Source organism: Streptomyces sp. NPDC104106 (assembly GCF_055584345.1).
On the sequence record NZ_JBVJMF010000001.1, the window covers coordinates 167,854 to 222,840 of the forward strand.

Sequence of the window (54,987 nt, forward strand, 5' to 3'; positions counted from 1 at the left end):
CGCGCTGCGCAAGGACGGCACTCTGGCCCGGCTCGAGAAGCAGTGGCTGTCGGACGCCGTCGACGCCCCGGTGCTCAAGTGACCGTCACCAAGGGAGAGTCCGCGCCGGAAGGGGCCGGCGAGAAGGCGGACATGAGCGGCGCCGACGACGGCTACGTACCCTCCGGGCGACGGCGGGAGCGCGAACGCTACAAACGCGCGCGTGCCCGCCGCGCCACGGCCGTCGCGGCGCTCTCCACGCTCGTCACGGCTGCCGTGCTCTACCTGGTCGTCGTCGACGCGCCGGGCTGGCCGCGCACCAAGGAGACGTTCTTCAGCGCGCAGTACGCGCGCGAGGCGCTGCCGAAGGTCCTCGAAGGACTGTGGCTGAACATCCGGCTGCTGGTGATCTGCGGCGCCGCGGTACTGGTCCTCGGCATGCTGATCGCCATCGCACGCACCCTGCGCGGCCCTGTGTTCTTCCCGCTGCGCGTGCTGGCGGCGGCGTACACCGACTTCTTCCGCGGACTGCCGCTGATCATCAACCTGATGATCGTGGTCCTGGGCGTGCCGGCGCTGCGGCTCCAGGGCGTGACGGTCGACCCGGTGCTGCTCGGCGGTACGGCGCTGACGCTCACGTACGCGGCGTACGTGGCCGAGGTGTTCCGCGCCGGCATCGAGTCCGTGCATCCCTCACAGCGCGCCGCGGCCCGCTCGCTGGGCCTGACCAACCGGCAGGCGCTGCGTTACGTCGTGCTGCCGCAGGCGGTGCGCCGCCAGGTGCCGCCGCTGCTCAACGACCTGGTGTCGCTCCAGAAGGACACGGGGCTCGTGTCGATCGGCGGCGCGGTGGACGCCGTGCGGGCGTCCGACATCATCGTGGGCCGCAGTCTGAACTACACGCCGTACATCGTCGCCGGGCTGGTGTTCGTGGCGCTGACCATTCCGATGACCCGCTTCACGGACTGGGTGACGGCCCGGATGGACCGGCGGCGGGCCCAGGGAGGTTCCCTATGAGCGAGGCGCCCGTGCTGCGCATGGAGTCCGTCCGCAAGACCTTCGCCGGCTCCGTCGTCCTGCGCGACGTCGACCTGGAGGTGGCCCCGCACACGGTGACCGCGCTGATCGGCGCCTCCGGTTCGGGCAAGTCGACGCTGCTGCGCTGCGCCAACCTGCTGGAAGAGGTCGACGACGGCGCGATCTGGCTGGACGGCGAGGAGATCACCGACCCGCGCGCCGACCACGACGCGGTACGGCGCAGGATCGGCGTCGTCTTCCAGGCGTACAACCTCTTCCCGCACATGACCGTGCTCGAGAACGTGACGCTGGCGCCGCGGCGGGTGCACGGCGTCTCCCGCGAGGAGGCCGAGGAGCGCGCCACGGAGCTGCTGGAGCGTCTTGGGCTGGGCGCCAGGGCGACGGCCTACCCGGACCGCCTGAGCGGCGGTCAGCAGCAGCGTGTGGCGATCGTACGGGCGCTCGCCGTGCGGCCTCGGCTGTTGCTCCTGGACGAGATCACGGCGGCGCTCGACCCCGAACTCGTCGGGGAGGTGCTGGAGGTGGTCCGCGCCCTCAAGGACGACGGCATGACCATGGTCCTCGCCACGCACGAGATGGGCTTCGCGCGGGACGTGGCCGACCAGGTTTGCTTTCTGGACGGTGGCGTCGTGCTGGAGCGCGGCACCGCCGAGCAGGTCTTCGGCGATCCGCAGCAAGAGCGGACGCGGCGCTTTCTGCGGCGCATCGTGGAGGCCGGCCGCCTGTGACGCCGTGGACGGGACCTCGGTGGACGGCCGTCCACGCGCGTGGCGGTTACGCGTCGGTCCGCTGGGCTCCCAGCAGGGCCGCGACCCGCTCGACGGCGAAGGCGTAGCCCTGGACACCGCAGCCCGCGATCACGCCGTCGGCGCGCAGCGAGACGTAGGAGTGGTGCCGGAACGACTCGCGCTGATGGATGTTGGAGATGTGCACCTCCAGCACGGGAATGCCGTCGCAGGTGTTGAGTGCGTCCAGAATCGCGACGGACGTGTGGGAGTAGGCGCCGGGGTTGATGACGATCCCGCAGTGGTTCAGGCGTGCCTCGTGGATCCAGTCGACCAGTTCGCCTTCGTGGTTGGACTGCCGCAGGTCCACCGTGCCGCCGTGCGCCGCCGCCGTCTTGGCGCACAGCGCCTCCACGTCCGCCAGTGTGTCCTTGCCGTAGATCTCGGGCTGGCGCTGGCCGAGCAGGTTGAGGTTGGGCCCGTTGAGGATCATGATCGGGGCGTTGGCCAGGGTGCGGGGCACGGTTCCTCCGGTCCGTTCGGGGCGGTGCGTCGACGACCGCCGCTCGCACCGGTCTATCACGGTGGCCGCGGCGCACGACGCGCCCTGTGCGCCGTCGCCTCGGCGCACACCCCCGTGACGTGATCACCTCCGCGCGCTCCCCGTAACCGCAGATCACGATGGGTAGTTGACGCGTGTATGGATCCTGCACCCACCGCGAGCACACCCTCGATGCCACGGCTCGCCGCCGCCTCCCTCGCGGGGACCGCGATCGAGTTCTACGACTTCTTCGTCTACGGGACCGCGGCGGCCCTGGTCCTGGGGCCGCTGTTCTTTCCGCAGTTCTCGCCCCTCGCGGGGACGCTGGCGGCGTTCGGGACGTTCGGGGCCGGGTTCCTTGCCCGGCCGCTCGGCTCGGTGCTCTTCGGGCACCTCGGCGACCGGCGCGGACGGCGCCCGGTCCTGGTCCTGTCGCTCCTGCTGACGGGCGCCTCGACGGTCGCGGTGGGCTGCGTGCCCTCGTACGGGTCGATCGGGGTCGCCGCGCCCGTACTGCTGCTCGTCCTGCGGTTCCTCCAGGGGCTGGGGCTCGGCGGGGAGTGGGGCGGGGCGGTGCTGCTGACCGCTGAGCACGCACCGCCCGGCCGCCGTGCCCTGTGGTCGAGCTTTCCTCAGGTGGGGCCCGCGATCGGGTTCGTGCTCGCCAACGGGGTGGTGCTCGCACTGTCGGCGACGCTGTCCGACGCGGAGTTCGCGCGCTGGGGATGGCGGGTGCCGTTCTGGGCGGCCGGTGCGCTGGCTCTCGGCGGGCTGTGGCTGCGCTCGTCACTCGCGGAGAGCCCCCGCTTCCTGGAGATCGACGACCACGCGCGCGTGCCGTTCGTGGAGGTCGTGCGGCAGCACGGGCGGCTGGTGCTGCTGACGGCCGGGGCCCTCGCCGCCGGGTACGCGGTCTTCTACGCGGTGACGACCTGGTCCCTGGCGTACGCGACGCAGCGGCTCGGGGTGAGCCGGACGGTGATGCTGACCTGTGTGATGGCCGCGGTGGTGGTGAAGGCGTCCCTGACACCGTTCATGGCGGTGCTCGCCGACCGCTACGGGCGTCGGCCGATGTGCCTGACGGGCTGCGCGGCCTGCGGGCTGTGGATGCTGCCGATGGCCGCGCTGCTCGGTACCGGCCAGCCGCTGCTCATGTTCCTCGGCATCCTGGGCGCCCTGGTCTCCTTCATCACCATGTTCGCGGTGATCGCCGCCTACCTGCCCGAACTGTACGAGGCGCGGGTGCGCTGCACGGGCGCCGCGGTGGGCTACAACCTCGGCGGAGTCCTTGGCGGCGCCCTCACCCCGATCGTGGCCACGGCGCTCACGGAACACAGCGGGCGGGTGCCGTGGGGCGTGGGCGCCTATCTGACGGGTGTCGCGCTGCTCAGCCTCGGCTGCTTCGCTCTGCTGCCCGAGACCCGCCCGGTGCCGGTGCCGGCGGCGGAGCCGGTCACGGGTTGATCGCCAGCTCAAGATAGGCCGCGAAGAGCACCAGATGGACTCCGCCTTGCAGGGGCGTGGCCCGGCCGGGCACCACCGTCAGGGAGCTGACCACCACGGTCAGCGCGAGCAAGAGCATGTGGGTCGAGCCGAGACCGAGGACGAGCGGGCCGGAGAGCCAGACGGAGGCGAGTGCGACGGCCGGGACAGTCAGCCCGATGCTGGCCATGGCCGAGCCGAGCGCGAGGTTGAGGCTCGTCTGGACCCGGTCACGGCGGGCGGAGCGCAGTGCGGCGATCGTCTCCGGGAGCAGCACGAGCAGCGCGATGACCACGCCGACGACCGCCTGGTGCAGACCGGCCGACGCCACACCCGACTCGATGGTGGGCGACACGCTCTTGGCCAGGCCGACCACGCCGACCAGGGCCAGTGCGAGCAGACCGAGGCTGGTCCAGGTGGTGCGCACGGACGGCGGCCGGACGTGGTCGTCGGCGGTGATGACCTCGCCCTGCCGGGTGATCGGGAGGAAGTAGTCGCGGTGGCGCACGGTCTGCGTGGCCACGAACAGGCCGTACAGGATCAGTGAGGACAGTGCGGCGAAGGTCAGCTGCATCGAGGAGAACTCGGGCCCGGGCTTGCTGGTGGTGAAGGTCGGCAGCACCAGGCTGAGCGTGGCCAGCGTCGCCACGGTCGCCAGCGCGGCGCCGGTGCCCTCGGGGTTGAAGACGGCGGTGCCGTGCCGCAGGGAGGCGACGAGCAGGCAGAGCCCGACGATGCCGTTGCAGGTGATCATCACGGCGGCGAAGACGGTGTCCCGCGCCAGGGTGGAACTCTTGTCGCCGCCGTCTGCCATGAGGGTGACGATCAGGGCCACCTCGATGATCGTGACGGCGATGGCCAGGACGAGTGAGCCGAAGGGCTCGCCGACGCGGTGGGCGACGACCTCGGCGTGGTGCACGGCCGCGAGGACGGAGCCGGCGAGGACGAGGGTCACCAGTGCGACGACCGCACCGGGAAGGCCGCGGCCCCAGGTGAAGACCAGCAGGACGACGGCGAGCACCGGCACCAGCGTCGTCCATTGCCGGGAGAGCGACCGCAGCCCAGTGATCATGCGGCGATCGTCGCAGAGACGCACGCGGTTCGCATTCCGCTCCTTTCGGATCCTCTCGTTGCGCTCACGCCATCGGCGGGAGCGGGAACGGCTCACCGCGGTCCCCCTCCCGCCGAGGCCTCTGCCGCAGGCCGGGTCAGGCGCCGACGCTGTCCTTCGCGGCGCCTTCACCCTCGGCACCCGCGGTCTCGGCCGCCGCCCGCTTTCTGCCGGCCATCAGGCTGGTGATCGTCGTGACGACGAGGACGGCGCAGATCACGCCGAGGGAGAACGGGATGCTGATCTCGGGTACGTGAACACCGGACTCGTGCAGGGCGTGCAGCACCAGCTTGACGCCGATGAAGCCGAGGATGATCGACAGGCCGTACGAGAGGTGGACCAGCTTCTTCAGCAGGCCGCCGATGAGGAAGTACAGCTGACGCAGACCCATGAGGGCGAAGGCGTTGGCGGTGAAGACGATGTACGGGTCCTGGGTCAGACCGAAGATCGCGGGAATGGAGTCGAGGGCGAACAGCACATCCGTGGTGCCGATGGCGAGCATCACGACCAGCATCGGCGTCATGACCCGCTTGCCGTTCTCGTGGATCCAGAGCTTGGTGCCGTGGTAGCGGTCGGCCACGCCGAACCTGCGCTCGGCGGCCTTCAGGAGCTTGTTCTCCTCGAACTCCTCGTCCTCCTCGTCCGCGCGGGCCTCCTGGATGAGCTTCCAGGCGGTCCAGACGAGGAAGGCTCCGAAGAGATAGAACACCCAGGAGAAGCTGGCGAGGATCGCGGCTCCCGCCGCGATGAAGACGGCCCGCAGCACCAGGGCTATGAGTACGCCGACGAGCAGGACGCGCTGCTGGTACTGGGTGGGTACCGCGAACTTCGCCATGATCAGGACGAAGACGAAGAGGTTGTCGACGCTCAGCGATTTCTCGGTGATGTACCCGGCGAAGAACTCACCGGCCGGCTGACCGCCACCGAAGACGAGGAGGCCGAGGCCGAAGAGTCCGGCCAGGACGATCCAGACGACGGTCCAGATGCCGGCTTCCTTGACCGACACCTCGTGCGGCTTGCGCCCGATGAAGAAGTCGGCCGCGATCAGCACGGCCAGACCCACGACGGTCAGGACCCACAGGGTCACGGAAACGTCCACTGCACCTCCGGCATTGTGTAACGGCAAACACTTTCAGCGTTGTCGCTGCCGGAGGTCTCTTCCACCCGCACGGGGCCGACGCCCCGGGACCGGAACCGGTCCGTACTGACGGGTGCGCCGCAGTCAGGGAGTACTCCCCTCCGTGGGGGAAACATACCCCAATCACCAAGGAATAGTAAAGAAAGAAGTGAAATAAAAACCACGTTCGCTGCTCAGAGGCGCTTTACTCGAACTTGGCCCTGGCCTTGGCCGCCTCGGTGAGCACATGCTGCACGATCTGGCTGCCTGGCGGGACGAGCGAGGGCTCGTAGGTCCACGCGTGCCCGACCCAAGGATCGGCGAGATGGTCGTCGGCCACAGGCGTGAGTCGCATCAGTGAACGCCACAACGGATCGAGCAACGGGCCGTACGCGGCGGCGTCCTCCCGGTCCGCCACCAGCAGCAGGTGCACACCCACGGCGGGTCCCTCGTCGGTGAGATAGCGCAGCCGGGTCACCGCGCGGTCGTCGAAACCGTTCGGGAAGTCGTTGACGATCAGCAGATGCCGAGCGGTGTCGACATCGGGCGGCAGGGACTCGGGCGTACCGGCGCGCAGTGCCATCTGCACCAGGTCCACCCGCCGGGTGAGCCTCTTGAGCACCTCCGTGACCCCGGCCGCCTCCGTCGCGGGCGGCACGGTGAGCGCCCCGGTCCGGGTCAGCACTCCGAACGCCGCGGCCCCGGCGCCGGCCGGGTCGATGACGTGAAGGGCGAAGTCCCCCGGCGGATGCACGGCGAGCAACCGCGCCGCGAGGGCGACCGCCGCCTCCATCGCCAGGCGCCGCGCCTCGGTGGGGTCCGGGAAGCCGTCGGCCGTCGCCGGGCCGCTGTCGAGCCACAGGCCGCGCTCCAGCGGCAGCCGGACCAGCATGGGGATGCGCAGCGGCACGCTCTCCGGCAGATGGAGATCCCCGAGCCGCAGGGCCATGGGCTGCTCGGCAGGCGCCCGGTAACCGTGCCAGACAGGGTTGTCCCAGCGGGCGTAGGCCGGCGGGAGTGCGGGCTCGACCACCTCGTACTCGGCGGTGAGCTGGGCGAGGTCGCGGTCGAGGGCCGCGCGGGCCTGGTCGACCAGCTGTGTCCGGCGGACGTGGGCCGCCGCCCGCGCGGTGTCACCTGCCGTGCCGAGCCGGCTGCTCGGGTCGGCCAGCACCTGGTCCAGCTCCTTCTCCAGACGGGAGTCGGCGAAGTCGACCGCGCTTCGGTACGCGGCCGTGGTGCGGGCCAGGTCCTCGAACATGCCCCACACCTGGTTGTACAGGCGCTCCTCCATCGACCAGCCCACGGCGTCTCCCGCGACCGGCTGAGGGGGCCGGTCATCGGTGGCCGGAGGTGCCGGAGCTTCCTGGGCCGACGGAGGCTGCGGGGTGCCGGATGGGCGGAGGTGCGGATGTGTGTGGCCCACCGGGGCGCCGGGCCCTCGCGGAGCGGCGGAGTCGCTCGCAGCGGCGCCGGACACATGGGCGTCGTACGGGTTCCGCGGGCCGTACGAGGGTGCGGACTCCGGGGCAGGTGAGGCTGTCGGCGCGGCCGTGCCGCAAGCAGGTGCGGAGAAAGGCGCCGGTACTGGCGGCTGGGCGCAGGCCGCCGTTTCCTGGATGGCGGCCGCGAGGTCGGCGGCCGCCGGCAGGCCCTGGTCGGCCAGCAGTGCGGGAAGTCCGGCCGCGTAGCCCTGGCCCATGGCGCGGACCTTCCAGGCGCCCCGTCTGCGGTACAGCTCCAGGGCGACCACGGCTGTCTCGGTGTCCAGCCCGGTCAGGGTGTAGCAGGCGAGTTCGGTGCCGTCGGGGCCGTCCACCGCGACGTGCGGGGCGTCGACGGCACCGAATCGGGGCGGGCCCGGGGACCCCGTGGGCAGGGCGAGGAACACGGCGACGTGGTGTACGGCGTCGGGCACGGCGTCCAGATCGACGGCGAGCCGGTGTTCGGCGGCCGCCTGCCGGGGCACGTCGACGCCCGGCAGGACGGGGGAACCGGGACGGGCCACCGACTGGGGCCCGTGCACAGTGCCGTTCTCGTCGCCGAGCGTGGCTCCGGCCAGGACTGGTACCCCGGCCGAGATACGGACTCTCAGCCGGGTCTCGGACAGCGGGTGGTTCTGCCCCCGCACCAGCTCGGCCGCCATCGCCGTGCCCCCCCCGTGTGTCGTTGTGTCCTGCGTGCCGCCGGTCGATCGGTCGTTCCTACAGGTGCGGCAGGATCGCCGGCATGAGGTCCTGGAAGGTGCGGCCGTTGGCCGGCGTGCCCAGGGCGGTCATCGTCCAGCCCGAGCCCGCGCGGTGCACCTTCGCCATGATCTGCGCGGTGTAGTCGCCGCCGCCGTTCAGCGTGTAGCGGGCCAGTTCCTGGCCGTTGGTCTCGTCCACGAGGCGGCAGAACGCGTTCTGCACCTCCTGGAAGGTCTGGCCCGTGAAGGAGTTCACGGTGAACACGATCTGGTCGATGTGGACCGGGACGCGCTGGAGGTCCACCAGGATCGCCTCGTCGTCCCCGCCCTGGCCGGCACCGCCGACGAGATTGTCCCCGGTGTGGCGCACGGAGCCGTCGTCGCTCACCAGGTGGCGGAAGAAGACGACGTCGACCGGCTGCTTCTCGGCGAAGAGAACCGCCGAGGCGTCCAGGTCGATCTCCCGGGTGCGGGAGCCGAACAGGCCGCGCCGCTTCGCCGCCTGCCAGCCGAGCCCCATACGGACCGCGGTCAGGGTGGCCCCGTCCTTCTTCTCCAGGCTGATGGCCTGACCCTTGCTCAAGTTGACGGACACCGCTGAATTCCCCTCTCGATGGTCCCCTGTTGCCGCGCAGTGCGCGGTTGCCAAAACCCTACGCAGGCCCACCGACAGCGCCGAACCCCGGCCCGCGCTTTGTGTCGGTGTTGCAACACTTGGCGTGAAAGCCGAGGTCCGGCAGGGTGTCGGGATCTCGGGGACTCAGGCGAGCCCGGCTTCCCGCATCTGGCGCAGTTCCTTCTTCATCTCGGAGACCTCGTCGCGCAGACGGGCCGCGATCTCGAACTGGAGCTCCGCGGCGGCGGCGCGCATCCGCTCGGTCATCTCCTCGATCTGCTCGGCGAGTTCGGCCGCCGGACGGTCCGTCGGCACCGCCTGGCCCTTGGCGGACTTGGCCTTGCCGGCCTTCGCGCCCCTGGCCGCCTTGTCGCCCAGCGACGGCACGGGGGCCTTGGCGCCCTTGCCGTCCTTGGACTTGCGGTAGCCGGTGCCGAGGAGCTGTTCGGTGTCGACCTCCTCGCGGGCGATCTGCGCGACGATGTCGTTGATCTTCTTGCGCAGCGGCTGCGGGTCGATGCCGTTCGCCGTGTTGTACGCGATCTGCTTCTCCCGGCGGCGGTTGGTCTCGTCGATGGCCTTCTCCATCGCCGGGGTGATCTTGTCGGCGTACATGTGGACCTGGCCGGAGACGTTGCGCGCCGCGCGGCCGATCGTCTGGATCAGCGAGGTGCCGGAGCGCAGGAAGCCCTCCTTGTCCGCGTCCAGGATCGCCACCAGGGACACCTCGGGCAGGTCGAGCCCCTCGCGCAGCAGGTTGATGCCGACCAGGACGTCGAACTCACCGCTGCGCAGCTCACGCAGCAGCTCGACGCGGCGCAGGGTGTCCACGTCGCTGTGCAGGTAGCGCACCTGGATGCCCAGTTCCAGGAAGTAGTCCGTGAGGTCCTCGGCCATCTTCTTGGTGAGGGTGGTGACGAGGACGCGCTCGTCCTTGTCGGTGCGCTTGCGGATCTCGTGCACCAGGTCGTCGATCTGGCCCTCGGTGGGCTTGACGACGACCTCCGGGTCGACGAGGCCGGTGGGGCGGATGATCTGCTCGACGGCGCCGTCGGACCGCGACAGCTCGTACGGGCCGGGGGTGGCGGAGAGGTAGACGGTCTGGCCGATGCGTTCCTGGAACTCCTCCCACTTCAGGGGGCGGTTGTCCAGGGCGGACGGCAGGCGGAAGCCGTGGTCCACCAGGGTGCGCTTGCGGGAGGCGTCGCCCTCGTACATGGCGCCGATCTGCGGGACCGTGACGTGCGACTCGTCGATGACGAGCAGGAAGTCGTCCGGGAAGTAGTCCAGCAGGGTGTTGGGCGGGGAGCCGGGCAGGCGGCCGTCGAAGTGCATGGAGTAGTTCTCCACGCCGGAGCAGGTGCCGATCTGGCGGAGCATCTCGATGTCGTAGGTCGTGCGCATCCGCAGGCGTTGGGCCTCCAGGAGCTTGCCCTGCTTCTCCAGCTCGGCGAGGCGCTCGCCCAGCTCCTTCTCGATGTCGTTGATGGCCCGCTCCATGCGCTCCGGGCCCGCGACGTAGTGGGAGGCGGGGAAGACGTACAGCTGCTGGTCGTCGCTGATGATCTCGCCGGTCAGCGGGTGCAGTGTGGACAGCGCCTCGATCTCGTCGCCGAACATCTCGATGCGGACGGCCAGCTCCTCGTACACCGGGAAGATCTCGATGGTGTCGCCCCGGACGCGGAAGGTACCGCGGGAGAAGGCCATGTCGTTGCGCGTGTACTGGATGTCGACGAAGCGGCGCAGCAGCAGGTCACGGTCGATCTCGTCGCCGACCCGGAGGGGGACCATGCGGTCCACGTACTCCTGCGGCGTACCCAGGCCGTAGATGCAGGAGACCGAGGCGACCACGACGACGTCGCGCCGGGTGAGCAGCGAGTTCGTCGCCGAGTGGCGCAGGCGCTCGACCTCCTCGTTGATCGAGGAGTCCTTCTCGATGTAGGTGTCCGACTGCGGGACGTAGGCCTCGGGCTGGTAGTAGTCGTAGTACGAGACGAAGTACTCGACCGCGTTGTTCGGCAGGAGCTCGCGGAACTCGTTGGCCAACTGGGCGGCCAGCGTCTTGTTCGGCGCCATCACGAGCGTGGGGCGCTGGAGCTTCTCGATCATCCACGCCGTGGTGGCGGACTTGCCGGTGCCGGTCGCGCCCAGCAGGACGACGTCCTTCTCACCGGCCTCGATGCGCTTGGCCAGCTCGGCGATGGCCGCCGGCTGGTCACCGCTGGGCTGGTAGGGGCTGACGACCTCGAAAGGCGCCACCGTGCGTTCGATGTGGGAAACGGGCCGCATGCCATCCACCGTACGACCCCCCACTGACAACCGGCCCGGATCTGGGGTTCTACCTGGTCCGGGAACCCTGGTGCGCGGGCCGGCGCTCCTCGTGGAGCATGAGCCGGCGCTCCGGGTGGGACCCGACGGCCGCGGCCGGAACACCCGGTTTGTCCTCGACGGCCGGGCGGACAGGCCGGCCCATGACCATCAGCGGGTCGAAGATCACGACGACGGCCGCGAGCAGCAGGAAGGCGAGGGGGCCGATGAGCATGGGCGCGAGCACGGACGGCTCGGGTGCCCCGCCTGCGGTGTGGGTGTGGCCGTCGAGATGGACACTCAGGGCCGCCATCCCCATGTAGTGCATGCCGCTGACCGCGAGCCCCATGACGAGGCTCGCCCCCACGCTCCACAGGAAGCCCCGCACGCGTCCGGCGGCCCACAGGGCGGCGGTGGCGGCCACGACCGCTATGACGACGGAGGCCGCCACGGTGAGGGTGTTGTAGGTGAACCGGCCGTGCAGGCGGACGCCGGCCATGCCGAGGTAGTGCATCGAGGCGACGCCCAGGCCGGTGATCGTGCCGCCGGTGAAGAGCGCGGTGCCGGTCGCGCCCCGGTAGCCGACGATGAAGACGCCGACGCCGACCATGACGATGGCGAGGCCGAGGCTCGCATAGGTGATCGGTTTGTCGTAGTGGATGGGTGTCTCCTTGATGGCGAAGCCCATCATGGCGACGAAGTGCATGGTCCAGATGCCGGAGCCGATCGCGGCGGCGCCGAGGGCCAGCCAGGCGGGCCGCCGGGAGTGCGTGACCAGCAGCGCCCGGGTGGTGCAGCGCAGGCCGAGGGCGCCGCCCAGGCAGGCCATCAGATAGGCCACCAAAGGGGTGACGGCCCCGTAGCTGAATCCGTCGACCGTGCCTTGCATCCGCGGCTGCCCTTCCGCCCTCTTACGTCCCGGAATTACGTCACATGTTCCCCCGGCCCAGGACCGCGCGGGCGGTCAGGGTTGTCGCAGAGAGTATGACTCCCGCCAGAATGGTCGAACGATTTTCCGGCAAAGAAACACGGCGTTGCCGCACTTGTGCCGTACCGGTGAGTGGTCTTGGACATCTTTCCGCGATGTGTGGCCTTCGTGCGCCCGGGCGCCGCTGACCGGTTGCTGTCACTCTGGTAGCCGTCGGTATCGGTTCGGGGCGAGGAGTCCGGATGCACGCGCGCGTAGTGGCCGTCACGGCCGCCGCGGTCCTTGGGATCGCGGCGATATTGCTGAGCCCCGCCTCCGATGCCCGGGCCGGTGGCTCCGGAGAGCCGACCGTGATCGGTCACCGGGGTGCCGCCGCCTACGCTCCCGAGAACACGCTGCCCTCGATCGACAAGGCCGCCCGGATGGGCGTCACGTGGGTCGAGAACGACGTCCAGCGCACCAAGGACGGCGAGCTGGTCGTCATCCACGACGACAGCCTGAAGCGCACCACGAACGTCGAGCGGGTCTTCCCCGGGCGGGCGCCGTGGAAGGTGAAGGACTTCACCGCGGCCGAGATCGCCCGGCTGGACGCGGGCAGCTGGTACTCCCCCGCGTACGCGGGCACGCGCGTGCCGACGCTCGCCCAGTACATGCGCCGGATCGACCACAACCACGAGAAGCTGCTCCTGGAGATCAAGAATCCGGAGCTGTACCCGGGCATCGAGCAGCAGATCCTCAAGCTCCTCGGCAACGAGTGCTGGCTGGACGGCGGTCATCTGGGGCGGCTGATCGTGCAGAGCTTCAGTGCCGACAGCATCCGGACCGTCCACGAGCTGAAGCCCGCGGTCACCACGGCCCTGCTCGGCTCGCCCAAGGTGGGGCAACTGCCTCAGGACGCGCGTTTCGCCGATCTCATCAATCCCTCGTACGGGTCGCTTTCGCGGGGCTACGTCGCTGCCGTGCACGCTTTCAAGGGGCCGCACGGCAGGCGGCTCGGGGTGTTCGCCTGGACGGTGGACGACGCGGCCGGCGCCCGCAAGGCCGCGGGGTACGGCGTCGACGGGATCATCACCAACAAGGCCGACGTGGTGCGGGCGGCACTGCGTTCGGGCTGAGCCGGGCGGGCGTTGTCAGTGGCGGACCGTACCGTGGTCGCATGGACAGCGAACGGCAGGATGATCAGCGCGTCGTATGGGCCGTCGTCGGCAGCGACATCGGCCCGCTGATGCTGGCCGCGACCCGCGAGGGCCTGGTCAACGTCGTCTTCCACGCCACGGACGCGGTGCGCAAGCGGACGCTGGAGCGGCTGGCGTCCCGCTTCGGCGCCGCTCCCGTCGAGGACCCGGACGCGCCGCTGCTGGCCGAGGCGATACGCCAGCTGCGCGCCTACTTCGCGGGCGAGCGGCACGACTTCGACCTGCCGCTGGACTGGTCGCTGATCTCCGGGTTCAACCGCCAGGTACTGCGCGAGCTGGCCGCCCGGGTGCCCTACGGCACGGTCGTGGGGTACGGCGATCTCGCGGGGCGCGTCGGGCAGCCCGGCGGGGCGCAGGCGGTGGGCGCGGCGATGGGCGCCAATCCGCTGCCGGTGGTCGTGCCGTGTCACCGGGTGGTGGAGAGCGACGGCGGCATCGGGGGCTTCGGGGGCGGGCTGGAGACCAAGCGGAAGCTGCTCGCCCTGGAGGGGGTGCTGCCCGAGCCGCTGTTCTGACCGCGTCCGGGGCCCGCTCGGCGACCGCTCCGCCGCTGCCCCTCGTCATACCGGGCTACTCCTCGTAGTGCCGGGCCTCGAAGACGTTGCCGTCGGGGTCCCGGAAGTAGAACGAGCGCGGGGCGTGCCCCCGTGCGCCGAAGGAGTCGTGGCCGGTGGCGGACAGGGGCACGCCGTGCCGCTCCAGCCGTAGGCGCAGGGCGTCGAAGGCGTCGGCCGACAGGGCCAGGCAGACGTGGTTGACCGGGTGGCCGGCGCTGCTCGCCGAGCCGGGCAGCATCCTCATGCGGTCCGCGAAGGTGTGCGGGGCAAGGTCCAGAATCGTCTCCTCGTTGACGCGCACGGAGGGGAACGACACCTTCCCTTCGACGAACTCCGCGAGTCTGACCGGCTCCAGACCGACCGCCTCGCTGTAGAAGCGGGCCGCGGCCACCGGATCCGCCACCCACAGGACGACATGGTCGAGACGCGTGCTGTTCTTCGTCATGCGCCCCAGGCTGGTGGCGTCTTCCACAGGCCGCAAGCGTTTGGGCGCGGCCGGCACCCGCCAGAGATCCAGGTAGGGGAAGCCGACGGACAGGAGGCGATGCGCATGGTGCTCGTGGTGTCGGAAGAGGTCCGGGAAGCGATCGGCGCACGGCGGCCGGTGGTGGCCCTGGAGTCCACGATCATCGCGCACGGACTGCCCCGCCCGCGCAATCTCCAGGTGGCGCTGGAGCTGGAGGAGGCGGTACGGCGGGAGGGCGCCGTGCCGGCGACCGTCGCCGTCCTGGACGGACGTCCCCGGGTCGGGCTGGACAAGGAGCAGCTGGAGCGCGTCGCGAACGAGGACGGCATCCGCAAACTGGGCCATCGCGACCTGCCGCTCGCCGTGGCCGCGGGGGTGAGCGGGGCGACCACGGTGTCGGCGACGGCACAGCTGGCCGCGCTCGCGGGCATCCGGATGTTCGCCACGGGCGGGCTGGGCGGTGTGCACCGGGAGTGGGCGGTGACGCAGGACGAGTCGGCCGATCTGGGACTGCTGGCGCGCACGAGGATCACGGTGGTGTGCGCGGGCGTGAAGTCGATCCTTGACGTACCGGCGACGCTCCAGCGGCTGGAGACCCTGGGCGTGGCCGTCGCGGGGTACGGAACGGACCGCTTCCCCGGCTTCTACCTCGCCGACTCCGGACACGCCGTCGACTGGACGCTGGCCAGCCCGGACGAGGTCGCCGAGGTCATGCGTGCCCAGGACGCGCTCGGCGCCACGGAATCGGCGCTGATCGTCGCCAACCCCGTACCGGAGGCGGAACAGCTCGACCCCGAACTGCACGCGCGCGTGCTCGCCGACGCGCTGCGCGCCTGCGCGGAAGAGGGCGTCACCGGACAGGCGGTGACGCCTTTCCTGCTGGACTACCTGGTCCGGCACACGGACGGAGCCTCCCTGAGCGCCAATCTGGCGGCCGTGCGCGGCAACGTACGGCTGGCCGCCCGGATCTCCACGGCCTGGACCCGGGGGTGACCGCCGGCCGGAGCGGGGCGCTGCTGGTCGTCGGGGACGTGGTCACGGACGTGGTGGCCCGGCACCGGAGGCCGCTCGCGGCGGGCACCGACACGGCCGCCACGATCCGGACGCTGCCGGGCGGGGCGGGCGCGAACGTGGCTTGCTGGGCCGTCCACGCGGGCTGTGCGGACGTACGGCTGCTCGGGAGGGTGGGGGCGGAAACCGCCGCGTGGCACGAGCGGGAGCTGGTCACCGCAGGGGTACGGCCCCGGCTGGTGGTCGATCCGGAGGCTGCGAGTGGGACGGTGATCTGCCTCGTCGACACAGCAGCGGCGGCCGAGCGCACGTTCCTCACGGACAGCGGGGCGTCCCTGCGATTGGAACCCGCCGACTGGTGCGACACGTTGCTCGACGGGGTCGCCCGACTGCACCTGTCGGGCTATCTGCTGTTCACAGAGCGCAGCCGGGCCCTCGCGCGCACGGCACTGGCGGCAGCACGCGCGCGTGGTGTGCCGGTCAGCCTGGATCCGGCCTCCGTGGGCTTCCTCGAGCGGCTCGGGGTCGACGGATTCCTGGCGTTCGCGGAGGGGCTGGACGTGCTGCTGCCCAGCCGCGACGAGGCGTGCCTGCTGACCGGTCTGCCGGATCCGGCGGACGCGACGGCCAAGCTGAGCCGTCTCGTGCCGCTGGTGGTGACCAAGGCGGGCGCGGACGGCGCGCTCGTGGCCCGGACCGGCACTCCGCTCGCCCGGATCCCGGCGACTCCCGCGGTCCCGCGGGACACGACGGGCGCCGGTGACGCCTTCACCGGCGCGTTCCTCGCCGCGCTGCTCCTGGGCGCGGATCCGCTGGAGGCCGCGGCCCGGGGCTGCGGGGCGGGCGCCGAGGCGGTGGAGCGGGTGGGGGCTAGGCCGCCCCGTCCGGGCGGCGCCGAGTAGCCGACCGGCAGTCGGCGAGCCGTGCGCCGTGCACCTGGGCGGAAGGCCGGGCAGCGCATGATCGGGCGTGAGTGGCACGGTGCCGCACGCTGTGCGGGACCAGGCGGGTGCGGCACAGGGCCGAACGCCGTACCGGACGCGCGGTCTCGGCAGCGCCGCTCCTGACCGGCCGACAGTAACGGGGGCCCGCGAGGCTCACCGCCACGACGCCGGCCCGCGGGCCTCGGGAACGGCCCCGGCTCCGGCGGGCGGCCCGCACCCCCGCCTCGCCCACCCCGCAGCTCAGGCGACCTCAGCCGCCGCGCTTGCGCCGGCAGACCGCTCAGCCTTCGTCCCCTCGGCCTTTGTCCCCCACGCCGAGATCATCGGTGCGGTGGCCAGATCCATGGAGGCTGCCTCGACGTTGGCCAGGTGCTGGTCGATCTCCTTGTCGGTGGCGAGTCCGGCGGTGACGAGACGGTCGCGGATCTGGCGGACCGTCGCGGCCTCCAGCGCGGTGCAGGCGGGCGAGGTCACCGGAAAGTAGGCGTCGGCCTCCACCCCGGTCAGCCCGGCCTCTCGGAGCAGCCGCGGGAGCCTGCGGCCGTACGACAGATCGGCGCCCCGTTCGGCGAGGAGCTTGCGGAATCCCTGGCGCAGCCGGTTGGCGAGGCGCTGCTCCGGGCCGTGCTCGTCGGGGCAGACCAGGGGCTGGAGGGCGGGGTCGGCGTCCTCCACGAGCAGCCTTCCGCCGGGCCGCAGCGCCTGGATCATGGACCGCAACGCCCGCTCCCGGTCCGGGACATGGACGAGCACGAGCCGGGCGTGGACCAGGTCGAAACCCTCACCCGGAGGTTCCTCGCCGGCCACGTCGTGGACGCGTACCTCGACCGGCGGGCGGGCCGCGGCGGCGAGCAGCGAGGTGTCGATGTCGGTGGCGACGACCTTCCCGGTGGGACCGACCTTCTCGGCGAGCCAGTCCACCACGGAGGTGCCACCGGCGCCGACCTCCCAGCAGCGCCATCCGGGTCCGATGCCGAGGCCCTCGATGTGCCGGAAGGTCGTCGGGTCGAAGAGGGTGGCGAAGGCGTCGAAGCGCTGTCCCGCCTCGTTCTGCCGGTTGTCCAGGAGGTACCCGTCGGATCGCGTCATGGGGGGATCATCCCAGCGCCCGGCCTGCCCGGATCCGCCGACGCTCCGGGCGGGCGAGGCCGGGGCGGCGGGTCCTTGTCCACAGGCGGGAACCAAGCGGAATCCGCTGTTCCCACAGGCGTACCCACGTTTTGTTCCCGGCTGGCACACTGCTCGGGCAGGGCGCGAACAGCGTTGCGCGAGGAGATCCAGGCAAGGAGATCCAGATGTCCATGGCGGGGAATCTGCGGAAGGTCACGGGGCTGGGCAAGGCCGCCGGCCTGCGCAAGGTGGCGCAGTTGGCGCGGCGGCGCCCGCGCGTGGACCTGAGCCATCCCGCCAGGTCACCGCTGGGGTCCTCGGTGGTCAACTGCGTGACGTATCAGGATGGGGTGCGGGTGCCGACCTGCACCGACCTCGTGGACGCCGTGAAGATGGTGCGCAAGACCGGCGAGGGCTTCGTCTGGCTGGGGCTGCACGAGCCGACGGACCGCGAGTTCGCGGGGATCGCGGAGCTGTTCGACCTGCATCCGCTGGCGGTGGAGGACGCTGTCGAGGCTCACCAGCGACCCAAGCTGGAGCATTACGGCAACACGCTCTTCGCGGTCTTCAAGACGGTCTGCTACGTCGAGCACGAACGGCTTACGGCGACCAGCGAGGTGGTCGACACCGGCGAGATCATGGTGTTCGTCGGCGAGGACTTCGTCATCACGGTGCGCCACGGCCGGCACGGTTCGCTGGGCCCGCTGCGCGAGGAACTGGAGGCGCGTCCGCACCAGTTGTCGAAGGGGCCGGCCGCGGTGCTGCACGCGATCGCCGACCATGTCGTGGACGACTACCTGACCGTCACGAACGCGGTGCAGGCCGACATCGACCAGGTCGAGACGGAGGTGTTCTCGGAGAACGGCGCTCGGCTCGACCCGGGCCGCGTCTACCAGATGAAGCGCGAACTGCTGGAGCTGAAGCGGGCGGTGGTGCCGCTCGGCCGCCCGGTGGAGGACCTGGCCACCCGGCCCATACGGGTCGTCCCGCCGGAGATACGGGCGTACTTCCGCGATGTGCTCGACCATCTGATCCGGGCCAAGGACCAGATCGCCGCGTTCGACGAGTTGCTGAACTCCATTCTCCAGGCCCACCTCGCGCAGGTGACCGTCGCGCAGAACGAGGACATGCGGAAGATCACGGCCTGGGCCGCGGTGATCGCCGTGCCGACGATGGTGTGCGGTGTGTACGGCATGAACTTCGACAACATGCCGGAGTTGCACTGGCGATTCGGGTACCCGCTGGTCATGGCCGTCATGGCGGTGGCGTGCCTGGCGCTGTACCGGGGCTTTCGGCGCAACGGCTGGCTCTGAGGGGGCGGGGGTCAGCCGCTCCAGGCGGGATGACGCGGGTCGTCGGCGCGCACCAGGACGTCCGCCGTGCCCGCGGGATCGGTCTCGGCGGCGTAGCGCTCGAAGGCCGGGAGCGTCCAGTGGTCGGCCTCGGGGGTACGGCGGCGCAGCGCGGCCGGGGAGAGCAGGAGGTGCACGGTCAGGTCGAGCGGGAACCAGTGACGCAGCAGGAGGGGGCCGTGGAGCAACAGGATCCCGCCGGGCGGGAGTTGGACGTAGGGACTGCGGGTGGCGCGGTCGGTGGCCGGGTCCCACAGGTCGGGCAGGACGCGCCCGCTGCCTCCGGGGTCGAGCGGGCCGAGGACTTCACGCCACAGGGCGCCGGTGTCGAACCAACCGCCGTAGTAGGACTCCGCGTCCCGCCGCCCGTGTTCGAGGCGCAGCGAGGCGGGGCGCAGGAAGCCCTCGGTGCCGACCACGAGCGCGGGCCGGCCGCGCACGCGCAGCGCCTCGCCGACCCGCTCGGCGAGGTCTCCGGGCCGGGCTGCCGGGGCCCCGTCGAAGCCGACGCGGGGCCAGGCGCCGCCGTCGGCCGGCTGGAGAGAGGCCAGGCGGTCGGCCAGCAGCTCGGCGAGCCGGTCCCAGGTGATCGCTTCGAGTCGCACGGGGCCCATGATGCCTGGTTGCCGGGAGGGGTGCGGCGGCGCCTGCCGGGGTCAGGGGCGCGCAGCCGCGGCCGGGGCAGGTGCCCCCACGTGGCCGGCGGCGGTCTCACGGCTCCGGCGCGTTCGGGCAGGACGGTAGGGCGGCCGGCGGGCGGCACGCGCGTCGGTGACAGCGTCCCCGCGGCCGGCGCCCAGCTCGGTGTTCAGTTCTGTGGTCGGCTCGCGTCCGCGACTGCTGACCGGCGGGCGGCCAGGAGGGCGGGCAGATGGGCCTCACTCCACGTGCGGGCGGCGTCGAGGAGCGGGATCAGGGTGCGGCCGAGGGGGGTGAGGGCGTATTCGACGCGGGGCGGGTTCTCGTCGTAGGCGGTGCGGGTGATCAGGCCGTCGCGCTCCATGGCGCGCAGGGTCTCGCTGAGGACCTTGCGGGTGACGGCCTTGAGTGGGACCCGCAGTTCACCGAAGCGGCGCGGGCCGTCCTGGAGGCAGCGGATCACCATGCCCGCCCACTTGTCGCCGACGCGGATGGGCATCACGGAGGACGGACACAGGGGGTGGAACATGTCGGGATCGAGAGGCGCGAGCCCATCGGCATCCGTGGCGCCGGCCTCGGAGGGCGACGCGTCGGCCGTCCCGTGGGGCACGTCGGTCATGCGCCGAGGGTAGCGCCGATACCGTTGAAGTAACCGGGGGTGCGCGCCCTACCGTCCTGGTCCGACACGAAAACCGTGCGGGTCATGGAGGTGAGGGATGAGCGGGATCGTGGTCTTCGGTGCCGGGGGCCGGGCCGGGCGGGCGGTGACGGCCGAGGCGCGGGCGCGGGGCCTGACGGTGACGGCTGTGGTGCGGGATCCGGCGCGGTATCCGGATCTCGGGGCGCGGGGGGTGACGGTCGTGCAGGGCGACGTGCTCGACGCCGGGTCGGTCGCCGCGGCCGCCGCGGGGCATGCCGGTGCGGTGCACGCCGTCTCGCCGGTCAGCGGGCCGGCGCAGGGGATCGACACGGTCGACCCGGAGTTCTTCGTGCGGGCCGCCGACGCGCTGCTCGACGGGCTCGGCGCGGCCGGTGTGGCACGGCTCGTCGCGGTGGGCCTGGGGGCGAACCTGCTGGGCGCGGACGCACGGATGGTGCTGGACGACCCGGCGGCCTTTCCACCGGAGCTGCGGCCCTTCGCGCTGGCGCACACCGCCGGGCTGGACCGGCTGCGCGAGCGCGGGGACGGGCCCGTCGACTGGGTGATGCTGACGCCCGCCGGGTTCCTGGAGCGGGGCGGGCCCCGGACGGGGCGGTATCGCGTCGGCGGCGAGCGGCTGCCCGGCGGCGCGGGCGAGGGTGGCGCGGGCGAGGGTGGCGGCGGTGGGCCGTGGCTGTCGTACGCCGATCTCGCGGTGGCGGTGGTGGACGAGATCGAGGCTCCCGTACGGCACCGTACGCGGGTGTCGGTGTTCAACGTTCGCGAGGGAGAGGAGGAGCAAGGGTAGGGGACACGGAGTCAGCGGCCGGTGGTGGGGAAAGTAGCGCGTATGAGCCTTTCCGAGACGCCAACTCCCCACTCTTCGGGGCGGCTTGTGGTCGTCCAGAGTGCGAAGCGCAAGCGGTGTGCCGTCTGCCGGGGCGGGCCGTTGTCGCTGCTCGTGCTGGAGGACGGGGCGCCGCGCTGTCTGGACTGTGCCGACCTGGGGCACCTGGTGTTCCTGCCGCGCGGCGACACGGCGCTGACCCGCAGATCGCGGGAGGAGAGCGCACTGTCGGCGGTGGTGGTGCGGTTCAACCGGCGCAAGAGCCGGTACGAGCGGCAGGGCGTGCTCGTGGAGGAGGCGGCGCTGGCCCGGGCGGAGTCCCGCTGTCTGGCGGACGCGGAGGCGCGGCGCCGACGGCGGGCGCGGGACGCGCGGCGCAGGGCGGTGGAGGACGAGCGGTTCGTGGCGGCGTTCGCGGCCGAGATCCTCCGGCTGTTCCCGGGCTGCCCGGCCGAGCGGGCGCGGGCCGTCGCGGCGCACGCCTCCGTGCGGGGCAGCGGTCGGGTCGGGCGCAGTGCGGCCGGGCGGGCGCTGACGGAGGGAGCGGTGATCTCGGCGGTCGTGGCGGCCGTGCGGCATGTGGACACGCCGTACGACCAACTGCTGATGAGCGGGGTGGCGCGGTACGAGGCACGGCGCCGCATCGCCCCGGTCGTGGAGGCCGTGCTGCGGAGCTGGCAGGACGCGGGGGCGGACGTCGGGTGAGCGGGGATCGCCCCCGTGTCCCACCCGCCGTCATCTGGCCGGGCCGTCCGCGTCCCGCTCCCTCGTCCGACCGGCCCCTCGTGTCCTGGACCTTGCCTGACCGGTCCCTCCGCGTCCCGCCCCCACCTGGCCGGTACCGGCGCACTCACCGGCCCTCACCTGGCCGGTACCGCCCGCACCCGCGCCCGGCCCCGGAGCGCGGGAAGGCGCTGACCGCCGCTCTGCGCGGTCGGCGGGGCGGACGTATCGTGGCCGGAAGAGTGCCGGAGAAGTGGCGGCGATCATGGCCGATCCCAAGGGGTTCATGACCACCCCGCGCCAGGAGTGGCCGCGGCGGCCCGTCGAGGAGCGTGTGCGGGACTGGGACGAGGTGTATGTCCCCGGTGCGCTGCTGCCGATCATCAGCAAGCAGGCCGACCGGTGTATGGACTGCGGCGTCCCGTTCTGCCACGACGCCTGTCCGCTGGGGAACCTGATCCCCGAGTGGAACGACCTGGTGTCGCGGGAGGACTGGCGGGCTGCGAGTGACCGGCTGCACGCGACGAACAACTTCCCCGAGTTCACCGGGCGGTTGTGTCCGGCGCCCTGTGAGGCAGGGTGCGTTCTCGCGATCAATCAGCCGGCCGTGACCATCAAGAACGTCGAGTGCGCGATCGCAGACCGGGCCTGGGAGGAGGGTTTCGTCCCGGCTCGCCCGCCGGATCGGCTGTCGGGCAGGACGGTGGCCGTCATCGGCTCCGGACCCACCGGGCTCGCCGCGGCCCAGCAGCTGACGCGGGCCGGGCACACGGTCGCGGTGTACGAGAAGGACGACCGGATCGGCGGGCTCATGCGGTACGGCATCCCCGAGTTCAAGATGGAGAAGCGTCATCTGGAGCGGCGGATCGGGCAGATGCGGGCGGAGGGGACGAAGTTCCGGACGTCGACGGTGGTCGGGCGGGATGTCGGGGCGGCGGAACTGCGGGGCCGGTACGACGCCGTCGTCGTCGCCACCGGGGCCACGGCGTGGCGGGAACTTCCGGTAGCGGGCCGGGCGTTGGACGGGATACACCAGGCGATGGAGTACCTGCCGCTGGCCAACCGGGTGTGCGAGGGGGATCTGGAGGTCTCGCCGCTGTCGGCGGCGGGCAAGCACGTGGTGATCGTCGGCGGCGGTGACACGGGGGCGGACTGTCTGGGCACCGCGGTGCGCGAGGGGGCCGCGTCCGTGACCCAGTTGGACATCTACGCGCAGCCGGGGGCCGAGCGCGACGACGACTCCGAGCCATGGCCGACGTACCCGAAGATCTACCGGCTGTCGGCCGCGCACGAGGAGGCGCGGGACCTGCGGACGGCACCGGCGGCGGACGCGGACGCGCGGCTGTTCGCGGCGTCCACGCTCCGCTTCGCCGGGGACGCGGAGGGGAGGGTGCGGTCACTGCATCTGGTGGAGGTCGACGAGCGGCGGCAGCCGGTGGCCGGCACCGAGCGCGTCCTCCTGGCCGACCTCGTGCTGCTCGCCCTCGGCTTCTCGGGGCCGGATCAGGAGGACGGACTGATCGGGCAGTTGGGGCTGGCACTGGAGGCACGCGGCACGATCGCCCGGGACGACGGCTTCGCGACCAACGTCCCCGGGGTGTTCGCCGCCGGGGACGCGGCTCGCGGACAGTCGCTCATCGTCTGGGCGATCGCGGAGGGACGATCGGTCGCCGCGGCGGTCGACCGCTATCTGACGGGCGGCACACGGCTGCCGGCCCCGGTGTCACCCGGCGATCGGCCGATGCGGGTGTGACAGCGGGCGGGCCCTGGCGGCGGCCGGTGCGGCAACGGCGGGATGCGGCGCCATGGCCTATCGGCGGTGCCATGGCCGCCCGCCGGCGCGGCGGGCCTGGTGCGGCCGGCGCTGCGGAGTGACGGCGGGTCGTCCGTGGCGTGTGCGGTGGCCGCTCACCCGTACCGGCGGCGGTGGCGGGTCGTCCGTGCCGGAAGTGACCGGTCGGTCATCCGTTGCGCTCGTCCGTGCCCGCCACCTTGCCGGTCGTCAGCGCCACCCGGTTCCACGTGTTGATCGTGAGGATCAGGGCGAGGACGTGGGCCAGTTCGCGCTCGTCGAAGTGGGCGGCGGCCTCGGCGTAGACGGTGTCGGGGACGCCTCCGTCGGCGACCAGGGTCACGGCCTCTGTCAGGGCGAGGGCGGCCTGTTCCTTCGCGGTGAAGAAGTGCCGGGCCTCGCGCCAGACGGCGACCATGTGGAGCCGGTCCTCGCTCTCCCCGGCCTGGCGGGCGTCGTTCGTGTGCATGTGGAGGCAGTAGGCGCAGTGGTTGAGGTGCGAGGCGCGGATCTGGACCAGCTCGACCAGCGCGGGGTCGAGGCCCTCGCGGGCGGCGGCGTCGAAACCGATGAGGGCACGGAAGACCTTCGGCGCCGCCCGCCCGAGGTCCAGTCGGGTCCGGGCACCCTCGGTGGCGGCGACAGCGCTGGTCAGATCGGCGGCGGCGGTGATCGTGTTCGTCGTCATGCGGCCAACCTACGGGCCCGAAAGACCGACTGTAAGGTGCATTTCCATGACGGAATCATGGGTCAATTCCGCGGAGCGGATCGGCGCCGATCTGCATCTTGAGCTGTCGGGGCCGGGCGGGCGGCGGGCCGCGCTGATCCGGGCGCTGCGGGACGCCGTGCGCGGTGGACGGCTGGCTCCTGGCATGCGGCTGCCGCCGTACCGTTCGCTCGCCGCCGATCTGGGCGTGGCCCGCAACACGGTGGCCGACGCGTACGCCGAGCTGGTCGCGGAGGGCTGGCTGACCGCCCGGCAGGGTTCGGGAACCCGGGTGGCCGAGCGCGCGGAGCCGCTGCCCGCGGCCGTACGGACACCGGTGAGAACGCCCGCACGCGTGCGTGGGCCGCGGCACGATCTGCGGCAGGGCAGGCCGGACGCGTCCGCGTTTCCGCGGGCCGCGTGGGCGGCCGCGTACCGGCGGGCCGTGCAGACCGCGCCGAGCGAGGCGTTCGGGCCCGGGGACCCGGCCGGACGCCGGGAGCTGCGCGAGGCGCTGGCGGAATATCTGGCACGCGCGCGTGGCGTGCGCACCGAGCCGGACCGGATCGTCGTCTGCTCGGGCTTCGCGCACGCGCTGCGGCTGCTGTTCGGACAGGGTGGGGGCGGGGGCGGGGTGCTGCGCGGACCGCTGGGCGTGGAGGCGTACGGGCTGGACTTCCACCGGGAGTTGCTCGCGACGGCCGGGGTACGCACGGTGCCGCTGCCGCTGGACGCGGACGGCGCGCGCGTGGACGTGCTCGGGCGGGAGCGGGCCGTCCTGCTCACGCCCGCGCACCAGTTCCCCACCGGCGGCCCGCTGCGTGCGGAGCGCCGGGCGGCCGTGATCGACTGGGCACGCGCGCGTGGTGCGGTGGTGCTGGAGGACGACTACGACGGCGAGTTCCGCTACGACCGCAGGCCCGTCGGCGCGCTGCAGGGTCTCGACCCGGAGCGGGTGATCCACCTCGGGTCGGTCAGCAAGAGCCTGTCGCCCGCCCTGCGGCTGGGCTGGATGGTGCTGCCCGAGCGGTACGTCGGACCCGTGCTCACGGCCAAGGGCGAACGGGAGGGCTGGGCGAGCGTCCTCGACCAGCTCGCGCTCGCGGAGTTCATCGCCTGCGGGTCCTACGACCGTCATGTGCGGCGCATGCGGCAGCGGTACCGGCACCGGCGCGACCGGCTCGTCACCGCGCTCGCCGAGCACGCGCCGCACGTCGAGGTGACGGGCCTCGCCGCCGGTCTGCACGCCGTGCTGCGGCTGCCGCCGGGCACGGAACGCTCCACCGTCAAGGCCGCCGCGTGGCAGGGCATCGCCCTGGACGGCCTCGCCGCGTTCCGGCACCCGGAGGCGGGGACGGCGGCGCTTGCCGGATCGGGTGAGGAGTTGGGCGAGGGACAGGGCGGGGGACCGAGCGACGGGCCGGCCCAGGAGCTGGGCGACGGGCCGAGCAACCGGCTTCCCGCGGGTCTCAGCGACGGGTTGGTGGTCGGGTACGCGGCCCCCGCCGAGCACGCCTACGGCGCCGCGCTGGAGGCGCTGTGCCGGGTGCTGCCGCCGGGCTGACGGGCGGCGCCGCAGGGGGAGGCGCACGGCCGGCCGGTGCCGGACGGGTGGTCACCGGCCGCCCACCCTGCCGACCGGCAGGTCACCCCACGGGACGGTAGCCTCGCCGACCGGGGCGGCCGGCCTCCCCAGTGCTCTGGGTCTTGCGAGCCACCGCCCCGTACCCCGGGATCACCCCGTCGGCCTGACCGGGGACGGGTTCGCCCAGTTCCGGGTGCCACTTGTGGACGATCTCGACGCCCGGGTCGACGAGTTGGAGGCCCAAGAAGAAGCGGGTGAACCCGTCGCGGGAGCGCAGGGCGAGGGTGACGCCAGCGGCCCGGAGCTTCTCGGTGGCGGCCGCCGACTCCTTTGGCGTGAAGTCGCCCGTCGCGTGGGTCATCGTCAGATAGCTGCCGGAGGGCAGTGCGGACAGCAGGTGGTCGACCAGTTCGTGCGCGCCGTCCTCGTCGGGCACGAAGTGCAGCAGGGCGACCACGGAGCGCGCCACCGGGCGGGCGAAGTCCAGGATCCGCCGGGCGCCCGCGACGATCGCGTCCGGATCGCGGACGTCGGCCTGGAGATACTCGGTCGCCCCTCCGGCGTGCCGCGCAGCAGGGCCGCGGCGTGGGCCGGCACGATCGGGTCGCTGTCGCAGTAGACGACCCGGGCGTCGGGCGCGACCCGCTGGGCGACCTGGTGCGGATTCGGCTCGGTGGGTATGCCGGTGCCGATGTCGAGGAACTGCCGTACGTCCTGCCGGGCCAGCCAGCCGGTGGCGCGGTGCATGAACGCGCGGTTGACCCGGGCCATCACCGGCACCCGGGGGTCGAGGGCCAGCATCCGCCGGCCCATCGCCTCGTCGACCGGGTAGTTGTCCTCGCCGCCGAGATACCAGTCGTACATCCGCGCGGGATGCGGCTTGCTGGAGTCGATCTCCACGGTCGTCGGGTCCTGCCCGGTCATGCGGCACTTCCTGAGTGTCGGTGGTGAGTAGGGCGGATGTGCGGGCGGCGGCCTGGGTGACGGGTGATCAAGTCGGCACCTCTGCGGGGGGCCGGGCGCAGGGGGCCGGCTGGGAAGTCGAGGGCACGCTCGGTTCAGGACAGCAGGAAGTCGGCCTCCCCCGCCTTGGCGCCCTCTATGAACGCGGTCATCTCGTCCGTGGTGTAGATCAGCGCCGGCCCGTCCGGGTCGGTCGACTGGCGCACGGCGATCCGGCCGTCGGCCAGCTTCATCGCCTCCAGGCAGTTACCGCCGTTGCCGCCGCTCCAGGGCTTGTGCCACCCCTCGCTGCCCAGCTCCCGCGCGGGCATGCCGTTGTAGACGTGTCCGCGCGGCTTGATGCGATCCATTCACAGCTCCTTGCGGAGATCCTGGAGGATCTCCTTCGTGCGTTGTGCCGTAGCGGCCTGGGCCGCCATGCGGTCCATGACCTCGAGATGGGTCGCCACCTCTTTGCGCGCGTCCAGGTAGACGGCGCCGGTCAGGTACTCGCTGTAGACCATGTCCGGCAGTTCTGACATGGCAAATCGGAACAGCACGAAGGGCCCGTACGTCCCCGGGTGCGGCCCGTCCGCGAACGGGGCCACCTGGAGCGTCACGTGGGGCAGCTTCGTGGCCTCCAGCAACTTGTCGATCTGGCCGCGCATCACCTCGGGGCCGCCGACGTGGCGGCGCAGGGCGGTCTCGTCCATCACCGCCCAGAAACGGGGGGCGTCGGAACGGCTGAGCAGCTCCTGGCGTTGCATGCGCAGCGCGACGTGCCGTTCGATGTCCTCCGGACTGGTCTGGCCGATGGCACCGGACTTGAGCACAGCGCGCGCGTAGTCCTCGGTCTGGAGCAGGCCGGGGACGAAGTGCGGCTCGTAGGAGCGGATCAGGCCGGCCGCGCCCTCCAGGCTGACGTACATCGAGAACCAGCCCGGCAGGATGTCGTGGAACCGCTGCCACCAGCCGGGTCTGTTGGCCTCCTCGGCGAGCTGGACGAAGACCTCGGCCTCGTCGTCGGGCACGCCGTACGCCTTCAGCAACAGTTGCAGATACGGGATTTTGAGGGCGACCTCGGCCATCTCCATACGGCGGACGGTGGCGGGGGCGACGCGCAGCACGCGCGCGGCCTCCTCGCGCTTCAGCCCGGCGCGTTCCCGCAGGTCCAGCAGGCGCCGCCCGAGGACCACCTGGCCCACCGTCGGCGCGGACCGCGGCTCGCTCACGCTGTCACCTCCACCGAATCCACGGAAAAAGCCCCGCTCCACCGGACGCCTCGATCGCAGTGCTTCCTGACAGCACTGTTTCCCGACAGCCCTGCGGCGCCACTCGAAGGCTCATTCGAAGACCGGGGCGGATCTCCGATGACCCCAATTGGCGCCGCTCGACGTGCTGTTGCGAGCAGTGTGCCACGGCCCCCGACCGAGTCACACAGCACTCTGCAATTTTCAGAGTGACACTTGCCAAGTGTTCACGGCGGGGAGATAGTGGCAAGCGTGATTCCGTCCGCGCCCTTAGGAACAGATGCCGCCGCAGACCGTTCCGGTCTCGGTGCCGCGTCGGGAGCGGCCCCTGTGCGGGGCACCGCCGAGCGCCGGTTCCGCTTCGAGCTGGCCGCACATCCGGGTTCCGTCGCCCAGGCGAGACGCCTGGCGCATGCCCGGCTGACCGGCTGGTCCGTGTGCGCGGACACCTGCGACAGCGCGGCCCTGGTCATATCCGAGCTGGTCACCAACGCCATCGTGCACACCGCGAGCAGCCGTGTCGTGTGCGAGCTGCACGATCACGACGACGTCGTGCGCATAGCCGTAGGTGACGAGGGCTGCGCTCCCGGCGAGCCCCACCCGTCCCCGCAGCGCCCGGACGAGGAGCACGGGAGGGGATTGCTTCTGGTCGACGCACTGTGCCGGGCCTGGGGCACGCGGGAACACGGTCCCGGCCTGCTGGTCTGGGCCGATCTGCCGCGGCAGGGCGACGCGGCGCACGACACCGCCGAGCCGTGCAACGACCTCGGCTGGGGCGCCCGCCCCAAGCCGGGCCGGCCGGGCGAGTCCCGCGAGGACGACCCGGCCGAGACCGGCCACGAGAACGCCAGGCGGCACGAGGGATCACTCGGGCGCGAGGCCTCACGGGGCCGCGAGGGCGCGCAAGGACGTGACGGCTCGCAGGGGCGCGAGGGCTCCGCGTGGGGCGAAGAGTCGGAACGGACCGCCGGCAGGACGCACGGCGAACGCCGGGTCCCGGAGCAGCCCGGCCGCGACGGCCGCACGCCTTCGGGGCAGCAGCCCGGTCACTCGGTCCACGAGACCCCGGAGCAGCCGTCGGCCCCGGCGGTGCGCCCGGCCTCGGCCCCCGAACGCAAGCCCCGGCACGTGCCCGAGCTGCGGGTGCACCAGGTGTCCGAGCAGTTCCGGCACGGGATACACGGGACACACGGCCTGCCCGGGCCGTACCGGTACGGCGTGCCGCAGCCGCATCGGCAGCGGTTCCCGGACCGCCCCTGGCAGCCGCACCCGCAGGTGCACCGGGCTCCCGGACAGCACCGCACCGGGGAGCGGCCGTGACCGGCGGCCCCGACGCCACCGGCGCGGACCACCACGCCCTCCACGACCGCCACGGCTCTGCGGAGGCCACCGGAGCCGCCGGTGTCCCGGGCGCGGGCCACGGCTCCGAGCGCCCGATCGGTCTCGACACCCTCGTACGCCTGCAACGCCGGCGCCCCGTACCGGACGCGCCCCGTCGACTGCTGCTGCCCGAGGGCATGACGGCCCCGCTGGGCTGTGACGCCGTAGCCGTGCCGGACCGTCTCGGTCCGCTGGTCGTCCCCCGGCTGCCCCGGCTGGGCTGTGTGTACACCGACGGCGCGCGGTGGTGGTGGATCGTTCCGTCGGACTCCGACGACGCCCTGCCCTGGCCGTCCCCGGCCCACTACGCCCCCGGCGCCCTGGTCACCGGCCCCGCCCGGCTCGTCCACCGACCCGAGGGCACGGTCCCGTACACCCCGCCGATCCCGCTGTACCTGGCCCTGTGCCGGGTACTCGGCACGACTCCGGACTGGTCACGGGCGGTCTCGGCGTAGCGGCGGCGCGGGCGGCGCATCGGTGTCCGCGCAGGCAGTACCTCGGTGAGCGCACCGGGGGGCCGTCCGGACGGTCACTCCGCGCCGTCGCCGCCGCGCACGATCACCAGGAACATGTCCGTGGCGAGGTCCATGACGACCTCGGCGGGCAGGCCTTCCAGGCGCCGTGCGTGCGCGAACTCCTCCGCGGGCCAGGATCCCCGCGGGCCACCGGCGGGAAAGCGCTCGAGCACCGTTCGCCCGTTCACCATCTCGCACCTCCAGAAAGCGTCGCTCTTTCAGGAGTTAACGCCCCGGAGACGGCGAACGCCTCGCTCAGTGACGGCACTGAGACATTACCTACACCCGTTCGGTGCGGATCGGCAGAATCCGCTCACTTTGCGACATGACCTGCACACAGTACGTCAGCGATGTGCGCCGTCCGCGTCAGACGTCGTACTCGTCGTGCAGGCGGAGCCGGTCGCTGCCGGCGGGACTGCGGCCGAGCGCGGTGAGGTCGAGCAGACCGGCGATGGTGCAGCCGCCGTCCAGGCCGTCGTCGAAGACCGAGTAGGTGTGGAAGACCCGGTCGTGGTCGCGCAGGAAGCAGCTGATGCCCGCGCGCTCGGCCGGGCCCCGCTCCGACTCCACGGTGGCCTCGAAGTCACGGTTGAAGTCGCCGTGCGCCGGCACGTACGAGTACCAGGGCACCGCCCAGCCCATGCGGGCCTTGAACGGCAGGATGCGGGTGAAGGGGGCCCGGGAGACGGACGCGAACGAGGTGTTCCGGGCGCGCAGATGGGCGAGGTGGCCCAGCTGGTCCAGGAAGGCCGCGCAGCACGGGCAGCCGCTCTCCCACTCCGGGGCGAACATGAAGTGGTGGACGATGAGCTGGGCCCGCCCGTCGAAGAGGTCGAGGAGCGTGGCCTTGCCGTCGCCGCCGTCGAAGACGTACTCCGTGTCGACCTCGACCATGGGCAGCCGCCGCCGCTGCGCGACGAGTTCCTCGCGCGCCCGTCTGACCGCCTCCTCCTTGCGCAGCAACTCCTCGCGCGCCGCGCGCCACTGCTCTCGCGAGACGATCTCCGGAAGCGACATGGGCCCTCCTGTCCGACGGTCGGTTCCCAGGGCTGACCGTGGCGGAGAGCGGAACTCATCGCCGCGCGCGAAGATTTCTCAGCACCGGTTGCGGCACCCGGTCCTCCCTGCCGCCGCGCCCGTTCCCGGCTCCTGTGCGGGTACGGCCGTCAGTACGTCACCGGCAGGGCCACAAGGCCCCGGGCGCGCATGGACGGGCGCCAGGTCGGCTCGCCCTCCGCCAGGGCGAGTGCGGGCAGGCGCTCCAGCAGGGCCGCCAGGGCGATCTCCGTCTCCACGCGGGCCAGCGGTGCGCCGGGGCAGTAGTGGATGCCGTGTCCGAGGGCGAGGTGTCCGGTGGCGTCGCGGAACAGGTCGAGGCGGTCGGGATCGGGGAAGCGGGCGGGGTCGCGGTTGGCGGCGGCCAGGCAGACCCGGACCGTCTCGCCCGCCGGGACGCGTACCCCGGCGATGCTCACGTCCTCGACCGGGGAACCGGCGCATGGCGAACAGCATGGGGCCTTCGTGGCGGGCGAACTCCTCGACGGCCCGCGGCAGTAGCGCCGGGTCCGCGCGCAGGGCGGCGAGCTGGTCGGGATGCCGCAGCAGGGCGAGCACGGCGTTGCCGATGAGCTGGACCGTGTTCTCGTACCCGGCGAAGAGGATGAGGAAGGCCAGCGACATCAGCTCGTCCTCGCCGAGCCGGTCACCGTCGTCGCGTACGGCGATCAGCTCGGACAGCAGGTCGTCGGCGGGCGGCCGGTGCTTGGCCGCGAGCAGGTGGGTGAGGAAGCCGAGCATGGCCGCCATCGCGTCCTTCGAGGCGTCGGGGGCGGGCCGGGTCGGGGGCGGTGAGGCTGTCGGTCCACTGCCGGAAGTCCGGTCGGCGGTACGGCGGACGGGCTCGCGCAACCGCTGGACGCGGCGCGGGATGAAGGCGCGGCCGACCAGGCGCCGGATGCGGGTCCATGTTGAGGAGGTTGGCGTCGAGAGCGGGTGCCAGCGACAGGCCTTTGTACGCGCCTGCCGTACCGCTCCGCTTGTCGAGCGACAGCCGGGGGTCGGCGAGCGCGGCCCTGCCGTCCTCGCACCGGGTGACGAGCCAGGCCGCGGTGCCGTCGGGTCCGGTGATGCGCCGCACGGGCGCGGTGTCGCGCAGCAGCCGGTAGACGTCGTAGGGCACGCGGATTCAGGTGGCGTACTCCTGGACCCGCCGCGCGTGTCCCCGGTCCGCGAGCGGGCATCGGGACCGGCCGACTCCCGTACCGGCCGGGGCTGATGGGGACACCGTCCGGCTACGCGGCCGAGGGCAGCCGGACCTCGGTTCCCTGGAGTTCCAGCTCGGCGAGGGCGTCCCGCAGTTGCCTGACGTGGCGGGGGCTGAGACGGCCGGTGTCGTCGAGGTGCACGGCGCAGGCGGTGGTCGTGTCGACAAGTCGCTCCAGGGCGTCCGCGACGGCGTCGGTGCCCGCGGTGTGCCGGGCCAGCGCGGGCAGCTCGGCGGCGGCGAGCGCGATGGCGCTACGGGCCTCGGCGAGCCTGCGGTAGGCCTCGCGGCGCAGCGCCCAGCGTTCGGCGCGGTCGCCGGACTCGCCGAGGACGTGCACGAGATAGGCGTGCGCGGCGCTGCCGGCCGCGGCGAGCCGGGCCCGCACGCCGCCGCCCCGCTCCCCCGGCATCGGCAGGTGCCCGACGACCAGCACGAGCGCGCACGCGAGCAGCGTCTCGCCGATGCGGCTGACGGAGGCCTGCGGTTCGCCGCCGGCCATGACGAGGGCGAGGACGAGGACGGTGACGACGGCGGTGAGCGCGGCGAAGTGCCGGGTGGCCACCGGGACCAGCGCTCCGCAGAGCGCGACCAGCGCGATCAGCCCCGCCGGGTGCGGCAGCAGCGCGGCGAGCCCGGCGAACACCAGGGCGCCGAGCACGGTCCCGGCGGCCCGGCACAGCACGCGGGAGACCAGCGGTCCGAGGTCGGGCTTGACGAGGAAGACGGCGGTGGCGGGCAGCCAGTACCAGTGCTGGTGGTGGCCGTACCAGCGGCTGTGGTGCAGCGCCTGGGCGATGGCGGCGCTGGCCCCGAAGCAGAGGGCGACGCGCAGCCCGTACTCGCGCCCGCCGGTGCCGAACGCGGCCCGCAGGACATCCCTCGCGGTCCGCCGCCGGGCGAACAGCCGGTGGTCCTTGCCCTCGGCCCGGTCGAAGGCCTCGGCGGCGCGCAGCAGGGCGTCGTCCAGGGCCCGCAGAGCGGGCGCGGACCGGTGGGGCGCGGGCAGCGGCCCGGTGCCGGTGTTGCCGCGGACGGCGGCGGCGAGCCTGCGCGGCCCCTCCCCCGCCCGCGCGGAGACGGACTCCCCCGCCCAGTACAGGGCGGTGGCCGCCTCGGCGAGCGGCAGCGCGGCCACGTACTGGGCGTGCAGCCGGCGCTCGGCGGCGGAGCCGGCGTACCGGCGCAGCCGGGGGCCGGCGAGGGCGTCCTGCGCGTGGTCGAGCGCGGCGGTCAGCGCGGCCCTCCGCGCCGCCGCGTTCCGGCTCCCCACGGCGTCGAGCAGGTCGGCGACGGCGTCGTACACGTCGGCGACCGCCTGCCGCTCCCCGTCGAAGCGGAAGTCCCCGGCGAGCGAGCCCGGCGTGGGCAGCGCGAGCCGCAACAGGATCAGCCACCCGGCGCCGGCGAGGAAGGCCAGCGCCCGCTGCCAGCCGCTCGCGGCCGCGGGCATGCCGGCGCCGAGGGCGGCGCCGACGAGCAACTGCGTCCCGGCGGCGGAGGCGACCGGCCCGACGGCGCTGATCGCGCCGGCGACCAGTCCGAGCAGGGTGAGCGCCAGGGTGAGCGGGACGGCGGCCAGTTCCTGCCCGGCGTACGTCCCCGCCAGCAGCCCGAGCGCGCCGGTGAGCGCGGGTCCCCCGAGCCGCTTGACGGAGGCACGTCGGCTGCCGGGACGGTCGTTGATGCCGGCGAGCATCGCGGCGATGGCGGCGAGCACGCCGCTGGGCAGCCGGTCGGCCAGCACACCGGCGAGCAGCAGCGGTCCGGCGGCGAGCGCGCCCCGGGTCATCGCGCTCCAGGGCACGGGACCGCGCTGGGCGCGCAGGGCGTGGGCGAGCCAGAGGGGTGCGGCGGGCCGGGACACGGGGCTCCTGTTCGTACGAGGGCGGGGTGGGCCTTCGGACGACGGTGGCCGGCGGACCGTGCTTCCACCCTAGGGCGGCTCGCCCGGGCGAACGGGGCGGTCAGGTTTCGTGTGTGTGAAAGGTGCCGGGGGTGCCGGTTTCTTTATGAACGCAACGCCCGGACTGCCGTGATGGCGGTGCTCTGCCCGTCGTCACGAGCGGGCTCGCCCCAGGATTTCCGCGGCCTGTGTGACGGCGCGGACGAGGGCCTCGGGCTCGGCCCGCATCGCGTCCACCACGGCGTCGACACGGCGCAGCCCGGCCCGCTCCAGCAGTCGCTTCTCGTTGGTCACCCACTCGCCGCGCCCGGCCAGCACCCCGTGCGCGGCCTCGGCCGCGGCCGTGGCGACGGCTCCGGCGGTCTCGGTGAGACGGCCGTGCGGGGCGTGGCTGTTCCTGGCGTAGTCGAGGGTGGCGCGGGCGGTGCCGTGCCAGCGCTCGGCGGCGGCGACGCGCAGCTTGGCCGGGTACCGCTCCGGGCGGGGCAGATCGCCGTGCAGCACCTGGTTGAGAGCCAGTTCGGCCACCACCAGGTAGGTGGGGATGCCGGCCAGGTGGAAGAGCAGGGGTTCCACCCGGAAGCGGCCCTCCGCGGCCTCCGCCAGCTCGTGCTCGACCACGTCGAGGTCCCGGTAGTGGACGTCGACCCGGCGGCCCTCGACGGTCAGCCAGGCGCCGCCGTTGAAGACACCGCCGCCCCAGCCGCCGATCTCGGAGACCTCTCCGGACCAGCCGAGGGCGCGCAGGCCGTCGGGGTCGAACGGGCCCCGGTAGTAGACCGCCAGGTCCCAGTCGCTGTCCGGGCGGTGGGTGCCCTGCGCGCGTGAGCCGCCGAGGGCCACGGCCCGGACGGTGGGCAGGGCGGCGAGGCGCTCGGTGGTGCGGGCGAGGAAGTCGGCGTCGGAGGACCTGGTCATGCCCTCAGCGTGCCGCAGCCGTCCGGGAGTCCGCTTCCGAATTCCCGCGGGCGCCCACGCGGCACGGCGCGTTCGTCCGGGTACGGATGCCGCACCGGGGCGGCTCCCTCGCCTGGCGGGCCCATGCGACGGAAATCGGGATGCGCGGGCGGGTGGTGGCACCGGATGATCGGGGGCTGACCAGTCGGCCGGCCGCCCAGCCGGTCGGCGGCCGGCCGCCAGCCCGTGAGCCCACCGCAGGAGCCGCCCGTGATCCGCCGTGTGAACGCACCCGGACTCTTCCCGCCGCCCACCTACGCGCACGCCTCGGTGGTGGAGGCGGGCACCAGGATCGCCTTCCTCGCGGGGGCCGTGCCGCTCGACGGGAAGGGGGAACTCGTCGGCCCCGGTGACCCCGTGCGGCAGACCGAGCAGGTGATCGCCAACCTGCGCGGGCAACTGGCGGCCGTCGGAAGCGACCTGGCGCACGTGATCGCGACGGACGTGTACGTCGTCAGCGGCGAGCCGGCCGGCCTGTCGGCGGTGTGGGACGTCGTCGAGGCCTCGGGGCTGAGCACCGGCCCCCACTCGTCCACGCTGATCGGCGTCGCCTGTCTCGGGTACCCCGGTCAGCTGGTGGAGATCACGGCCACGGCCGTGGTGGCGGAGGGGGCGGGCCCCTCATGACCGGCGTCGTGCTCCGGCGGGCGACCGCCGAGGACGCGCGGGCCGCCGCCGACGTCTGGCTGCGCTCCTTCGCCGCCGCGCTGCCCACCGTCGTCCGGCCGCGCACCGACGACGACGTCAGGGACTACTTCCGGGACGTCGTCGTACCGTTGCGGGAGACCTGGGTGGCGCAGGCGCCCGGCGGTGCGATCGTCGGGGTGATGGTCCTGGACGACGAGCGGCTGTCCCAGCTGTACCTGGACCCCGGCTGGCGGGGGCGCGGCATCGGCGACCGGTTCGTCGCGCTGGCCAAGGAGCACCGCCCGGGCGGGCTGGCCCTGTGGACCTTCCAGGTCAACGAGCCCGCCCACCGTTTCTACGAGCGGCACGGCTTCACGGCCGTCGAGTTCACCGACGGCAGCGGCAACGAGGAGCGGGAGCCGGACGTGCGATACGTGTGGCGGCCCGGGGCCTGACACCGGCTCGCCCCCGCGGCCGACCCCACGCCGTTCCCTGGCACTCGCTCACCCCGCGGCCGACCCCACGCCGTTCCCTGGCACCCGCTCACCCCCGCGGCCGCCCCCACCTGCGCTCCTTGGGCAGCGGCCGCTCGTATCCGCCCGCCCGGCTGGTCGTCAGGCCCAGGGCCACCAGGGACTCGGCGAGCCGGACCGCCGCCGCCACGCCGTCGACGACCGGCAGCCCGAGCTTCTCGCCGACCGTCCGCTGCAGGCCCGTCATCCCGGCGCAGCCCAGGACCAGGACCTCGGCTCCGGCGTCCCGGGCCCGTTCGGCCGCCGACAGGAACGCGGCCTCCGTACGGCCGGGGTCGTCGGCGAGGTCCAGGACGCCGAGGCCGGTGCCGACGACGGCGGCGCAGTTGCGGGCCACACCCGCGGTCTCCAGGCTGTCCTCGATCTGGCCGCGGGAGCGGTCGAGGGTGGTGACGACGCCGTAGCGGCGGCCGAGGAGGCAGGCGAGGTGGGCGGCGGCCTCGGTGATGTCGACGACCGGGACGTCCACCAACTCCCGTGCGCCTTCCCGGCCGTGCTCGCCGAAGCCGGCGAGCACGACGGCGTCGTACGCGGGGCCGTCGTAGGTGCGCAGGGTGTCGAGGACGGCCGCCGCCGAGAGGTAGCTGTCGAGCCAGCCCTCCGCCGACGCGGGGCCCCAGGCGGGGGTCAGACCGGTCACGGTGGTGCCCGGGCTCGCGGCGGCCCGGGCACCTCGCACGATCTCGTCGGTCATCCCCTGCGTGGTGTTGCAGTTGGTGACGATGATCCGCACGTCCGTCAGGCCTCCTGAGCCGTACCGGCCGCGCGCTCACGGCGGTTGATCAGCGCGTAGAGGGCGGCGGCGAGCGCGGTGCCGATGAACCAGGAGTACGGCGCCACGTCGCTGAAGCCCTTCAGCAGCGCCAGCACGGCGGCGACCGCGGCGGAGGGCAGGAACGCCCCCAGCGCCTTGGGGTTGACACCCTTGCGATAGTGGTACGGGCTCCCCGGCCGGGCGTCGAACAGCGCGTCGACGTCGATCCTGCCGCGCTTGACCCAGTAGTAGTCGATCATGATCACGCCGAACAGCGGGCCGAGGAAGGCGCCGAGGCCGCCCAGGAAGTAGTTGACGACGGTGGGGTTGGAGAAGAGGTTCCAGGGGGTGACGACCAGCGCGGCGACCGTACTGATCATGCCGCCAACCTTGAAGGTGATCTTCTGCGGCCAGACGTTGGCGAGGTCGTACGCCGGTGAGACGAAGTTGGCCACGATGTTGACCCCCATGGTCGCCACCGCGAAGGCGAACGCGGCCACGACCAGCACCCAGGTGCTGCCCACCTTGGCGACCAGCTCCGCCGGGTCGGTGATGGCCTGGCCGAACGCCTTCAGCGAGCCCGCCGTGACGATCACCGAGACGACGACGAAGGCGGTGGAGTTGATGGGCAGGCCCCAGAAGTTGCCGCGCCGGACCGTCCGGTAGTCGGGGGCGAAGCGGGAGAAGTCGCAGAAGTTGAGCATCAGCGTGCCGTAGGTGGCGAGGATCAGGCCGATCGCGCCGAACCACTGGCGCCACTGCTCGCCCGTCGAGACCGGGTGCGGGGTGGAGGTGAGCGAGATGCTCCAGTGGGCCCTGGCCAGCACCCAGACCGCCAGCGCGATCATCACCAGCCAGATCACCGGGCCGCAGAAGTCCTGGAACCTGCGCACCGCCTCCATGCCCTGGCTGATGATCACCCATTGCAGCAGCCAGAGCGAGACGAAGGAGATCCAGCCCAGCGCGTCGAGGCCGAGGAAGGAGTGGTGGGTGAGGGACGCCAGGCCCGGCCACGCGGCCAGCAGCATCACGTTGACGGCGACGGAGGCCAGATAGGTCTGGATGCCGTACCACATGATGGCGATCACGGCTCTGATCAGCGCCGGGATGTTGGCGCCCCAGACGCCGAAGCTGATGCGGCTGACCACGGGGAACGGCACGCCGTGCCGCTGGCCGATCCTCCCCATCCGGTTCATGCCTGCATAGATGAGCACGAAGCCGGCGAGCAGGGCCGTGAAGACCTGCCACACGTTCATGCCGAGGACGAGCAGGCCGGCGGCGAAGGTGTAGTTGCCGAGGTTGTGGACGTCGGACATCCACATGGCGAACAGGTCGAAGACCTTCCAGTTCCGCTGCTCGGCGGGGGCGAGGTCCTCGTTGACGAGACGGGGATCGGGAGTGAAGGCGGTGGCGCCGGGAGCTTCGGCGCGGTCGGCGAGGGACACGGGGCCTCCATGGGCGAGGGGACGGAGGACGGCAGCCGTTTGGTATACCAAACTCCCGTCATGGTCCCGCCGTCAACCGTTCGGACCGATGTCGTTGCCGTTACGGCCCCGTAAAAGCACCGCCGGGTCGGCGAAGATGGCCCCATGAGCCCGACGACGAAGACCGAACCCCTCGGCGCCGTGCGCGAACGCGTCCTCGCCAGCCTGCGGGAGGACATCATCGCCGGACGCCTGGCGCCCGGTGACCGGCTCGTCGAGCGGGAACTGGCCGAGCGGTTCGGCGTCTCGCGGGTGCCGGTTCGAGAGGCGATCCGCGCACTGGTCGCCGAGGGCTTCGTCCTGTTCGAGTCGGCCCGCCGCACGGTCGTACGTCGGCTGACCCCGACCGATGTCCGGGAACTCTTCGAGCTGCGCGAGGCGTTGGAGGTGTACGCGGCCGGACTGGCGGCGACCCGGGTGACCCCCGAGGCCCTGGCGGAGCTGCGGGAACTGCTGGAGCAGGCGGCGGGGGCGACGCGCGAGGGGGACGCCGAGACGATCACGGACCTCAACACCCGCTTCCACGACCGCATCCGCGCCCTGGCCGGCAACAGCCTGCTGATCTCGGTCATGGAACCGGTCGACGGCCGCCTGCGCTGGCTCACCCGACGCAACGAGGAATGGCCCCAACTCCTCACCGAGCACCGCGCGTTGTACGACGCGATCGCCTCCGGCGACCCGGAGCGCGCCCGCGCCCACGCGCTGGAGCACGTCCGCGCCAACTACCGCTCGACGGTACGGCACCTCTTCGGAGCCGACGCTTCCTGACCAGGTGCGCTACGGCAGACCCGCTGCCCGCGCGGCCGTGCGCAGCACCTCGCGCAGCATGTCCGAGGTGAGCCGGCCGGTGAAGGTGTTGCGCTGGCTGACGTGGAAGCAGCCGAAGAGGTCCAGGCCGTCGAGCGCGACGCGGGTGCCATGGGCGAAGCGCGGGCGGGGCCGGGGCACGCTCCAGCCCGCATCGGCGAGCGCGGGCAGCGCGGCCTGCCAGCCGAAGGCGCCGAGGACGACGACGGCCCGCAGCGTCGGACGCAGCAGCGTCAGCTCCTGGACGAGCCAGGGGCGGCAGGTGTCGCGCTCGCCCGGGGTCGGCTTGTTGGCGGGCGGCGCGCAGTGCACCGGCGCGGTGACGCGGACCCCGTACAGCTCCAGTCCGTCGTCGGCACGGACGGAGGTGGGCTGCGAGGCGAGGCCCACGTCGTACAGCGCCTGGTAGAGCACGTCCCCCGAGCGGTCGCCGGTGAACATACGGCCGGTGCGGTTGCCGCCGTGCGCCGCGGGGGCCAGCCCGATGATCAGCAGCCGGGCGTCGGCCGGGCCGAATCCGGGCACCGGCCGCCCCCAGTACGTCCAGTCCTCGAACGCGGCCCGCTTCGTCCGGGCCACCTCCTCGCGCCACTCCACCAGCCGCGGACAGGCCCGGCACTCCGCTACCCGCCCGTCGAGCCGGGTCAGCGCACTGCTGTCGTCCATAGGGCCACCGTATGCCGCTCGCCGGGGAACCATGAGAACGACGAGGTGGGACGCGAAGCGAGGGCCCTGGCCGGTGAGGGAGCACCGGCCAGGCAGCCCTGGCCGGTGACGGCACGCGTGCGCGTGCCCGCGTGGCGTGGCGGCTCAGCGGGGCTCGTCCCTTCGGTCCACACATACGCGGCGACGCCGACCTGCTCGTCGGCGACACGGCCCGATGCGTCGCCGTGCGCGGAGACGGACGAAAACACATCCGGGGCGACCGTGTCCGGGAGTTAAGGTCGGTGCATGGCTTCCGAGGACGCGGACGACAACGTGAACCGTGACACCGGCGGACCGGACGGACCGGATCCGGCCCGGAACACCGCCGGCTCCGGCGCGGCGGCCGACCGACCCGACGATCCCAAGACCGCCGCCGCGGTGGCCGCCGCCGAGGCCGCGGGGCCGGCGACCGGTGAGACCGTTCGTATCGACAGCTGGATCTGGGCCGTACGCCTGATCAAGACGCGTTCCCTCGGCGCCACCGCCTGCCGGGGCGGCCATGTGCACGTGAACGGCGAGCGGGTGAAGCCCGCCTACTCCGTGCGCGTCGGCGACGAGGTTCGACTGCGGCACGAGGGCAGGGAACGCGTCGTGATCGTCAAGCGCCTGATCCGCAAGCGGGTCGGCGCCCCGGTGGCGGCGCAGTGCTACATCGACAACTCCCCTCCGCCCCCGCCCCGCGAGGCCGTGGCGCCCGCCGGGCTCCGCGACCGGGGCACCGGCCGCCCCACCAAGCGAGACCGCCGCGAGCTGGAACGCCTCCGCAGCCTCGGAGCTCCGGCCGGCTTCGGGACGCCGGGCGGCTTCCGCCAACCGGGCGGCTTCGGCGGGTCCGGGGCAGCCGGAGGAGGGTTTGGCCCCGGAGGCCCCGGAGCCCTCGGCGGTCCCAAGGGGGCCGGTGGTGCCCGAGGAGTCGGTGGTCCCGAAGGGTCCGGCGGACTCGACGGCACGGCCGGGTCAGAGGGCTCGGGCCGCTCCACCGGCTCGGACGGCTCTGCGGGCTCGGGCCGCTCCGGGGGAGCCGGCGACCGGGGCCGCCGTGGCAGGAGCGACGGGACCGGTGGCCGTGGTCATGCCGGTGGGTCCGGTGCGGGTGGTGGATCGGGGAGGCGTGCCAAGAGGCGGTGATCCCCCACCCGGGGTGACCCGGGCGCGCCCCAGGCTCCCCAGGCGCCCTGGTCGGCCACAGCGCCCCGGGACGCTTCCCCGCCGCTCCCCGCTCGGCCGACCGCGCCCGCACCGGCTCCGCCATGTCCCGCACCCGCCCTCGTCGCTCTCCGGGCCGGATACGGCTGCGGGAGAACGCCGGCTACCCGACTATGCCGTCTTCACCGCCCGCACCCATATCCGGTCCGGCGTGAGATACCTGTCCACCTCCAGCCCCGCTTCCGTCAGTGCCGACTCGAACTGCTCCTTCGTCAGGGCCCTGGACAAGAACGTCTGGGTCCAGACGGCGTCCGGGAACGTGTACTCGGCCCGGACCGAGTGGACTCCGTCTCCGGCGGGTTCGACCGAGGCGATCCGTACCGTGAAGCCGCTCGGGTCGGCCCGCTCCCTCGGTACCCTCGTGTGGTAGTCCTCACCCTCTCGCTGGATGAGCACGCAGCCGCCCTCCGCCACATGCCGGGCGCAGGTGCGCAGCAGGCCCCGGCGCACGTCCTCGTCACCGGCGTGGACGAGGAACGACGCGAGCATCACCACGTCGAACGTCTCGCCGCCCAGGTCCAGTTCCTCGATGGGGCTGCATACCGTGCGTGCCCCTCGAATGCGGGCCAGCATGTCGGCGGACTCGTCCACCGCCGTGACCCTGAAGCCCCGCTCGATGAGGGGGTGGGTCATCCGGCCCACTCCGCTGCCCAGTTCCAGGATGTGCGCCCCGGCCGGTACCGCCGCGGCGATGATGTCCGGCTCGTCGCCCACCGGCAGCCGCTCGTACAGCTCGACCGCGCAGCCGTCCGGGGTGATGGCGCCGGGCCCCGTGCCCTCGTATCCCTCACGCATTTCGACCGTCATGCCCGAAGAACGACCCGCCCCCGCACACCCGTTCCCCTCCGCCGCCGGTTCACCCGTTCGAGTTATCCCCCACCTCACCCGCGCAGCTCAGCGATCTGCCACCAGCCGGCTGCCGTGCGTCTGCCATCTGCCGACCGCCTTCTGTGAGCAGTCGTCAGTCGGGGAACGGGAACCATCCGTGCCCGACATACCAGTGCCCGCCCGCCCGCAGGTGGTCCCCCACCGCGCGCTCCACGGACGTGCGCCGCGGCAGCTCGGCCACCGGCAGGCACGGGTCCCCGAACACGAACCGGACGGGCTCGGTGTCCGCGGGTTCGGTGTCCTCGCGCGCGGTGCGGAACCGGTTCTGGAACCGGATGATGTTGGAGTCGGCAGGCAGGTACCGCCTCAACTGCCGGTCCAGCAGCCACGAGTGGCACACCGCCGCCACCGGCCGCTCCTCGGGGAAGTGCCGGGCGAAGAACTCACGGGCCCGTGCCAGCGAACGGTCGCAGGCGGACGGGGTCAGCGGACCGAGGAAGTCGGGGATGTGCAGGCTCAGGCAGGGCGCGCCGGGCGCCGTGTCGCGGCCGGCCGCCGCGAGCGCCGACGCCGTCCGCCGCCCCAGCCGCGCCCGTTCGAACTGCAGCCGGCCCAGCTGGAACAGCTCGCCGCGGAAGTGCCGGACGAGCCAGCGCCACTCCTCGACACCGCCGGTGCCGCGTCGTCTGCGGTACAGCGCCATGTGCCGGCCCAGGTCGGCCAGGGTGCGCCGGGAGATCTCGGGCGGGATGTCCCGCTCCCGGTGCCGGGCGAGGGTGCGCGGGGCCGCGGCGAGGAAGACGTGGACGGGGAAGGTACGGCTGAACTCGGCCGGTGCCGCCGCGAAGACTCCGGCGAGGTCGGGGGTGCGGCCGGCCTCCTCCGGCGCGAGGAACAGCTCCTCGACGCCACGGTCCAGGAGCCGTAGGACTCCCGGATCCCCGGTGATCAGCCGCCGCTGGGCCACCAGGTCGTTGATGTCCTCGTGCGGCACCGCCAGATCGAGGAGGAGTTCGGGCAGGTCATCGGCGTCCGGCGGCACGGCGCCCCCCTTCTTCTGAGCGGCGCGCGGACGACGCTCTCGGGGCGGGCATGCGCCGTTGGTCAACGTCGTCCCCGAAGAGTACGTTGCAAGGAGGAGTGGTGATGGGCCATGCGTACGGGCAGTGAACCCTCGACCGCGCGCAGTGCGCTGCGAGCGCGGTTGTGGCTGAGCGTGTGGGGACTGGCCTGGGCGGTCTTCGGCACGGCCGCGTTCGCGCTCGTCGGCCGGCCCGGCTGGGCGGCGGCGTGCGGAGTGCTGTGGCTGGTCGTCGCCGTCGACATGACCGTGATCCTCCGGCACATGCGGCAGGGCCCGCACTACCAGCCGGGCCGTGACGTGCCGCCGTACGAGCCGCCGGGGGACGACGTACCGTCGTACCGGCCGCGTCGGAACCGCCCGCCGTTCCCGCATCCGCCGAGGCACCGGCATCCGTGAACGGCCACCGAGATCCGTGACCGGCCCGCGGCATCCGTGCCTGTGCGCGGCTCAGTCGTCGAACCGGGCGGCCTTGAGGTACTGCGGATTGGGATCGAGCGCGGCCGCCAGCCGGAAGTGGCGTTTGGCCTGGTCGGCGCGGCCTTGGCGCTCGTAGGTGCGGGCCAGCGCGAAGTGCGCGAACGCGTTGTCCGGCTCGCGCTCCAGCACGATGGTGAATTCGAGTTCGGCCGGGCGCAGTTGTGCCGCGGCGAAGAAGGCACGCGCGCGGAGCAGTCGGGCGGCGGTGTTCTCGGGGTGTGCGGCGATGACTCCGTCGAGCAGTTTCACCGCGCCCCGCGGGTCCCGTGAATTGAGCAGTTGCTCGGCTGCACGGAAGTCGATGACATGCGTTTCCGGAGTACGTCCGGTGGAACCGCTGGTCTCGGGCACGGCAGAGTCCTTCCCTCACTCCGGACGTTCAACGCCCGGTCAGGGCCCGCTATTCCGCGGACGCCTCGCGTGCCCGTCGGACGAGGTCCTCCCACACGTCGGCGACGCGCTTGCGCAGCGCGTCCAGGGGGACGTCGTTGTCGATCACGATGTCGGCGATCTCCCGGCGCTGTCCGCGGGTGGCCTGGGCGGCCATGCGCGCGCGTGCGTCCTCCTCGGTCATCCCGCGCAGCCGTACCAGCCGGTCGAGCTGGGTCTCGGGGCTCGCGTCCACGACGATCACAAGGTCGTAGAGGGGCGCCAGAGCGTTCTCGGTGAGGAGGGGTACGTCGTGGATCACCACGGCGTCGGGGGCCGCGGCCTCCTCCAGCTCGCGGGAACGGACGCCCACCAGAGGGTGCACGATCGCGTTGAGGGCGGCGAGCCTGTCGGGGTCGGCGAAGACGATCGAGCCGAGCCGGGGCCGGTCCAGACTGCCGTCGGCGGAGAGCACCTCCTCGCCGAAGGCCTCCACCACGGCCACGAGACCGGGGGTGCCCGGGGCCACGACCTCGCGCGCGATGCGGTCCGCGTCGATCAGCACGGCCCCGTGCTCCACGAGCAGCCGCGACACCTCGCTCTTGCCGGCACCGATGCCCCCGGTCAGGCCCACTTTCAGCATGAGCCGAAGCTTAGGCCCTGCCACTGACAGCGGGACCGGTGGAGGTCAGTTGTCCCCCTCGCGCTCCGCCAGGAACCGCTCGAACTCCCGGCCGATCTCGTCGGCCGACGGGATCTCCACCGGCTCGGCGAGCATGTTGCCCCGGCTCTCGGCGCCCGCGGCGGCGTCGTACTGGTGCTCGAGGCCCTGGACGAGCGCGGTGAGTTCCTCGTCCCCCTCCCGGATCTGCCGGTCGATCTCCGTCTGGGTGCGGTGCGCGTCCGTTCGCAGCGAGTGCGCGACGGCGGGCAGGACCAGCCCGGTGGCGGCCGTGATGGCCTCCAGGACGGTCAGGGCGGCGTCGGGGTACGGGGAGCGCGCGATGTAGTGCGGGACGTGCGCGGCGACGCCCAGGACGTCGTGCCCGGCCTCCCCGAGGCGGTACTCCACCAGCGACTCGGCGCTGCCGGGCACCTGTGCCTCCTCGAAGGGGCTGCGGTGGCCGGGGACGAGGTCGGTGCGGTTGCCGTGCGGGGTGAGGCCGACCGGGCGGGTGTGCGGGACGCCCATGGGGATGCCGTGGAAGTTCACGGACAGGCGCACGCCGAGCCGCTCCACGATCTGCCGTACGGCCGCCGCGAACCGCTCCCACTCGACGTCCGGCTCGGGCCCGGACAGCAGCAGGAAGGGGGCGCCGGTGGCGTCCTGGACGAGTCGGACCTCGATGGCCGGCACCTCGTAGTCGGTCCAGCGGTCCCGCTTGAAGGTCAGCAGGGGCCGACGGGCCCGGTAGTCCACGAGCCGGTCGTGGTCGAAACGGGCGACGAGCTGGTGGGGCAGTGAGTCGAGCAGCCGGTCGACGATCTGGTCGCCGGTCTCGCCCGCGTCGATGTATCCGTCGAAGTGGTAGAGCATGACAAGGCCGGCCGACTCCTGGGCGAGCGCCATGTCGACCACGGCGAGGCCCTTCGGCTCCCATGCGTACAAACCCTGCGGATCAAGCACTGTGACCGCTCCTCCTCGTGTTCCTGAGGGTCAACGCGCGCTGGAGGGCGGGCATTCCCATGACAGGCCACTGATCAGGGACCAGGGGCGCGGGGAACCGCCGAAGAGGCCGCAACGGACCCGCGGCGGACGAACGACCACCGCCCCCGGCAACACCTGAGGGGCCGCACCTGGGAAGGTGCGGCCCCTCAGGACCAGCTATCGGCTAAGCCTCAGCGGTGAGCGTTCAGCTCTGGCCGCCGGCCAGCTTCTCGCGCAGCGCGGCCAGCGCCTCGTCCGAGGCCAGCGCGCCGGAGGTGTCGGCGCCCTCGGAGGAGTACGAGCCACCGGTCGCGGCCGGAGCCGCAGCCTCGCCGCCCTCGGCCGCGGCAGCGGCGTCGGCCTCGCGAGACTTGATGACCTGCTGCTGGTGCTGCTCGAAGCGGGACTGCGCCTCGGCGTACTGGCGCTCCCACTCCTCGCGCTGCTTCTCGTAGCCCGGCAGCCAGTCGTTGGTCTCCGGGTCGAAGCCCTCGGGGTAGATGTAGTTGCCCTGGTCGTCGTACGACGCGGCCATGCCGTACAGGGTCGGGTCGAACTCGACCGCCGACGGGTCGGCGCCGAAGGACTCGTTGGCCTGCTTCAGCGAGAGGCTGATGCGACGACGCTCGAGGTCGATGTCGATGACCTTGACGAAGATCTCGTCGTTGACCTGGACGACCTGCTCCGGGATCTCCACGTGGCGCTCGGCCAGCTCGGAGATGTGGACCAGACCCTCGATGCCCTCGTCCACGCGGACGAACGCACCGAACGGCACCAGCTTCGTGACCTTGCCGGGCACGACCTGGCCGATCTGGTGGGTGCGGGCGAACTGCTGCCACGGGTCTTCCTGGGTCGCCTTCAGCGACAGGGAGACGCGCTCGCGGTCCATGTCGACGTCGAGGACCTCGACGGTGACCTCCTGGCCGACCTCGACGACCTCGGACGGGTGGTCGATGTGCTTCCAGGACAGCTCGGAGACGTGGACCAGACCGTCGACGCCACCCAGGTCCACGAAGGCACCGAAGTTGACGATCGAGGAGACCACACCGGAGCGGACCTGACCCTTCTGGAGGGTCGTGAGGAACGTCTGGCGGACCTCGGACTGGGTCTGCTCCAGCCAGGCACGGCGGGACAGGACCACGTTGTTGCGGTTCTTGTCCAGCTCGATGATCTTGGCCTCGAGCTCCTTGCCGACGTACGGCTGGAGGTCGCGGACACGGCGCATCTCGACGAGGGAGGCCGGCAGGAAGCCACGGAGGCCGATGTCGAGGATGAGACCACCCTTGACGACCTCGATGACGGTACCGGTGACGATGCCGTCCTCTTCCTTGATCTTCTCGATGGTGCCCCAGGCACGCTCGTACTGGGCGCGCTTCTTCGAGAGGATCAGGCGGCCTTCCTTGTCCTCCTTCTGGAGGACAAGGGCCTCGATCTCGTCGCCGACGGCGACGACCTCGTTCGGGTCGACGTCGTGCTTGATCGAGAGCTCGCGGCTCGGGATGACACCTTCGGTCTTGTAACCGATGTCGAGCAGGACCTCGTCCCGGTCGACCTTCACGATGACGCCGTCGACGATGTCGCCGTCGTTGAAGTACTTGATCGTCTCGTCGATCGCTGCGAGGAAGGCTTCCTCGTTACCGATGTCGTTGACCGCTACCTGCGGGGTGGTGGCGGTGGTCTCGGTGCTGCTCGTCATGTGGGAAAGGGCTCCGGTACGGACATTGAAGTCGTAGGTACTGCTTACGCCGGGAGCCCGTTTCGCTCTGATGAAGCCGGACAGCCAAGGAAGCGCCACACAAAACCGCTGGTGGCGCCTCGACAACCGAGGGGACATACAACAGATGCGAGCGCAGCCTGCTACGTCTGAGGTGCGCAGGCCCGCAGCGCAACTTGTAGCATACGGGGGCAGCCGGACAGGGTCAATGCGCGAAGGCGCACACGGGGTGCGGATCGCCGCATTCCCGGCAGAAGAAACGTCCCGGGAGGCCACACGCGGGCCCATGGGACCCCTTCCGCGGCAGACCCCGGCGGGTTGGACGGAAGAGTACGACGAGGGAGCCGATCATCCAAGAGCCGGAACCGTACGACGACGGCAACGCCGTGGATTCCACCTCGGAGGCCACGCGACGTGACGCCGATGTCGCGGAGAGCGCACGGGCCAACCGGGGCTGGTGGGACCGCAACGCGGACGAGTACCAGGTCGAGCACGGCACGTTCCTCGGCGACGACCGCTTCGTGTGGGGCCCCGAGGGCCTGGACGAGATGGAGGCCGAACTGCTCGGCCCGCCGGAGGAGCTGAAGGGCAAGGAGGTCCTGGAGATCGGAGCGGGCGCCGCGCAGTGCGCGCGCTGGCTGGCCGCCCAGGGTGCCCGGCCGGTGGCGCTCGACCTCTCGCACCGCCAGCTCCAGCACGCCCTGCGGATCGGCGGATCGTTTCCCCTCGTCTGCGCGGACGCGGGCGCGCTGCCCTTCGCGGACGGCTCCTTCGACCTGGCGTGCTCCGCGTACGGGGCGCTGCCGTTCGTCGCCGATCCCCGGCTGGTGCTCCGCGAGGTGCGCCGGGTGCTGCGGACGGGCGGCCGGTTCGTCTTCTCGGTGACGCACCCGATCCGCTGGGCGTTCCCGGACGAGCCGGGCCCCGAGGGCCTGTCGGTGTCCTCCTCCTACTTCGACCGCACGCCGTACGTCGAGCAGGACGAGCAGGGCCGCGCGGTCTACGTCGAGCACCACAGGACGCTCGGCGACCGCGTCCGGGACATCGTGGCCTCGGGCTTCCGCCTTGTGGACCTGGTGGAGCCGGAGTGGCCGGCCTGGAACACCGCGGAGTGGGGCGGCTGGTCCCCGCTGCGCGGGAGCCTGATCCCGGGCACGGCGATCTTCGTGTGCGAGCGGGACTGAGCAGGCCGCACGCGCGCGCGTGCGTGACGGGCTGTCTCGCTCCTGGCTCAGGCCCGCGTGAGGGCTACGCGCGGCAACGCACGCGTGGGGACGTCTGACGGCGTACGACACTGGGGGCGTGATCCGTTACGACGCCCTGGACGCGCTGCCCGTGCGCTCCGCCCTGCCCGCCCTGACCGACGCGCTGGCGGCGGCCGGCACCGCCGTCCTCGTGGCGCCGCCCGGCACCGGCAAGACGACGCTGGTGCCGCTGGTGCTGGCGGGGCTGGTCGGGGACGGCCCGGCGCGGCGGGTCGTGGTGGCCGAGCCGCGGCGGATCGCCGCGCGGGCCGCGGCCCGGCGCATGGCGTGGCTGCTCGGCGAGCAGCCGGGCGAGAGCGTGGGCTTCACCGTGCGCGGCGAGCGGGCCGTGGGGCGGCACACGCGCGTGGAGGTCGTGACGACCGGTGTGCTGCTCCAGCGGCTGCAGCGGGACCAGGAACTGGCGGGCGTCGACCTGGTCGTGCTGGACGAGTGCCACGAGCGGCATCTGGACGCCGACACGGCGGCCGCCTTCCTGTGGGACGTGCGGCAGACGCTGCGGCCGGAGCTGCGGCTGGTGGCGGCGTCGGCGACGACGGACGCGCAGGGCTGGGCGCGACTGCTCGGCGGGGCGCCGGTGGTGGAGGCGGCGGGCGTCGCGCATCCCGTGGACGTGGTGTGGGCGCCGCCCGCGCCTCCGGTGCGGCCGCCGCACGGGATGCGGGTCGATCCGGCGCTGCTCGCCCACGTGGCGTCGGTGGTGCGGCGGGCGCTGGCCGAGCGGGCGGGCGACGTGCTGTGCTTCCTGCCCGGCGTCGGCGAGATCGCGCGCGTGGCCGGGCGGCTCGGGGACCTGGGGGACGTCGAGGTGCTCCAGGTGCACGGGCGGGCGCCGGCCACGGCACAGGACGCGGTGCTGGCGGGCGGGGAACGGCGCCGGGTGGTGCTGGCCACGTCGGTCGCCGAGTCGTCGCTGACCGTGCCCGGGGTACGGGTCGTCGTGGACTCGGGGCTGGCGCGGGAACCACGGGTGGATCACGCCCGCGGGCTGAGCGGGCTGACGACGGTACGGGCGTCCCGGGCGGCCGGACGGCAGCGGGCGGGGCGTGCCGGGCGGGAGGCGCCGGGGGTGGTGTACCGGTGCTGGACGCAGGCCGAGGACGGGCGCCTGCCGGCCTTTCCGGCACCGGAGATCAAGCTGGCCGACCTGACCGCGTTCGCCCTTCAGGCGGCCTGCTGGGGCGATCCCGACGCCTCCGGGCTGGCGTTGCTGGATCCGCCGCCGGGCGGTGCGATGGCGGCGGCACGCTCCGCGCTGGCGGCCGTGGGGGCGGTGGACTGTGCCGGGCGGGCGACGCCGGCCGGGGTGCGGTTGGCGCGGCTGGGTGTGCACCCTCGGCTGGGGCGGGCGCTGCTGGACACGTCCGGCCGGGGCGCCGAGGTCGTCGCCCTGCTTTCGGAGGAGGTGCCGCGGGACTACGGTGATGACCTCGCGGGTGCGTTGCGGCTCGCCCGGCGTGGGGGTGACGCCTATGCCGGGCGCTGGGCCGCGGAGGTACGGCGGCTGCGGGCCGTCTCCCGGGAGCTGTCCCCCGAGCCCGCGCCTGACCGTCGGTCAGGAGGCACCGGGCGGGTCGGACCAGGCCCCGGTGATGACAGGCTCGCCGGGCTTGTCGCCGCGCTCGCCTTTCCCGAGCGGGTCGCCCGGCTCGACGGCGGGTCGTATCTGATGGCCTCGGGCACGCGGGCCGAGCTGAATGAGGGATCGGCGTTGCGGGGGGCTCCCTGGATCGTCGTCGCCGTCGCCGATCGGCCCGCGGGGAGAGGGCACGCGCGTGTGCTGCTCGGCGCCGCCGTGGCGCAGGACGTGGCGCTCGAAGCCGCCGGGGCCCTGCTCACCGGGCGGGACGAGGTGCACTGGGCCGACGGGGATGTCGTGGCGCGGCATGTCGAGCGGTTGGGGGCGATCGAGCTGGCCGCGCGGCCCCTGAAGGACGCCGATCCCGCGCTCGTACGCGGCGCTCTGCTCGAAGGGCTGCGGCAGGAAGGCCTCGGGGTGCTGCGATGGACGCCGGAGGCGGAGGTGCTGCGGCGGCGGCTGGCGTTTTTGCGAGAGCGTATCGGGGAGCCGTGGCCGGACGTGTCCGACGATGCGCTGTACGCGCGCGTGGACGAGTGGCTCGAGCCGGAGCTGAGCAGGGCGCGGGGGCGGGCCGATCTCGGCCGGCTCGACGCCGGGCAGGGGCTGGCGCGGTTGCTGCCGTGGGCGAGCGGGGAAGCCGCGCGGCTGGACGAACTCGCGCCGGAGCGGATCGTCGTGCCCAGTGGGTCCAGAATCCGGATCGACTATGCCGACCCCGAGCGACCGGTGCTCGCCGTCAAGCTCCAGGAGATGTTCGGACTGGCCGAGACACCCGCCGTGGCGGGGGTGCCGCTGCTGATACACCTGCTCTCCCCCGCCGGGCGGCCGGCCGCCGTCACGGCCGATCTCGCCTCCTTCTGGAAGGACGGCTACCAGGCCGTACGGGCCGAGCTGCGCGGGCGGTACCCGAAGCATCCGTGGCCCGGGGACCCGGCGACCGCCGAGCCCACCCGGCACACCAACGCACGGCTCAGGCGCTGACCGGCTCGGGTTCCGCCGACCGCGCGGGTGCCGGGTCCCCGGGCCGGCGGGAGCGGGCCTCCAGGCAGAGGGAGAGCGCGAGGAGCAGCAGGCCGAGGATCAGGGAGCCCCAGGGGACGTAGGAGGTGAGCGTCAGCACGAGGCTGCGGTTGTGCTTGACGAGGGCGACCGTGTGCTCGATGTAGTCCTCGCGCATCTTGACGTCGCCGGCGAACGCCGTGACGGCGGCCCGGCCGCCGAGCAGGGTGCCGCCGCGCAGTTCCTCCTTGTGGTCCTCCTCGCCGTAGACGGGCGCGCCGGTGACGGGTTCGACCCAGAACCTGCGCACCGTGCTGTACCAGCGGGTCGTTCCGGTCCTCGCGACCGACTCCGGTGTGATGCCCTGCACGGGCATCGTCTTGGGCATGGGCACCTTGGTCCAGGGGATGGTCTGCTCGAAGTAGTAGACCATCAGCCCCCGGAAGGTCTGGGTGCCCTTGTAGTGGATGGGGCTGGTGGTGCGGGTCTGGGCGTCGAAGTACTCGTAGTCGCGCTTCTGTGTGAGGAAGGGCCATTTGAACTCGATGCCCCGGCGGGTGACCGGGTCGCCGTCGACCATCTCGCCGGTGGCGTGCACGGGGTCCTGGGTGTGGGCGTCGAAGACGTAGCGCTCGGGGACCTTGGAGACCATCTTGCCGTCGGGGCCCTGTACGTAGGACAGGCCGTCCCAGACGACGACCGGCCGCCCCGCCGTCTTCTCGATCTTCCGCGCGGCCCCCACGTCGCCCTTGAGGGTCTGCACGATGGTGACCTCCGGGACCTTCTTCGCCTGCATGGTGCCGTAGTCGAGGAGGGTGGCGTCCTTTGCCTGAAGGACCATGTCCTGGTACTGGTTCGCGGGGATCCTGGCCAGGCGCGGGAAGGCGTACCAGCGCACGAGCGGGGACAGCGCCGCGCAGAAGACGGCGCAGGCGAGCAGGACCAGGCTTGCCGTGCGGCGCATGCGCGGCCTCCCTCCCGGACGGGCGCGACTACGGGTGCGCGGGCACCGTGGTCAGCAGCGGTTTGGGGGACGTCCGACCGGACGGCGAACCCGTCGCGCTGATCGTGAGGACCAGGGCGAACGCGAGGGCGAGACCGGTCGCGGCGGCGATCAGGGCGCGCATACGGGCCTCCCGGCGGACGGTCGCGTCCTGACGGCTCCTGATGGGTCGTCAGGTTCGGCACCGTAGCAACGGCGGGGTGAGATGAGAACAGCGGTGCACGCACGAACGACGGCGCCCTCCCTGTGGGAACGGAAGAGGGCGCCCTGTTCGTTCTTCGGTCGGGATCAGGAGGAGGCGGACGGGCTCGGGGACGGGGACGGACCGGACGAGGTGTCGGCGGCGGCGACCTTGAGCTCGACGGTGAGCGTCGCGCCGCCGGTGGTGGTGATGCGGAGCAGGAAGGTGCCGGTGGTGTCGTCGGCGTACAGCTTGGGCAGGGTGAGCAGACCCTTGGCGTCGGTCTGGAGACCGGTGAGGGTGCGGACGGTCTTGCCCTTGTCGTCCTTGAAGTAGGGGCCCTTGTCGTTCTCGGTGGCGTCCGTGTCCGACTTGATCAGCGTCGCGGTGGCCGCGACCTTGTCCGCGACGGCGCCCTTGTACGTCGCCTTCACCTGGACCTGGTCGGTGAACTCGCCGCCCGGGGTACAGGTCGGCGGGGTGTCGCTGGTGCGGGTCAGGGTGTCGGCGGCGCGCGCGGTGACGGTGGCCTGGTAGTCGACGCCCTTGAGCGAGCGGCCCACGACGGACGCGGTGACCTTGAAGCCGCCGGTCTTCTCGCCCGCCTGGAGCGCGGGGGCGAGGGCGACGCCCTTGGCGTCCGTGGTGACCGTGGCCACGGTCTCGCCGCCGGTGAACGTGGCGTCCGTGTCGCCGCTGATGGTGAACCGGATGCGCACCTTGGCGACGGCATTGCCCAGCTTGGTCGCGGCCCGGGCGGAGATCCGGTCCGTGAAGGCGTCACCGGCCATCGCGGTGAGCGGGCCCGTGCCCGGGTTCTCCAGGTGGTCCACCGTGTCGGTGGGGGTCGGCGGGGCGGGCGGCGTGGGCGGGGTCGGGCTGCCGCTTCCGCCGCCGGGCGTGCCGGGCTTGCTCGGCTTGCTGGGCTCCGGGTCCGGCCTCGGGGAGGGCTGGGACGTGGGCGGGTCCGTCGGCGTCGGCGACTGGGTGTGCCGGGTGCCGTCGTCGCTGCGGTGGCTGGGCAGGCCGCCGGTGCCGTCGGGCACGGAGTAGCTGCCCTTGCGGTAGTACTCCAGCCAGCTCAGGACCGTGTTCAGGTAGTCCTGCGAGTTGTTGTAGCTGAGGATCGCGCTGTGCAGGTCGGCGTCGCGCGAGAGGTCCCAGTCGTTGCGGCACAGGTAGTGGCCGGCGGCCAGGGCGGCGTCGTAGACGTTGTTGGGGTCCTTCTTGCCGTCGCCGTTGCCGTCGCGGCCGGCCCAGGCCCAGGTCGACGGGATGAACTGCATCGGGCCGACGGCCCGGTCGTACTCGGCACTGCCGTCGTACGCCCCGTGGTCGGTGTCCTTGATGAGCGCGAAGCCGTTGCCGTCGAGCACCGGGCCCAGGATCGGGGTCAGCGTGGTGCCGTCGGCGCCGACCCGGCCGCCGTCGGCCTGGCCCGACTCGACCTGGCCGATGGCGGCGAGCAGTTGCCAGGGCAGGTTGCAGCCGGGCTTGGAGGAGCGCAGCTCGGCCTCGGCCTTCTTGTACGCGTCGAGGACCGTCGCCGGTATGCCGGCCTCGCCGTTCCCCCGGACGACCGGGGTGCCGGCGTTCGGCGAGGAGCTGGGGCCCGGGCTGGGGTTGGGGCTGTTCAGCGGCGGAAGGTCCGTGTAGTACGGCGAGTTGCCGGTGGCGCCGCCGTCCGCGCCCGGTACGGGAGCGGAGGCGCCGGCCGCCGTCCGTCTGCCGTGGTCCTCGCCGGTCACTCCCGGAGCCTGGGACGCGGACAGTGCCGCGACCGCTGCCGCGGCCACGGCGGTGGTCGCCGCCCCCTTGCGCAGCCGCCTGCCGAAATGCGCCGCCATAGAGTGAACCCCTCCTGTGGACGCCCCTGCGTCCGTCTCCGTCCGTCGGCCTTGCTCTGGTGTGACGGTTGACCCGGTGCTCCGGTTGCATCTGATGCGCTGTTCCGTCGGTGTGCTGTCCGTGCTCCCGTGCGCCGGTCCGACGCCGCTCGTGACCCTACGACAACTTGCTTGACCCGGGCACCCGTTCACGTCCGGTTTTCACCGGTTGGCCGACTATCGTTCCCGCCCGTGGCCGCTCGGCGAGGTCCCGCGTGCTGAACGGGCCTGATCACCGCCTGCGGCGGCACGGCCGACGACCTTTCGAGGGGCCCTGTTGCCGTTCACACTCAGCCACGCGGCGGCCGTCCTGCCCGCGATGCGCCGGCACGGGGCCGGGCGCGGTCCGCTGGTGCCGGCGCTGCTCGTGGCTGGTTCCTTCGCGCCCGGCATGACCTTCTACGCGGCGAATGTCCCCTCTGAGGGCACGGAGTTCGGCGCGGCCACGCACGCGTTCGCCGGCGTCGTCACGGTCGATGCGCCCGTCACCTGGGCGTGGCACGGCTGTGGCCGGCCGCTCGGCTGCGCCGCGGTGCGCCACGCGCGCGCGTGCGGGCCGCCATGGTGGGGTGGTGGTACGTCTCCGCGGTACTGGGCGCGCCGGCCCATGGGGAGGCGGGACGCTTCACGCAGGAGGGCCGCTGGGGGCGCGCCTGCTTCCGGCCCTCGGGCGGGACCGGCTGGTGGGGGTGCCGGTGTGCGCATGGCTCCCGTACGGCTTCGTCCGAGGCGGGCGCGGCCCTGCTCGCCGTCTGCCTCGCAGGAGTGCCGCGGCGGCTGCCGTGCGGGGGCCCGGCGGGACTGCCGGTGTCCGTGCGGGACAGGTGGGGGCCGGGGCCGTCGTCGGCGGTTGCGCGGCGGCCGGGGCGGTGCAGCGGGCGGCGTGGGAGTGGGCGGCGTGGGCGCTCCTGCCCGGCTGTGGGATGCGGTTCCGGCCCGGTGCTCCGGGGGCGGGGCTCGTCCCCCGGGGCGCTGCTGTACGCCCTCGGGGTCAGGGGGTGCCGTCGAGGCCCGGCGCCGGA

51 protein-coding genes and 5 pseudogenes (2 of these 56 cut by a window edge) are annotated in these 54,987 nt (G+C 72.7%); 23 read left to right on the forward strand and 33 right to left on the reverse strand.

The window, feature by feature from the left end; genetic code table 11:
* The 3 genes in view from ACZ60X_RS00815 to ACZ60X_RS00825 are tightly spaced (each overlapping or abutting the next) and all read left to right on the forward strand, a layout consistent with a single transcriptional unit that may run on beyond the window.
* Positions 1 to 82: the 3' end of an ABC transporter substrate-binding protein gene (locus tag ACZ60X_RS00815; protein WP_469591893.1), read on the forward strand. 803 nt of this gene lie to the left of the window's left edge; 82 of the gene's 885 nt are visible here — the last part of the coding sequence; its start codon lies off the left edge, out of view; its stop codon occupies positions 80 to 82.
* A complete protein-coding gene (locus ACZ60X_RS00820) occupies positions 79 to 996 on the forward strand; it encodes an amino acid ABC transporter permease (protein ID WP_469591896.1) in 918 nt (305 codons plus the stop codon). Before ACZ60X_RS00815 ends, ACZ60X_RS00820 begins: the two co-directional genes overlap by 4 nt.
* On the forward strand, positions 993 to 1,745 hold the full coding sequence (locus tag ACZ60X_RS00825) for an amino acid ABC transporter ATP-binding protein (RefSeq protein ID WP_469591898.1): 753 nt from the start codon (positions 993 to 995) through the stop codon (positions 1,743 to 1,745). Before ACZ60X_RS00820 ends, ACZ60X_RS00825 begins: the two co-directional genes overlap by 4 nt.
* A gap of 46 nt (positions 1,746 to 1,791) precedes the next feature.
* On the opposite strand, the gene aroQ is transcribed toward ACZ60X_RS00825, so the two are convergent.
* A complete protein-coding gene (gene aroQ, locus ACZ60X_RS00830) occupies positions 1,792 to 2,265 on the reverse strand; it encodes a type II 3-dehydroquinate dehydratase (protein ID WP_469591900.1) in 474 nt (157 codons plus the stop codon).
* A gap of 210 nt (positions 2,266 to 2,475) precedes the next feature.
* Between aroQ and ACZ60X_RS00835 the strand changes: the two genes are divergently transcribed.
* On the forward strand, positions 2,476 to 3,747 hold the full coding sequence (locus ACZ60X_RS00835) for an MFS transporter (protein WP_469592962.1): 1,272 nt from the start codon (positions 2,476 to 2,478) through the stop codon (positions 3,745 to 3,747).
* Here the strand turns inward: ACZ60X_RS00835 and ACZ60X_RS00840 are convergent.
* The 6 genes from ACZ60X_RS00840 to ACZ60X_RS00865 form a co-directional block, all read right to left on the reverse strand.
* A complete protein-coding gene (locus ACZ60X_RS00840; protein WP_469591902.1) occupies positions 3,737 to 4,837 on the reverse strand; it encodes a calcium:cation antiporter in 1,101 nt (366 codons plus the stop codon). The genes ACZ60X_RS00835 and ACZ60X_RS00840 overlap by 11 nt on opposite strands.
* 136 nt (positions 4,838 to 4,973) lie before the next feature.
* Positions 4,974 to 5,975: a TerC family protein gene (locus ACZ60X_RS00845; protein WP_469591904.1), complete on the reverse strand. Its 1,002-nt coding sequence runs from the start codon at positions 5,973 to 5,975 to the stop codon at positions 4,974 to 4,976.
* 223 nt (positions 5,976 to 6,198) lie between these two features.
* Positions 6,199 to 8,139, reverse strand: a complete 1,941-nt coding sequence (locus tag ACZ60X_RS00850; protein WP_469591906.1) for a TerD family protein — start codon at positions 8,137 to 8,139, stop codon at positions 6,199 to 6,201.
* Positions 8,140 to 8,197: 58 nt separating this feature from the next.
* Positions 8,198 to 8,776: a TerD family protein gene (locus ACZ60X_RS00855; RefSeq protein ID WP_469591908.1), complete on the reverse strand. Its 579-nt coding sequence runs from the start codon at positions 8,774 to 8,776 to the stop codon at positions 8,198 to 8,200.
* A gap of 165 nt (positions 8,777 to 8,941) precedes the next feature.
* Complete coding sequence (uvrB, locus tag ACZ60X_RS00860) at positions 8,942 to 11,086, reverse strand: excinuclease ABC subunit UvrB (RefSeq protein ID WP_469591910.1); 2,145 nt, start codon at positions 11,084 to 11,086, stop codon at positions 8,942 to 8,944.
* Between the two features lie 49 nt (positions 11,087 to 11,135).
* Entirely contained in the window at positions 11,136 to 11,993 is an 858-nt protein-coding gene (locus ACZ60X_RS00865; RefSeq protein WP_469591912.1) for an MHYT domain-containing protein, read from the reverse strand.
* A gap of 281 nt (positions 11,994 to 12,274) precedes the next feature.
* Between ACZ60X_RS00865 and ACZ60X_RS00870 the strand changes: the two genes are divergently transcribed.
* Both ACZ60X_RS00870 and ACZ60X_RS00875 read left to right on the forward strand, forming a co-directional pair.
* Positions 12,275 to 13,147 (forward strand): glycerophosphodiester phosphodiesterase, encoded by an 873-nt coding sequence (locus ACZ60X_RS00870; RefSeq protein ID WP_469591914.1) that lies wholly within the window; start codon positions 12,275 to 12,277, stop codon positions 13,145 to 13,147.
* A 41-nt stretch (positions 13,148 to 13,188) separates the two neighbouring features.
* On the forward strand, positions 13,189 to 13,743 hold the full coding sequence (locus ACZ60X_RS00875; RefSeq protein WP_469591916.1) for a methylated-DNA--[protein]-cysteine S-methyltransferase: 555 nt from the start codon (positions 13,189 to 13,191) through the stop codon (positions 13,741 to 13,743).
* A 55-nt stretch (positions 13,744 to 13,798) separates the two neighbouring features.
* Here the strand turns inward: ACZ60X_RS00875 and ACZ60X_RS00880 are convergent, their stop codons facing one another.
* Positions 13,799 to 14,230, reverse strand: a complete 432-nt coding sequence (locus ACZ60X_RS00880) for a VOC family protein (RefSeq protein WP_469591918.1) — start codon at positions 14,228 to 14,230, stop codon at positions 13,799 to 13,801.
* Positions 14,231 to 14,335: 105 nt separating this feature from the next.
* Here ACZ60X_RS00880 and ACZ60X_RS00885 point away from each other — a divergent pair, with 105 nt between their 5' ends.
* Positions 14,336 to 15,244, forward strand: coding sequence for a pseudouridine-5'-phosphate glycosidase (locus ACZ60X_RS00885; protein WP_469591920.1), 909 nt, complete (start codon positions 14,336 to 14,338; stop codon positions 15,242 to 15,244).
* Positions 15,241 to 16,164, forward strand: a complete 924-nt coding sequence (locus ACZ60X_RS00890; protein ID WP_469591922.1) for a carbohydrate kinase family protein — start codon at positions 15,241 to 15,243, stop codon at positions 16,162 to 16,164. The genes ACZ60X_RS00885 and ACZ60X_RS00890 overlap by 4 nt, the downstream gene beginning before the upstream one ends.
* A 282-nt stretch (positions 16,165 to 16,446) precedes the next feature.
* Here the strand turns inward: ACZ60X_RS00890 and ACZ60X_RS00895 are convergent, their stop codons facing one another.
* On the reverse strand, positions 16,447 to 17,295 hold the full coding sequence (locus tag ACZ60X_RS00895; RefSeq protein WP_469591924.1) for a methyltransferase: 849 nt from the start codon (positions 17,293 to 17,295) through the stop codon (positions 16,447 to 16,449).
* A 206-nt stretch (positions 17,296 to 17,501) separates the two neighbouring features.
* Here ACZ60X_RS00895 and corA point away from each other — a divergent pair, with 206 nt between their 5' ends.
* Entirely contained in the window at positions 17,502 to 18,629 is a 1,128-nt protein-coding gene (gene corA / locus ACZ60X_RS00900; protein WP_469591926.1) for a magnesium/cobalt transporter CorA, read from the forward strand.
* An 11-nt stretch (positions 18,630 to 18,640) separates the two neighbouring features.
* Here the strand turns inward: corA and ACZ60X_RS00905 are convergent, their stop codons facing one another.
* The gene (locus ACZ60X_RS00905) at positions 18,641 to 19,282 is read right to left on the reverse strand and encodes a nucleoside/nucleotide kinase family protein (RefSeq protein ID WP_469591928.1); all 642 of its coding nucleotides are present in this window, start codon (positions 19,280 to 19,282) and stop codon (positions 18,641 to 18,643) included.
* 194 nt (positions 19,283 to 19,476) lie between these two features.
* Positions 19,477 to 19,836 (reverse strand): winged helix-turn-helix transcriptional regulator, encoded by a 360-nt coding sequence (locus ACZ60X_RS00910; protein WP_469592964.1) that lies wholly within the window; start codon positions 19,834 to 19,836, stop codon positions 19,477 to 19,479.
* Positions 19,837 to 20,023: 187 nt separating this feature from the next.
* Between ACZ60X_RS00910 and ACZ60X_RS00915 the strand changes: the two genes are divergently transcribed.
* The 3 genes from ACZ60X_RS00915 to ACZ60X_RS00925 all read left to right on the forward strand — a co-directional run bounded on the left by ACZ60X_RS00915 (position 20,024) and on the right by ACZ60X_RS00925 (position 23,270).
* A complete protein-coding gene (locus ACZ60X_RS00915) occupies positions 20,024 to 20,755 on the forward strand; it encodes an NAD(P)-dependent oxidoreductase (protein ID WP_469591930.1) in 732 nt (243 codons plus the stop codon).
* 42 nt (positions 20,756 to 20,797) lie between these two features.
* Positions 20,798 to 21,499, forward strand: coding sequence for a DUF2293 domain-containing protein (locus ACZ60X_RS00920; protein WP_469591932.1), 702 nt, complete (start codon positions 20,798 to 20,800; stop codon positions 21,497 to 21,499).
* Between the two features lie 283 nt (positions 21,500 to 21,782).
* Positions 21,783 to 23,270, forward strand: a complete 1,488-nt coding sequence (locus tag ACZ60X_RS00925) for a glutamate synthase subunit beta (protein ID WP_469591933.1) — start codon at positions 21,783 to 21,785, stop codon at positions 23,268 to 23,270.
* Between the two features lie 208 nt (positions 23,271 to 23,478).
* Here ACZ60X_RS00925 and ACZ60X_RS00930 read toward each other — a convergent pair whose 3' ends face one another.
* On the reverse strand, positions 23,479 to 23,997 hold the full coding sequence (locus ACZ60X_RS00930; RefSeq protein WP_469591935.1) for a carboxymuconolactone decarboxylase family protein: 519 nt from the start codon (positions 23,995 to 23,997) through the stop codon (positions 23,479 to 23,481).
* 46 nt (positions 23,998 to 24,043) lie between these two features.
* Between ACZ60X_RS00930 and pdxR the strand changes: the two genes are divergently transcribed.
* Entirely contained in the window at positions 24,044 to 25,579 is a 1,536-nt protein-coding gene (pdxR, locus tag ACZ60X_RS00935; protein WP_469591937.1) for a MocR-like pyridoxine biosynthesis transcription factor PdxR, read from the forward strand.
* Positions 25,580 to 25,661: 82 nt separating this feature from the next.
* Here pdxR and ACZ60X_RS00940 read toward each other — a convergent pair.
* From ACZ60X_RS00940 to ACZ60X_RS00950, 3 genes and pseudogenes are all read right to left on the reverse strand, one after another.
* Positions 25,662 to 26,524: pseudogene (locus tag ACZ60X_RS00940) on the reverse strand (SAM-dependent methyltransferase).
* A 134-nt stretch (positions 26,525 to 26,658) separates the two neighbouring features.
* Complete coding sequence (locus ACZ60X_RS00945) at positions 26,659 to 26,913, reverse strand: DUF397 domain-containing protein (RefSeq protein ID WP_071382716.1); 255 nt, start codon at positions 26,911 to 26,913, stop codon at positions 26,659 to 26,661.
* Entirely contained in the window at positions 26,914 to 27,774 is an 861-nt protein-coding gene (locus ACZ60X_RS00950) for a helix-turn-helix domain-containing protein (RefSeq protein WP_469591939.1), read from the reverse strand.
* Positions 27,775 to 28,008: 234 nt separating this feature from the next.
* Here ACZ60X_RS00950 and ACZ60X_RS00955 point away from each other — a divergent pair.
* A pseudogene (locus tag ACZ60X_RS00955) lies at positions 28,009 to 28,587 on the forward strand (ATP-binding protein); the annotation flags it as partial.
* A gap of 641 nt (positions 28,588 to 29,228) precedes the next feature.
* The gene (locus tag ACZ60X_RS00960) at positions 29,229 to 29,627 is read left to right on the forward strand and encodes a hypothetical protein (protein WP_469592966.1); all 399 of its coding nucleotides are present in this window, start codon (positions 29,229 to 29,231) and stop codon (positions 29,625 to 29,627) included.
* 74 nt (positions 29,628 to 29,701) lie between these two features.
* On the opposite strand, the gene ACZ60X_RS00965 is transcribed toward ACZ60X_RS00960, so the two are convergent.
* The 5 genes and pseudogenes from ACZ60X_RS00965 to ACZ60X_RS00985 form a co-directional block, all read right to left on the reverse strand.
* A complete protein-coding gene (locus tag ACZ60X_RS00965) occupies positions 29,702 to 29,878 on the reverse strand; it encodes a hypothetical protein (protein WP_469591941.1) in 177 nt (58 codons plus the stop codon).
* Positions 29,879 to 30,053: 175 nt separating this feature from the next.
* Entirely contained in the window at positions 30,054 to 30,704 is a 651-nt protein-coding gene (locus ACZ60X_RS00970) for a DUF899 domain-containing protein (protein ID WP_469591943.1), read from the reverse strand.
* Positions 30,705 to 30,853: 149 nt separating this feature from the next.
* Positions 30,854 to 31,872: pseudogene (locus ACZ60X_RS00975) on the reverse strand (cytochrome P450 family protein).
* 106 nt (positions 31,873 to 31,978) lie between these two features.
* The gene (locus tag ACZ60X_RS00980; protein ID WP_469592968.1) at positions 31,979 to 33,742 is read right to left on the reverse strand and encodes an FUSC family protein; all 1,764 of its coding nucleotides are present in this window, start codon (positions 33,740 to 33,742) and stop codon (positions 31,979 to 31,981) included.
* 267 nt (positions 33,743 to 34,009) lie between these two features.
* Positions 34,010 to 34,774, reverse strand: a complete 765-nt coding sequence (locus ACZ60X_RS00985) for a nucleotidyltransferase family protein (protein WP_469591946.1) — start codon at positions 34,772 to 34,774, stop codon at positions 34,010 to 34,012.
* A 249-nt stretch (positions 34,775 to 35,023) separates the two neighbouring features.
* Here ACZ60X_RS00985 and ACZ60X_RS00990 point away from each other — a divergent pair, with 249 nt between their 5' ends.
* Together ACZ60X_RS00990 and ACZ60X_RS00995 are read left to right on the forward strand one after the other, a co-directional pair.
* Complete coding sequence (locus ACZ60X_RS00990; RefSeq protein WP_469591948.1) at positions 35,024 to 35,440, forward strand: RidA family protein; 417 nt, start codon at positions 35,024 to 35,026, stop codon at positions 35,438 to 35,440.
* Positions 35,437 to 35,895, forward strand: coding sequence for a GNAT family N-acetyltransferase (locus tag ACZ60X_RS00995; RefSeq protein WP_469591950.1), 459 nt, complete (start codon positions 35,437 to 35,439; stop codon positions 35,893 to 35,895). The genes ACZ60X_RS00990 and ACZ60X_RS00995 overlap by 4 nt, the downstream gene beginning before the upstream one ends.
* 88 nt (positions 35,896 to 35,983) lie before the next feature.
* On the opposite strand, the gene ACZ60X_RS01000 is transcribed toward ACZ60X_RS00995, so the two are convergent.
* Positions 35,984 to 36,706: an aspartate/glutamate racemase family protein gene (locus ACZ60X_RS01000; protein WP_469591952.1), complete on the reverse strand. Its 723-nt coding sequence runs from the start codon at positions 36,704 to 36,706 to the stop codon at positions 35,984 to 35,986.
* A gap of 5 nt (positions 36,707 to 36,711) precedes the next feature.
* On the reverse strand, positions 36,712 to 38,172 hold the full coding sequence (locus ACZ60X_RS01005; protein ID WP_469591954.1) for an NCS1 family nucleobase:cation symporter-1: 1,461 nt from the start codon (positions 38,170 to 38,172) through the stop codon (positions 36,712 to 36,714).
* A 144-nt stretch (positions 38,173 to 38,316) separates the two neighbouring features.
* Between ACZ60X_RS01005 and ACZ60X_RS01010 the strand changes: the two genes are divergently transcribed.
* Entirely contained in the window at positions 38,317 to 38,979 is a 663-nt protein-coding gene (locus ACZ60X_RS01010; protein WP_469591956.1) for a GntR family transcriptional regulator, read from the forward strand.
* 9 nt (positions 38,980 to 38,988) lie between these two features.
* Here the strand turns inward: ACZ60X_RS01010 and ACZ60X_RS01015 are convergent, their stop codons facing one another.
* On the reverse strand, positions 38,989 to 39,684 hold the full coding sequence (locus tag ACZ60X_RS01015) for a uracil-DNA glycosylase (protein ID WP_469591958.1): 696 nt from the start codon (positions 39,682 to 39,684) through the stop codon (positions 38,989 to 38,991).
* Positions 39,685 to 39,969: 285 nt separating this feature from the next.
* On the opposite strand from ACZ60X_RS01015, the gene ACZ60X_RS01020 reads away from it, so the two are divergent.
* Positions 39,970 to 40,851, forward strand: a complete 882-nt coding sequence (locus tag ACZ60X_RS01020; RefSeq protein WP_469591960.1) for an RNA-binding S4 domain-containing protein — start codon at positions 39,970 to 39,972, stop codon at positions 40,849 to 40,851.
* A 189-nt stretch (positions 40,852 to 41,040) separates the two neighbouring features.
* Here ACZ60X_RS01020 and ACZ60X_RS01025 read toward each other — a convergent pair whose 3' ends face one another.
* Positions 41,041 to 41,736, reverse strand: coding sequence for a class I SAM-dependent methyltransferase (locus tag ACZ60X_RS01025; protein WP_469591962.1), 696 nt, complete (start codon positions 41,734 to 41,736; stop codon positions 41,041 to 41,043).
* Positions 41,737 to 41,890: 154 nt separating this feature from the next.
* On the reverse strand, positions 41,891 to 42,799 hold the full coding sequence (locus tag ACZ60X_RS01030; protein WP_469591964.1) for an acyltransferase domain-containing protein: 909 nt from the start codon (positions 42,797 to 42,799) through the stop codon (positions 41,891 to 41,893).
* A gap of 111 nt (positions 42,800 to 42,910) precedes the next feature.
* On the opposite strand from ACZ60X_RS01030, the pseudogene ACZ60X_RS01035 reads away from it, so the two are divergent.
* Positions 42,911 to 43,159: pseudogene (locus tag ACZ60X_RS01035) on the forward strand (DUF6343 family protein); the annotation flags it as partial.
* A gap of 129 nt (positions 43,160 to 43,288) precedes the next feature.
* On the opposite strand, the gene ACZ60X_RS01040 reads toward ACZ60X_RS01035, so the two are convergent.
* The 4 genes from ACZ60X_RS01040 to rpsA form a co-directional block, all read right to left on the reverse strand.
* Positions 43,289 to 43,669 carry a tetratricopeptide repeat protein gene (locus ACZ60X_RS01040; protein ID WP_469591966.1) on the reverse strand — a complete coding sequence of 127 codons (381 nt, stop codon included), beginning with the start codon at positions 43,667 to 43,669 and terminating at the stop codon, positions 43,289 to 43,291.
* A gap of 49 nt (positions 43,670 to 43,718) precedes the next feature.
* Positions 43,719 to 44,330: a dephospho-CoA kinase gene (gene coaE, locus ACZ60X_RS01045; protein WP_469591968.1), complete on the reverse strand. Its 612-nt coding sequence runs from the start codon at positions 44,328 to 44,330 to the stop codon at positions 43,719 to 43,721.
* 45 nt (positions 44,331 to 44,375) lie between these two features.
* On the reverse strand, positions 44,376 to 45,314 hold the full coding sequence (locus ACZ60X_RS01050; RefSeq protein ID WP_469591970.1) for a PAC2 family protein: 939 nt from the start codon (positions 45,312 to 45,314) through the stop codon (positions 44,376 to 44,378).
* Positions 45,315 to 45,540: 226 nt separating this feature from the next.
* Entirely contained in the window at positions 45,541 to 47,031 is a 1,491-nt protein-coding gene (gene rpsA, locus ACZ60X_RS01055; protein WP_208031661.1) for a 30S ribosomal protein S1, read from the reverse strand.
* A gap of 368 nt (positions 47,032 to 47,399) precedes the next feature.
* On the opposite strand from rpsA, the gene ACZ60X_RS01060 reads away from it, so the two are divergent.
* On the forward strand, positions 47,400 to 48,233 hold the full coding sequence (locus ACZ60X_RS01060) for a class I SAM-dependent methyltransferase (RefSeq protein ID WP_469592970.1): 834 nt from the start codon (positions 47,400 to 47,402) through the stop codon (positions 48,231 to 48,233).
* Between the two features lie 118 nt (positions 48,234 to 48,351).
* Complete coding sequence (gene hrpB, locus ACZ60X_RS01065) at positions 48,352 to 50,877, forward strand: ATP-dependent helicase HrpB (RefSeq protein WP_469591973.1); 2,526 nt, start codon at positions 48,352 to 48,354, stop codon at positions 50,875 to 50,877.
* Here hrpB and pgfA read toward each other — a convergent pair.
* The 3 genes from pgfA to ACZ60X_RS01080 form a co-directional block, all read right to left on the reverse strand.
* Positions 50,867 to 51,859: a cell envelope lipid trafficking protein PgfA gene (pgfA, locus tag ACZ60X_RS01070; RefSeq protein ID WP_469591977.1), complete on the reverse strand. Its 993-nt coding sequence runs from the start codon at positions 51,857 to 51,859 to the stop codon at positions 50,867 to 50,869. The genes hrpB and pgfA overlap by 11 nt on opposite strands.
* 28 nt (positions 51,860 to 51,887) lie before the next feature.
* The gene (locus ACZ60X_RS01075) at positions 51,888 to 52,022 is read right to left on the reverse strand and encodes an SPW_0924 family protein (protein ID WP_469591978.1); all 135 of its coding nucleotides are present in this window, start codon (positions 52,020 to 52,022) and stop codon (positions 51,888 to 51,890) included.
* Between the two features lie 164 nt (positions 52,023 to 52,186).
* Positions 52,187 to 53,926, reverse strand: a complete 1,740-nt coding sequence (locus tag ACZ60X_RS01080; protein ID WP_469591979.1) for a lytic transglycosylase domain-containing protein — start codon at positions 53,924 to 53,926, stop codon at positions 52,187 to 52,189.
* A 358-nt stretch (positions 53,927 to 54,284) separates the two neighbouring features.
* Between ACZ60X_RS01080 and ACZ60X_RS01085 the strand changes: the two are divergent.
* Positions 54,285 to 54,398: pseudogene (locus ACZ60X_RS01085) on the forward strand (DUF4184 family protein); the annotation flags it as partial.
* Positions 54,399 to 54,956: 558 nt separating this feature from the next.
* Here the strand turns inward: ACZ60X_RS01085 and ACZ60X_RS01090 are convergent.
* Positions 54,957 to 54,987, reverse strand: the final stretch of a protein-coding gene (locus ACZ60X_RS01090) for a hypothetical protein (protein WP_469591981.1). The gene runs 395 nt beyond the window's last position; 31 of the gene's 426 nt are visible here — the last part of the coding sequence; its start codon lies beyond the right edge, outside the window; the stop codon is at positions 54,957 to 54,959.

Bases quoted from the DNA above. Each gene is read 5' to 3' on its own strand.
- rpsA (WP_208031661.1), bottom strand. From the start codon at position 47,031: ATGACGAGCAGCACCGAGACCACCGCCACCACCCCGCAGGTAGCGGTC.
- ACZ60X_RS00915 (WP_469591930.1), top strand. From the start codon at position 20,024: ATGAGCGGGATCGTGGTCTTCGGTGCCGGGGGCCGGGCCGGGCGGGCG.
- ACZ60X_RS00965 (WP_469591941.1), bottom strand. From the start codon at position 29,878: ATGGTGAACGGGCGAACGGTGCTCGAGCGCTTTCCCGCCGGTGGCCCG.
- ACZ60X_RS00930 (WP_469591935.1), bottom strand. From the start codon at position 23,997: ATGACGACGAACACGATCACCGCCGCCGCCGATCTGACCAGCGCTGTC.
- pgfA (WP_469591977.1), bottom strand. From the start codon at position 51,859: ATGCGCCGCACGGCAAGCCTGGTCCTGCTCGCCTGCGCCGTCTTCTGC.
- ACZ60X_RS00895 (WP_469591924.1), bottom strand. From the start codon at position 17,295: ATGACGCGATCCGACGGGTACCTCCTGGACAACCGGCAGAACGAGGCG.
- ACZ60X_RS01020 (WP_469591960.1), top strand. From the start codon at position 39,970: ATGGCTTCCGAGGACGCGGACGACAACGTGAACCGTGACACCGGCGGA.
- uvrB (WP_469591910.1), bottom strand. From the start codon at position 11,086: ATGCGGCCCGTTTCCCACATCGAACGCACGGTGGCGCCTTTCGAGGTC.
- ACZ60X_RS00850 (WP_469591906.1), bottom strand. From the start codon at position 8,139: ATGGCGGCCGAGCTGGTGCGGGGGCAGAACCACCCGCTGTCCGAGACC.
- ACZ60X_RS00925 (WP_469591933.1), top strand. From the start codon at position 21,783: ATGGCCGATCCCAAGGGGTTCATGACCACCCCGCGCCAGGAGTGGCCG.
- ACZ60X_RS01010 (WP_469591956.1), top strand. From the start codon at position 38,317: ATGAGCCCGACGACGAAGACCGAACCCCTCGGCGCCGTGCGCGAACGC.
- ACZ60X_RS01075 (WP_469591978.1), bottom strand. From the start codon at position 52,022: ATGCGCGCCCTGATCGCCGCCGCGACCGGTCTCGCCCTCGCGTTCGCC.
- ACZ60X_RS00995 (WP_469591950.1), top strand. From the start codon at position 35,437: ATGACCGGCGTCGTGCTCCGGCGGGCGACCGCCGAGGACGCGCGGGCC.
- ACZ60X_RS00985 (WP_469591946.1), bottom strand. From the start codon at position 34,774: ATGACCAGGTCCTCCGACGCCGACTTCCTCGCCCGCACCACCGAGCGC.
- ACZ60X_RS00865 (WP_469591912.1), bottom strand. From the start codon at position 11,993: ATGCAAGGCACGGTCGACGGATTCAGCTACGGGGCCGTCACCCCTTTG.
- ACZ60X_RS00980 (WP_469592968.1), bottom strand. From the start codon at position 33,742: ATGACCCGGGGCGCGCTCGCCGCCGGACCGCTGCTGCTCGCCGGTGTG.
- ACZ60X_RS00910 (WP_469592964.1), bottom strand. From the start codon at position 19,836: ATGTTCCACCCCCTGTGTCCGTCCTCCGTGATGCCCATCCGCGTCGGC.
- ACZ60X_RS00905 (WP_469591928.1), bottom strand. From the start codon at position 19,282: ATGGGCCCCGTGCGACTCGAAGCGATCACCTGGGACCGGCTCGCCGAG.
- ACZ60X_RS01015 (WP_469591958.1), bottom strand. From the start codon at position 39,684: ATGGACGACAGCAGTGCGCTGACCCGGCTCGACGGGCGGGTAGCGGAG.
- ACZ60X_RS00880 (WP_469591918.1), bottom strand. From the start codon at position 14,230: ATGACGAAGAACAGCACGCGTCTCGACCATGTCGTCCTGTGGGTGGCG.
- ACZ60X_RS00825 (WP_469591898.1), top strand. From the start codon at position 993: ATGAGCGAGGCGCCCGTGCTGCGCATGGAGTCCGTCCGCAAGACCTTC.
- ACZ60X_RS01025 (WP_469591962.1), bottom strand. From the start codon at position 41,736: ATGACGGTCGAAATGCGTGAGGGATACGAGGGCACGGGGCCCGGCGCC.
- corA (WP_469591926.1), top strand. From the start codon at position 17,502: ATGTCCATGGCGGGGAATCTGCGGAAGGTCACGGGGCTGGGCAAGGCC.
- coaE (WP_469591968.1), bottom strand. From the start codon at position 44,330: ATGCTGAAAGTGGGCCTGACCGGGGGCATCGGTGCCGGCAAGAGCGAG.
- ACZ60X_RS00945 (WP_071382716.1), bottom strand. From the start codon at position 26,913: ATGGATCGCATCAAGCCGCGCGGACACGTCTACAACGGCATGCCCGCG.
- ACZ60X_RS00875 (WP_469591916.1), top strand. From the start codon at position 13,189: ATGGACAGCGAACGGCAGGATGATCAGCGCGTCGTATGGGCCGTCGTC.
- ACZ60X_RS00870 (WP_469591914.1), top strand. From the start codon at position 12,275: ATGCACGCGCGCGTAGTGGCCGTCACGGCCGCCGCGGTCCTTGGGATC.
- ACZ60X_RS00920 (WP_469591932.1), top strand. From the start codon at position 20,798: ATGAGCCTTTCCGAGACGCCAACTCCCCACTCTTCGGGGCGGCTTGTG.
- ACZ60X_RS00840 (WP_469591902.1), bottom strand. From the start codon at position 4,837: ATGATCACTGGGCTGCGGTCGCTCTCCCGGCAATGGACGACGCTGGTG.
- ACZ60X_RS01080 (WP_469591979.1), bottom strand. From the start codon at position 53,926: ATGGCGGCGCATTTCGGCAGGCGGCTGCGCAAGGGGGCGGCGACCACC.
- ACZ60X_RS00885 (WP_469591920.1), top strand. From the start codon at position 14,336: ATGGTGCTCGTGGTGTCGGAAGAGGTCCGGGAAGCGATCGGCGCACGG.
- ACZ60X_RS00970 (WP_469591943.1), bottom strand. From the start codon at position 30,704: ATGTCGCTTCCGGAGATCGTCTCGCGAGAGCAGTGGCGCGCGGCGCGC.
- ACZ60X_RS00835 (WP_469592962.1), top strand. From the start codon at position 2,476: ATGCCACGGCTCGCCGCCGCCTCCCTCGCGGGGACCGCGATCGAGTTC.
- pdxR (WP_469591937.1), top strand. From the start codon at position 24,044: ATGACGGAATCATGGGTCAATTCCGCGGAGCGGATCGGCGCCGATCTG.